This window comes from Bacillus sp. D48C, from assembly GCF_053345735.1.
In genome coordinates, this window is the sequence record NZ_JBKFAQ010000014.1 from 1 (window position 1) to 56,247 (window position 56,247).

At 34.5% G+C, this 56,247-nt stretch carries 62 protein-coding genes and 2 pseudogenes; 43 read left to right on the forward strand and 21 right to left on the reverse strand.

The features are described from left to right. Together ACLBXA_RS24905 and ACLBXA_RS24910 are read right to left on the reverse strand one after the other, a co-directional pair. Window positions 1-803 (reverse strand): annotated as a pseudogene (locus ACLBXA_RS24905) (helix-turn-helix domain-containing protein); the annotation flags it as partial. Window positions 804-1,096: 293 nt separating this feature from the next. Then, window positions 1,097-1,948, reverse strand: coding sequence for a flagellin N-terminal helical domain-containing protein (locus tag ACLBXA_RS24910; RefSeq protein ID WP_001222366.1), 852 nt, complete (start codon window positions 1,946-1,948; stop codon window positions 1,097-1,099). 257 nt (window positions 1,949-2,205) lie between these two features. On the opposite strand from ACLBXA_RS24910, the gene ACLBXA_RS24915 reads away from it, so the two are divergent. The 18 genes from ACLBXA_RS24915 to ACLBXA_RS25000 all read left to right on the forward strand — a co-directional run bounded on the left by ACLBXA_RS24915 (window position 2,206) and on the right by ACLBXA_RS25000 (window position 16,535). Further along, window positions 2,206-2,991 carry a lytic transglycosylase domain-containing protein gene (locus ACLBXA_RS24915; protein WP_000635229.1) on the forward strand — a complete coding sequence of 262 codons (786 nt, stop codon included), beginning with the start codon at window positions 2,206-2,208 and terminating at the stop codon, window positions 2,989-2,991. A gap of 62 nt (window positions 2,992-3,053) precedes the next feature. Continuing rightward, window positions 3,054-3,278 carry a flagellar motor switch protein FliN gene (locus tag ACLBXA_RS24920; RefSeq protein WP_000775712.1) on the forward strand — a complete coding sequence of 75 codons (225 nt, stop codon included), beginning with the start codon at window positions 3,054-3,056 and terminating at the stop codon, window positions 3,276-3,278. Window positions 3,279-3,292: 14 nt separating this feature from the next. Beyond that, entirely contained in the window at window positions 3,293-4,279 is a 987-nt protein-coding gene (gene fliM / locus ACLBXA_RS24925) for a flagellar motor switch protein FliM (protein ID WP_000012361.1), read from the forward strand. Between the two features lie 10 nt (window positions 4,280-4,289). Continuing rightward, entirely contained in the window at window positions 4,290-4,649 is a 360-nt protein-coding gene (fliN, locus tag ACLBXA_RS24930; protein ID WP_000680010.1) for a flagellar motor switch protein FliN, read from the forward strand. A gap of 12 nt (window positions 4,650-4,661) precedes the next feature. Continuing rightward, a complete protein-coding gene (locus ACLBXA_RS24935; RefSeq protein ID WP_000121178.1) occupies window positions 4,662-4,982 on the forward strand; it encodes a hypothetical protein in 321 nt (106 codons plus the stop codon). Then, a complete protein-coding gene (locus ACLBXA_RS24940; RefSeq protein ID WP_001220582.1) occupies window positions 4,979-5,737 on the forward strand; it encodes a flagellar type III secretion system pore protein FliP in 759 nt (252 codons plus the stop codon). Before ACLBXA_RS24935 ends, ACLBXA_RS24940 begins: the two co-directional genes overlap by 4 nt. Before the next feature lie 33 nt (window positions 5,738-5,770). Next, window positions 5,771-6,046, forward strand: coding sequence for a flagellar biosynthetic protein FliQ (locus ACLBXA_RS24945; protein ID WP_001098080.1), 276 nt, complete (start codon window positions 5,771-5,773; stop codon window positions 6,044-6,046). A gap of 15 nt (window positions 6,047-6,061) precedes the next feature. Further along, on the forward strand, window positions 6,062-6,823 hold the full coding sequence (locus ACLBXA_RS24950) for a flagellar biosynthetic protein FliR (protein ID WP_001055718.1): 762 nt from the start codon (window positions 6,062-6,064) through the stop codon (window positions 6,821-6,823). Window positions 6,824-6,833: 10 nt separating this feature from the next. Next, window positions 6,834-7,880 (forward strand): flagellar type III secretion system protein FlhB, encoded by a 1,047-nt coding sequence (gene flhB / locus ACLBXA_RS24955; protein ID WP_001040121.1) that lies wholly within the window; start codon window positions 6,834-6,836, stop codon window positions 7,878-7,880. A gap of 23 nt (window positions 7,881-7,903) precedes the next feature. Further along, window positions 7,904-9,970 (forward strand): flagellar biosynthesis protein FlhA, encoded by a 2,067-nt coding sequence (gene flhA / locus ACLBXA_RS24960; RefSeq protein ID WP_000472586.1) that lies wholly within the window; start codon window positions 7,904-7,906, stop codon window positions 9,968-9,970. A 14-nt stretch (window positions 9,971-9,984) separates the two neighbouring features. Next, the gene (gene flhF, locus ACLBXA_RS24965) at window positions 9,985-11,295 is read left to right on the forward strand and encodes a flagellar biosynthesis protein FlhF (protein WP_000446179.1); all 1,311 of its coding nucleotides are present in this window, start codon (window positions 9,985-9,987) and stop codon (window positions 11,293-11,295) included. A 42-nt stretch (window positions 11,296-11,337) separates the two neighbouring features. Then, a complete protein-coding gene (locus ACLBXA_RS24970) occupies window positions 11,338-12,111 on the forward strand; it encodes a flagellar basal-body rod protein FlgG (RefSeq protein ID WP_001013934.1) in 774 nt (257 codons plus the stop codon). Between the two features lie 169 nt (window positions 12,112-12,280). Continuing rightward, a complete protein-coding gene (locus tag ACLBXA_RS24975; protein WP_447617574.1) occupies window positions 12,281-13,579 on the forward strand; it encodes an NtaA/DmoA family FMN-dependent monooxygenase in 1,299 nt (432 codons plus the stop codon). Between the two features lie 138 nt (window positions 13,580-13,717). Continuing rightward, on the forward strand, window positions 13,718-14,428 hold the full coding sequence (locus ACLBXA_RS24980) for an alanyl-tRNA editing protein (RefSeq protein WP_000844967.1): 711 nt from the start codon (window positions 13,718-13,720) through the stop codon (window positions 14,426-14,428). Window positions 14,429-14,445: 17 nt separating this feature from the next. Then, window positions 14,446-15,282, forward strand: a complete 837-nt coding sequence (locus tag ACLBXA_RS24985; protein WP_000343356.1) for a TrmB family transcriptional regulator — start codon at window positions 14,446-14,448, stop codon at window positions 15,280-15,282. Further along, complete coding sequence (locus ACLBXA_RS24990; protein WP_000030479.1) at window positions 15,275-16,000, forward strand: AzlC family ABC transporter permease; 726 nt, start codon at window positions 15,275-15,277, stop codon at window positions 15,998-16,000. Before ACLBXA_RS24985 ends, ACLBXA_RS24990 begins: the two co-directional genes overlap by 8 nt. Further along, entirely contained in the window at window positions 15,991-16,302 is a 312-nt protein-coding gene (locus tag ACLBXA_RS24995) for an AzlD domain-containing protein (protein ID WP_000425944.1), read from the forward strand. The genes ACLBXA_RS24990 and ACLBXA_RS24995 overlap by 10 nt, the downstream gene beginning before the upstream one ends. Window positions 16,303-16,364: 62 nt before the next feature. Next, window positions 16,365-16,535: a DUF3951 domain-containing protein gene (locus ACLBXA_RS25000; RefSeq protein ID WP_000602229.1), complete on the forward strand. Its 171-nt coding sequence runs from the start codon at window positions 16,365-16,367 to the stop codon at window positions 16,533-16,535. Between the two features lie 79 nt (window positions 16,536-16,614). Here ACLBXA_RS25000 and ACLBXA_RS25005 read toward each other — a convergent pair whose 3' ends face one another. The 5 genes from ACLBXA_RS25005 to ACLBXA_RS25025 form a co-directional block, all read right to left on the reverse strand. Continuing rightward, the gene (locus ACLBXA_RS25005; RefSeq protein ID WP_000660112.1) at window positions 16,615-17,199 is read right to left on the reverse strand and encodes a dienelactone hydrolase family protein; all 585 of its coding nucleotides are present in this window, start codon (window positions 17,197-17,199) and stop codon (window positions 16,615-16,617) included. 2 nt (window positions 17,200-17,201) lie between these two features. Further along, a complete protein-coding gene (locus ACLBXA_RS25010; RefSeq protein WP_000799455.1) occupies window positions 17,202-17,537 on the reverse strand; it encodes an antibiotic biosynthesis monooxygenase family protein in 336 nt (111 codons plus the stop codon). Window positions 17,538-17,607: 70 nt separating this feature from the next. After that, window positions 17,608-19,833 carry a glycosyltransferase gene (locus ACLBXA_RS25015; RefSeq protein ID WP_447617575.1) on the reverse strand — a complete coding sequence of 742 codons (2,226 nt, stop codon included), beginning with the start codon at window positions 19,831-19,833 and terminating at the stop codon, window positions 17,608-17,610. A 216-nt stretch (window positions 19,834-20,049) separates the two neighbouring features. After that, a complete protein-coding gene (locus ACLBXA_RS25020) occupies window positions 20,050-20,229 on the reverse strand; it encodes an H-type small acid-soluble spore protein (protein ID WP_001025734.1) in 180 nt (59 codons plus the stop codon). A gap of 66 nt (window positions 20,230-20,295) precedes the next feature. Next, window positions 20,296-21,510: a helix-turn-helix domain-containing protein gene (locus tag ACLBXA_RS25025; protein ID WP_000212330.1), complete on the reverse strand. Its 1,215-nt coding sequence runs from the start codon at window positions 21,508-21,510 to the stop codon at window positions 20,296-20,298. Between the two features lie 117 nt (window positions 21,511-21,627). Between ACLBXA_RS25025 and ACLBXA_RS25030 the strand changes: the two genes are divergently transcribed. Together ACLBXA_RS25030 and ACLBXA_RS25035 are read left to right on the forward strand one after the other, a co-directional pair. Further along, window positions 21,628-22,896, forward strand: a complete 1,269-nt coding sequence (locus ACLBXA_RS25030) for an MFS transporter (RefSeq protein ID WP_447617576.1) — start codon at window positions 21,628-21,630, stop codon at window positions 22,894-22,896. A 113-nt stretch (window positions 22,897-23,009) separates the two neighbouring features. Next, window positions 23,010-23,534, forward strand: coding sequence for a DUF4398 domain-containing protein (locus tag ACLBXA_RS25035; RefSeq protein WP_000736443.1), 525 nt, complete (start codon window positions 23,010-23,012; stop codon window positions 23,532-23,534). Window positions 23,535-23,574: 40 nt separating this feature from the next. Here the strand turns inward: ACLBXA_RS25035 and ACLBXA_RS25040 are convergent, their stop codons facing one another. Next, entirely contained in the window at window positions 23,575-24,468 is an 894-nt protein-coding gene (locus tag ACLBXA_RS25040) for a LysR substrate-binding domain-containing protein (RefSeq protein WP_447617577.1), read from the reverse strand. 162 nt (window positions 24,469-24,630) lie between these two features. Here ACLBXA_RS25040 and ACLBXA_RS25045 point away from each other — a divergent pair, with 162 nt between their 5' ends. The 5 genes from ACLBXA_RS25045 to ACLBXA_RS25065 are packed head-to-tail and all read left to right on the forward strand — an operon-like array spanning window position 24,631 to window position 30,422. Continuing rightward, window positions 24,631-25,623 carry an ABC transporter ATP-binding protein gene (locus ACLBXA_RS25045; RefSeq protein ID WP_000355541.1) on the forward strand — a complete coding sequence of 331 codons (993 nt, stop codon included), beginning with the start codon at window positions 24,631-24,633 and terminating at the stop codon, window positions 25,621-25,623. Beyond that, complete coding sequence (locus tag ACLBXA_RS25050; protein WP_069604197.1) at window positions 25,601-26,626, forward strand: ABC transporter substrate-binding protein; 1,026 nt, start codon at window positions 25,601-25,603, stop codon at window positions 26,624-26,626. Before ACLBXA_RS25045 ends, ACLBXA_RS25050 begins: the two co-directional genes overlap by 23 nt. A 12-nt stretch (window positions 26,627-26,638) precedes the next feature. Further along, entirely contained in the window at window positions 26,639-28,309 is a 1,671-nt protein-coding gene (locus tag ACLBXA_RS25055; RefSeq protein ID WP_447617578.1) for an ABC transporter permease, read from the forward strand. Next, window positions 28,306-29,568 (forward strand): MBL fold metallo-hydrolase, encoded by a 1,263-nt coding sequence (locus tag ACLBXA_RS25060; protein WP_447617579.1) that lies wholly within the window; start codon window positions 28,306-28,308, stop codon window positions 29,566-29,568. Before ACLBXA_RS25055 ends, ACLBXA_RS25060 begins: the two co-directional genes overlap by 4 nt. A 20-nt stretch (window positions 29,569-29,588) precedes the next feature. After that, on the forward strand, window positions 29,589-30,422 hold the full coding sequence (locus ACLBXA_RS25065) for a hypothetical protein (protein ID WP_000755315.1): 834 nt from the start codon (window positions 29,589-29,591) through the stop codon (window positions 30,420-30,422). A gap of 49 nt (window positions 30,423-30,471) precedes the next feature. On the opposite strand, the gene ACLBXA_RS25070 is transcribed toward ACLBXA_RS25065, so the two are convergent. After that, the gene (locus tag ACLBXA_RS25070; protein WP_000214581.1) at window positions 30,472-30,894 is read right to left on the reverse strand and encodes a YfmQ family protein; all 423 of its coding nucleotides are present in this window, start codon (window positions 30,892-30,894) and stop codon (window positions 30,472-30,474) included. Between the two features lie 41 nt (window positions 30,895-30,935). Here ACLBXA_RS25070 and ACLBXA_RS25075 point away from each other — a divergent pair, with 41 nt between their 5' ends. From ACLBXA_RS25075 to ACLBXA_RS25095, 5 genes are all read left to right on the forward strand, one after another. Beyond that, entirely contained in the window at window positions 30,936-31,052 is a 117-nt protein-coding gene (locus tag ACLBXA_RS25075; protein WP_001987133.1) for a hypothetical protein, read from the forward strand. A 65-nt stretch (window positions 31,053-31,117) separates the two neighbouring features. Next, window positions 31,118-31,279 (forward strand): hypothetical protein, encoded by a 162-nt coding sequence (locus tag ACLBXA_RS25080; protein ID WP_000108701.1) that lies wholly within the window; start codon window positions 31,118-31,120, stop codon window positions 31,277-31,279. Between the two features lie 177 nt (window positions 31,280-31,456). After that, window positions 31,457-32,548 (forward strand): serine hydrolase, encoded by a 1,092-nt coding sequence (locus tag ACLBXA_RS25085; protein ID WP_447617580.1) that lies wholly within the window; start codon window positions 31,457-31,459, stop codon window positions 32,546-32,548. A 116-nt stretch (window positions 32,549-32,664) separates the two neighbouring features. Further along, complete coding sequence (locus ACLBXA_RS25090; RefSeq protein ID WP_000208260.1) at window positions 32,665-33,240, forward strand: histidine phosphatase family protein; 576 nt, start codon at window positions 32,665-32,667, stop codon at window positions 33,238-33,240. Between the two features lie 89 nt (window positions 33,241-33,329). Beyond that, window positions 33,330-33,701, forward strand: a complete 372-nt coding sequence (locus tag ACLBXA_RS25095) for a hypothetical protein (RefSeq protein ID WP_000461779.1) — start codon at window positions 33,330-33,332, stop codon at window positions 33,699-33,701. Window positions 33,702-33,722: 21 nt separating this feature from the next. Here the strand turns inward: ACLBXA_RS25095 and ACLBXA_RS25100 are convergent, their stop codons facing one another. The 3 genes from ACLBXA_RS25100 to ACLBXA_RS25110 are packed head-to-tail and all read right to left on the reverse strand — an operon-like array spanning window position 33,723 to window position 35,339. After that, window positions 33,723-34,655, reverse strand: coding sequence for an alpha/beta fold hydrolase (locus ACLBXA_RS25100; protein ID WP_002083200.1), 933 nt, complete (start codon window positions 34,653-34,655; stop codon window positions 33,723-33,725). After that, a complete protein-coding gene (locus ACLBXA_RS25105; protein WP_000545623.1) occupies window positions 34,616-34,945 on the reverse strand; it encodes a DUF3147 family protein in 330 nt (109 codons plus the stop codon). The genes ACLBXA_RS25100 and ACLBXA_RS25105 overlap by 40 nt, the downstream gene beginning before the upstream one ends. Further along, window positions 34,929-35,339 carry a MarR family winged helix-turn-helix transcriptional regulator gene (locus tag ACLBXA_RS25110; protein ID WP_001059787.1) on the reverse strand — a complete coding sequence of 137 codons (411 nt, stop codon included), beginning with the start codon at window positions 35,337-35,339 and terminating at the stop codon, window positions 34,929-34,931. Before ACLBXA_RS25110 ends, ACLBXA_RS25105 begins: the two co-directional genes overlap by 17 nt. 121 nt (window positions 35,340-35,460) lie before the next feature. On the opposite strand from ACLBXA_RS25110, the gene ACLBXA_RS25115 reads away from it, so the two are divergent. Continuing rightward, entirely contained in the window at window positions 35,461-36,288 is an 828-nt protein-coding gene (locus tag ACLBXA_RS25115; RefSeq protein ID WP_002083203.1) for a protein phosphatase 2C domain-containing protein, read from the forward strand. A 42-nt stretch (window positions 36,289-36,330) separates the two neighbouring features. On the opposite strand, the gene asnB is transcribed toward ACLBXA_RS25115, so the two are convergent. Beyond that, complete coding sequence (gene asnB, locus ACLBXA_RS25120; protein ID WP_000334020.1) at window positions 36,331-38,154, reverse strand: asparagine synthase (glutamine-hydrolyzing); 1,824 nt, start codon at window positions 38,152-38,154, stop codon at window positions 36,331-36,333. A gap of 261 nt (window positions 38,155-38,415) precedes the next feature. On the opposite strand from asnB, the gene ACLBXA_RS25125 reads away from it, so the two are divergent. Further along, window positions 38,416-38,982 carry a sigma-70 family RNA polymerase sigma factor gene (locus ACLBXA_RS25125; protein ID WP_044783488.1) on the forward strand — a complete coding sequence of 189 codons (567 nt, stop codon included), beginning with the start codon at window positions 38,416-38,418 and terminating at the stop codon, window positions 38,980-38,982. Then, window positions 38,979-40,085, forward strand: a complete 1,107-nt coding sequence (locus ACLBXA_RS25130) for a DUF4179 domain-containing protein (RefSeq protein WP_044783487.1) — start codon at window positions 38,979-38,981, stop codon at window positions 40,083-40,085. The genes ACLBXA_RS25125 and ACLBXA_RS25130 overlap by 4 nt, the downstream gene beginning before the upstream one ends. 41 nt (window positions 40,086-40,126) lie before the next feature. Here ACLBXA_RS25130 and ACLBXA_RS25135 read toward each other — a convergent pair whose 3' ends face one another. Next, entirely contained in the window at window positions 40,127-41,200 is a 1,074-nt protein-coding gene (locus ACLBXA_RS25135; RefSeq protein ID WP_000825316.1) for a WD40/YVTN/BNR-like repeat-containing protein, read from the reverse strand. 211 nt (window positions 41,201-41,411) lie between these two features. On the opposite strand from ACLBXA_RS25135, the gene ACLBXA_RS25140 reads away from it, so the two are divergent. Further along, the gene (locus tag ACLBXA_RS25140) at window positions 41,412-42,311 is read left to right on the forward strand and encodes a cation diffusion facilitator family transporter (protein ID WP_000510030.1); all 900 of its coding nucleotides are present in this window, start codon (window positions 41,412-41,414) and stop codon (window positions 42,309-42,311) included. 193 nt (window positions 42,312-42,504) lie between these two features. Then, window positions 42,505-42,675, forward strand: coding sequence for a Fur-regulated basic protein FbpA (fbpA, locus tag ACLBXA_RS25145; RefSeq protein WP_000098300.1), 171 nt, complete (start codon window positions 42,505-42,507; stop codon window positions 42,673-42,675). 73 nt (window positions 42,676-42,748) lie between these two features. Here the strand turns inward: fbpA and ACLBXA_RS25150 are convergent. Then, window positions 42,749-42,847: pseudogene (locus ACLBXA_RS25150) on the reverse strand (GntR family transcriptional regulator); the annotation flags it as partial. A gap of 8 nt (window positions 42,848-42,855) precedes the next feature. Between ACLBXA_RS25150 and ACLBXA_RS25155 the strand changes: the two are divergent. Further along, entirely contained in the window at window positions 42,856-43,086 is a 231-nt protein-coding gene (locus ACLBXA_RS25155; protein ID WP_102981840.1) for a hypothetical protein, read from the forward strand. Between the two features lie 35 nt (window positions 43,087-43,121). Here ACLBXA_RS25155 and ACLBXA_RS25160 read toward each other — a convergent pair whose 3' ends face one another. Further along, entirely contained in the window at window positions 43,122-44,309 is a 1,188-nt protein-coding gene (locus ACLBXA_RS25160; protein WP_000757662.1) for a GTP-binding protein, read from the reverse strand. A gap of 167 nt (window positions 44,310-44,476) precedes the next feature. On the opposite strand from ACLBXA_RS25160, the gene ACLBXA_RS25165 reads away from it, so the two are divergent. From ACLBXA_RS25165 to nhaC, 4 genes are all read left to right on the forward strand, one after another. Next, on the forward strand, window positions 44,477-45,469 hold the full coding sequence (locus ACLBXA_RS25165) for a permease (RefSeq protein ID WP_447617581.1): 993 nt from the start codon (window positions 44,477-44,479) through the stop codon (window positions 45,467-45,469). 13 nt (window positions 45,470-45,482) lie between these two features. Then, window positions 45,483-46,367 carry a TIGR03943 family putative permease subunit gene (locus tag ACLBXA_RS25170; RefSeq protein WP_242297428.1) on the forward strand — a complete coding sequence of 295 codons (885 nt, stop codon included), beginning with the start codon at window positions 45,483-45,485 and terminating at the stop codon, window positions 46,365-46,367. 112 nt (window positions 46,368-46,479) lie between these two features. Then, window positions 46,480-47,139: a class I SAM-dependent methyltransferase gene (locus tag ACLBXA_RS25175; protein WP_001104666.1), complete on the forward strand. Its 660-nt coding sequence runs from the start codon at window positions 46,480-46,482 to the stop codon at window positions 47,137-47,139. A gap of 463 nt (window positions 47,140-47,602) precedes the next feature. Next, the gene (gene nhaC, locus ACLBXA_RS25180) at window positions 47,603-49,006 is read left to right on the forward strand and encodes a Na+/H+ antiporter NhaC (RefSeq protein ID WP_000843986.1); all 1,404 of its coding nucleotides are present in this window, start codon (window positions 47,603-47,605) and stop codon (window positions 49,004-49,006) included. A gap of 39 nt (window positions 49,007-49,045) precedes the next feature. On the opposite strand, the gene ACLBXA_RS25185 is transcribed toward nhaC, so the two are convergent. Continuing rightward, complete coding sequence (locus ACLBXA_RS25185) at window positions 49,046-49,426, reverse strand: MerR family transcriptional regulator (protein ID WP_000291857.1); 381 nt, start codon at window positions 49,424-49,426, stop codon at window positions 49,046-49,048. 16 nt (window positions 49,427-49,442) lie between these two features. Beyond that, a complete protein-coding gene (locus ACLBXA_RS25190) occupies window positions 49,443-50,153 on the reverse strand; it encodes an SDR family NAD(P)-dependent oxidoreductase (protein ID WP_000759560.1) in 711 nt (236 codons plus the stop codon). A 191-nt stretch (window positions 50,154-50,344) separates the two neighbouring features. On the opposite strand from ACLBXA_RS25190, the gene fumC reads away from it, so the two are divergent. Then, entirely contained in the window at window positions 50,345-51,733 is a 1,389-nt protein-coding gene (gene fumC / locus ACLBXA_RS25195) for a class II fumarate hydratase (RefSeq protein ID WP_000456612.1), read from the forward strand. A 95-nt stretch (window positions 51,734-51,828) separates the two neighbouring features. On the opposite strand, the gene ACLBXA_RS25200 is transcribed toward fumC, so the two are convergent. Together ACLBXA_RS25200 and ACLBXA_RS25205 are read right to left on the reverse strand one after the other, a co-directional pair. Further along, window positions 51,829-52,251 carry a PH domain-containing protein gene (locus ACLBXA_RS25200; RefSeq protein ID WP_447617582.1) on the reverse strand — a complete coding sequence of 141 codons (423 nt, stop codon included), beginning with the start codon at window positions 52,249-52,251 and terminating at the stop codon, window positions 51,829-51,831. Window positions 52,252-52,481: 230 nt separating this feature from the next. Beyond that, entirely contained in the window at window positions 52,482-52,859 is a 378-nt protein-coding gene (locus ACLBXA_RS25205) for a hypothetical protein (RefSeq protein WP_002162860.1), read from the reverse strand. A 213-nt stretch (window positions 52,860-53,072) separates the two neighbouring features. Between ACLBXA_RS25205 and ACLBXA_RS25210 the strand changes: the two genes are divergently transcribed. Next, complete coding sequence (locus tag ACLBXA_RS25210) at window positions 53,073-53,837, forward strand: DUF2087 domain-containing protein (RefSeq protein WP_000014491.1); 765 nt, start codon at window positions 53,073-53,075, stop codon at window positions 53,835-53,837. Window positions 53,838-53,934: 97 nt separating this feature from the next. After that, the gene (locus ACLBXA_RS25215; protein ID WP_000804121.1) at window positions 53,935-55,344 is read left to right on the forward strand and encodes an MATE family efflux transporter; all 1,410 of its coding nucleotides are present in this window, start codon (window positions 53,935-53,937) and stop codon (window positions 55,342-55,344) included. Window positions 55,345-55,401: 57 nt separating this feature from the next. Here ACLBXA_RS25215 and ACLBXA_RS25220 read toward each other — a convergent pair whose 3' ends face one another. After that, window positions 55,402-56,100: a peptidase E gene (locus tag ACLBXA_RS25220; protein WP_000762127.1), complete on the reverse strand. Its 699-nt coding sequence runs from the start codon at window positions 56,098-56,100 to the stop codon at window positions 55,402-55,404. Between the last annotated feature and the right edge of the window lie 147 nt (window positions 56,101-56,247).

Consider the following 56,247-nt stretch of genomic DNA (forward strand, 5'->3'; position numbering starts at 1 on the left):
TTTATATTTCTTCATACGCACAACACACTTTAACCCAAGCTCTTTCATAATGCGCTGAACCTTCTTGTGGTTCACTTTCTGGCCACGATTCGTTAACTCATCACGAATGCGACGGTAACCATAACGACCTTTATTTTCCTCATAAATCGCTTTAATCTCAGCTTTCAAATCGGCATCTACATCTGGAAGATTCATTTTCTTTACTAAATCATAATACGTGCTTCGAGGAATAGTAGCTAGCTCCACGAGTGCCTTCACCGAATATTTATGCCTTAATTCATAGACTACTTGCGCTTTGTCTTGTTTTGTGATTTTTTCTTGTTTTGAACTAAGGCATTTAACTTTTTTAAGTACTCATTTTCCATCTCAAGCTGTTTAATGCGTGCTTCAGGTGCTTCGACTGATCCTTCAGCTAAAGGTTGTTTTAATTGTTTATTTGAATCTTTTTTCATGGATGGACGCCCCTTTTTCTTAGATTGAAGGGCATCAATTCCTTGTGTTTCGAGCTGTTTTTTCCAAACAGAAATCGTTGAAGGGGCAGGAATATTAAAGATAGCTGCCGTCTCAAATAAGGACATACCGTTTTCAATCATAAAGTTTAGTACGTCTAGTTTAAATTGTTGTGTGTAATTTGTACATCGTTTTAGAAAAGCTTCCAGACCATTCTGTTTATATTGGTTTACCCAATTCAAAATGATTGTGTCACTTATACCGAGCGATCTACCTATTTCTCGATAACTTTCATTTCCGTTCAAATAACGTAGAACAATTTGTATTTTTTCATCAGCTGTAAATTTAGCCATAGAAAAACTGCACCCAATTGTTAGACTGTGCCTAACAATTGGGTGCAGTTCAGTTAGGCTATTCTCTTTTATTTTATGATGAAATAAATAGTTGAACTTCTTTATATAGTGGAATGATAAAAGAGAGGGAAGTATGGTTTGGAATGCATTAGACGCATTGAAATAGCTATGCCAAGTTTGTAAGCATTCAAACAGTGAATAGATATTTGGCCTTAATTGTTGGGGGGATATTGATATATAAAAACACACCTCTCAATTTGTAGAGAGGTGTGTTTTTATAGTTACTAAATGGATTATTGTAATAATTTACTTACCATTTGTGGAGTTTGGTTTGCTTGAGAAAGCATGCTGATACCAGCTTCGTTTAAAATTTTGAACTTAGTCATTTCAGACATTTCTTTTGCCATATCAGCATCTTCGATTTGAGAAGCAGCATCAGCCATGCTAGTTTCTTGACTCTTCAAGTTGTTAGCATTAAATTCAAAACGGTTTAATGTTGCACCAAGTGTAGCGCGTTGTCCAGCAACTGTTGTGATGGCAGCGTCAATTGCATCAATTGCTTGCTTAGCACTCGTTGGATCTGCAGCAGCTGTACTTTCAGCATCACCTTCATCACCAATTTGTACATCAAGACCTAAATCAGCGGATTTAACACTGTTAAGTGTAATCTCGATTTGAGCAGGATTAGTAGATCCTGTATCTAGCGTTTGAATTTTAATTTTTTTATCTGCAGTACCTAATAATTGTTGATCATTGAATTGCGTATTTTTTGCAATATAATCAATTTGTTCTGTAAGTTGAGCAAATTCTTTTTGTAAAGAAGCTTGGTTACCTTTAGTGTTTGTACCATTGGCAGATTGGTTAGCAAGGTCACGCATACGTAATAAAATGTTAGAAACTGAGTTTAAAGCTGAGTCAGCTGTACGAATTAAAGACATACCATCTTGAGTGTTTCGTCCAGCTACGTTTAAACCGCCTTCACGTGCTTTCATACGAGTTGCGATTGCAAGACCTGCTGCATCGTCAGAAGCGCTGTTGATACGTTTACCGCTTGATAAACGGTCCATAGCGTTGCTCATTTTTGCTTGGTTTTGGCGCATGTACTCTTGAGTACGCATGCTGTTAATGTTTGTATTAATTCTCATGTTAAGAAACCCCCATTTTTTTATATTGACTTTTCTGCAAATTGAAAAACGGTAATATGCGAAAAAATCAATTTCGAGATTTATTGTAATCCTTGCTACAACGGGTGTCAACTAAAAATTCGAATTAATAAATATAAAAAAATAACAGTTTAACAATATATTCATTTTTTTATTACATAATTATTAAAAGGATTATTGCAAACTTTAAAAAAAAACTCTAATATTAGATTATCTTTGTTTACCGAAAAGGTGATATTATGATAGTTGGAAATATAGTAAAAGAAGTGCTTGCATATAAGAAAGGACAAATTCAGCAAAAGCTAAGTAGTCCACAAGCATTTGTTAGTAGTCGTTTTCAAGAGAAGTTGCAGAGTGAGCCTGCGAAGGAGACGAAAGAAACTACGCAGCCGGCAAAAGTAGAGGATATGAGTCAGCCGGTACAATCTACGAAAATAGAAGCGGTTGTTAATAAACCGGCAGAAACTATTAATAAAGTAGAGGAAGCGAGTAAGCCTGAAGAAAAGGCTGAAACGAAGAAAGCAGATGAAGTGCAAGTTGCGCAAAAAGAGTTTGAACGACGTTTCCCAGAAACGAAAAATGAGGCTGTTGATACGTGGGAATTAACGAAGAAGTATAATATTCAAAAAATACGTTCTTCCAATGAAGGGAAGTATGAGGATATTATTGATCGCACTAGCCGTACATACGGAATTCCGAAAACGTTAATTCAAAAAATGATTGAAGTAGAGTCTAATTTTAATCCGAAAACGGTGTCACATGCAGGTGCGATGGGACTTATGCAGCTTATGCCAGCGAATGTGAAGGAGATGGGCGTGAAGAATCCCTTTTCACCAGCTGAAAGTATTGAAGGTGGCGTGAAAGAGTTAAGCGGTTATTTAAAGAAGAATAACGGCGACTTAGTATTGGCACTTGCTTCTTATAATGCTGGCCCTGGGAATGTGAGAAAGTACGGAGGCGTACCGCCATTTAAAGAAACGCAAGGATATATTAAAAAAATATTAAATATCGACGTTTCAAAATAGGGAGTTTCATATATAGAGAGAACATGAAATTTTCGTGAACATGATATGGGAGTTGGCTAGATTTGAAATTACAAGATGATATTCCGTTAACAATTTATTTTGAAATCGGAAATACGAAAAAGAAAATTGAAGATTTGCTTCATATTACGAAAGGTACATTGTATCGTCTTGAAAATTCAACGAAAAATACGGTGCGTCTTATGCTTGAGAATGAAGAGATTGGAACCGGAAAGATTTTGACGAAGAATGGGAAGATGTACGTTGAAATCGTTGAATTGAAAAGGTAGGGAAGGGGATTGTCATGAGTGGCGAAAAATTAAGCCAAGAGCAAATTGATGCCCTGCTGAAGGCGGTAAATGAAGGCGAGGAAATGCCAGCTTTCGCACAAGAAGCAGGAAAGCAAGAGAAATTTCAAGAGTATGATTTTAATAGACCAGAGAAGTTCGGTGTTGAGCATTTACGTAGTTTGCAAGCGATTGCTTCTACGTTTGGAAAACAGACGTCACAGACGTTATCAGCGCGTATGCGTATTCCAATTGAACTAGAGCCTTCAACAGTTGAGCAAGTTCCATTTACGAGTGAGTATGTGGAGAAAATGCCGAAAGATTATTATTTATATTGCGTGATTGATCTCGGTTTACCAGAGCTTGGAGAAATTGTTATTGAGATTGATTTAGCATTCGTTATTTATATTCATGAATGTTGGCTTGGCGGAGATAGTAAGCGTAACTTTACGATGCGCAGACCGTTAACAGCATTTGAGTTTTTAACGCTTGATAATATATTCTTGCTTCTTTGTAAAAATTTAGAGCAATCATTTGAAAGTGTTGTTGCGATTGAACCGAAATTTGTAACGACGGAAACAGATCCGAATGCACTAAAGATTACGACAGCGAGCGATATCATTTCATTACTTAATGTAAATATGAAAACAGATTTTTGGAATACGACGGTGCGTATCGGGATTCCGTTCTTATCTGTTGAAGAAATTATGGATAAGTTAACGTCTGAAAATATTGTCGAACATTCTTCGGATAAACGTAGGAAGTATACGTCTGAAGTGGAAGTGAAAGTAAATCAAGTGTACAAACCTGTTCACGTTGCGATTGGTGAGCAGAAAATGACAATGAGTGAGATTGAACAAATTGAAGAAGGGGATATTATTCCGCTTCATACGAAAGTTTCGGATGAATTACTTGGTTATGTAGATGGAAAGCATAAATTTAATTGTTTTATTGGAAAAGATGGAACGCGTAAGGCGCTCCTATTTAAAAGTTTTGTAGAGTAGGAGGATCCATATGAAGCATGAAGTATCTCCTGTGTCATTAATGGGATTAGAAGATTTTGCAGGAAAGCGAAATGAAGCAGGCAAAGCACATATCGATACTGTTTCAGATATTTCGATTGAACTTGGTGTAAAGCTTGGAAAGTCATCTATTACGCTTGGTGATGTAAAGCAGTTAAAAGTTGGCGATGTTCTTGAAGTAGAGAAAAACTTAGGACATAAAGTAGATGTGTATTTAAGTAATATGAAAGTCGGCATCGGTGAAGCAATCGTAATGGACGAGAAATTCGGTATTATCATTTCTGAAATTGAAGCTGACAAGAAACAAGCGGCGCTTATGAAAGCGCAAAGTCAAATGCAAGATAAAGAGTAGAGGAGGAGTCATATGTCGTATATGACGACCTTATTTCAAGTCGTTTTACTGTTTGGTGCGCTCGGTTACGGTGCATATTATATGACAAAAAAGACGCGCAAACAGCAGTTTTTTAAGCAGGGTGAAAATGGCCATATTCAAGTAAAAGACGGCGTGTATTTAAATCATCAAACGAGTGCCTTTTTATTTGAAGTGGACGGAAAGCAAGTGTTCACTGTTATTAGTAATAACGGTGTGCAGTCTGTGCAATTAACCGGAACAGGAAATCAGTTTCAACAAGCACTAGAAGACGCGGTGAAGACTGAAACGAAAAAAGTAGAGGATCCATCATGAGAATAAAGAAACAGTTATCATTATTAGCCGTTATTTTCGTATTTTCTATCGTTTTTTCAATTATTTTTGTAAATCCAGCGTATGCGGCCCCGAACGGTTTTATTAATTTCGAAAATGGAAAAGAGTTTACGAGTAATTCAAGTGTACAACTATTTGCGCTCGTTACCCTTTTATCATTATCTTCTTCTATCGTTCTATTATTTACACATTTTACTTATTTTATGATCGTTCTTGGGATTACACGTCAAGGACTTGGGGTAATGAATTTACCACCAAACCAAGTGCTTGTTGGACTTGCATTATTTTTATCACTCTTTACGATGCAGCCTGTACTCGGGCAACTGAAGAGCGATGTGTGGGATCCGATGACGAAAGAGAAAATAACAGTAAGTCAAGCTGCGGAAACGACAGCTCCTATTATGAAAGAATATATGTCAAAGCATACGTATAAGCATGATTTGAAAATGATGCTGAAAGTACGCGGAGAAGAGTTGCCGAAAGATTTGAAAGATCTTTCCTTATTTACACTCGTACCATCCTTTACGTTAACGCAAATTCAAAAAGGTTTACTAACAGGGATGTTCATTTATTTAGCGTTTGTATTTATAGATTTGATTATTAGTACACTTTTAATGTACCTCGGGATGATGATGGTACCGCCGATGATTTTAAGTTTACCGTTTAAAATACTCGTTTTCGTATATTTAGGTGGATATACAAAAATTGTCGATATTATGTTTAAGACGGTCGCCTGAAGCGTTTGATGCTATGTGATAGGAGTCATATAAATGAATACGTCACCAATTATAGATATTTTCCAAACCTTTTTTTATAAAGGGGTTATGATTTTAATGCCGATTGCCGTTGTAAGTCTGATTGTCGTTATTATTATCGCGGTTATTATGGCAATGATGCAAATTCAAGAGCAAACGCTGACGTTTTTACCGAAAATGGCGAGTATTGTGCTCGTAATTATCATTTTAGGTCCGTGGATGTTCCAAGAGTTAACGATGCTTATTTTAGATTTATTTGATAAAATCCCATCGCTATTGCGTTCGTACTAAGATAGGTGAACTGAAATGAATATGGAATTATGGGCGGCAACGTTTTTTGCGTTTTGTCGCATTACTTCATTTTTATATTTTTTACCGTTTTTCTCAGGCCGATCCATTCCAGCAATGGCGAAGGTTACAGTTGGACTCGCTCTTTCAATTACAGTGGCGGATCAAGTGGATGTCTCTCACATCAAGACAGTTTGGGACGTTGCAGCTTATGCAGGAACGCAAATTGTAATTGGATTATCACTTTCAAAAATTGTAGAAATGCTGTGGAACATTCCGAAAATGGCAGGGCATATTTTAGACTTTGATATTGGTTTATCACAAGCAAGTTTGTTTGATGTAAATGCAGGGTCACAGTCCACTTTGCTATCAACAATTTTTGATATATTTTTTCTTATTATTTTTATTTCACTGGGCGGCATTAACTATTTCGTTGCCACTATTTTAAAGTCGTTTCAATATACAGAGGCGATTTCAAAATTGTTGACGACTAGTTTTTTAGATAGTCTACTCGCAACGTTATTATTTGCGATCACATCAGCGGTTGAAATTGCTCTGCCGCTTATGGGAAGTTTATTCATCATTAACTTTGTTCTTATTTTAATTGCAAAAAATGCTCCGCAATTAAACGTTTTTATGAATGCATACGTAATTAAAATTACATGTGGTATTTTGTTTATTGCGATGAGTGTACCGATGCTCGGTTATGTGTTTAAAAATATGACGGATGTATTACTTGAAGAATATACGAAACTATTTAACTTTTTCTTAACGAAGTAGGGGGACGCGCATGGCAAAGGATAATAAAACAGAAAAGGCCACCCCGCAGAAGCGTAAAAAATCGCGTGAAGAAGGGAATATTGCCCGGAGTAAAGATTTAAATAATTTATTTTCCATTCTCGTATTAGCAGTTGTCGTTTATTTCTTCGGAGATTGGCTAGGTTATGAGATTGCAAATTCCGTAGCGGTGCTGTTTGATCAAATTGGAAAAAATACAGATTCAACCGAGTATTTTTATTTAATGGGGATTTTATTACTGAAAGTATCGGCTCCGATATTAATACTCGTATATGCTTTTCATTTATTCAATTATATGATTCAAGTCGGCTTCCTATTTTCTTCTAAAGTCATTAAACCGAAAGCGTCACGTATTAATCCGAAAAACTATTTTACGAGATTGTTTAGTCGTAAAAGTTTAGTAGATATTTTGAAATCACTGTTTTACATGGGATTAATCGGTTACGTTTCGTACGTTCTCTTTAAAAAGAATTTAGAGAAGATTGTTAGTATGATTGGATTTAACTGGACAGCGTCACTTACTGAAATTATTAGCCAAATTAAATTTATCTTTTTAGCCATTTTAATTATTTTAATCGTTCTTTCTATTATCGATTTCATTTATCAAAGATGGGAGTACGAGCAAGATATTAAGATGAAAAAAGAAGAAGTAAAAAGGGAGCATAAAGATAATGAAGGGGACCCGCAAGTAAAGGGGAAACGAAAAAACTTTATGCATGCCATCTTGCAAGGGACAATCGCGAAGAAGATGGATGGTGCAACGTTTATTGTGAACAACCCGACGCATATTTCGGTTGTACTTCGTTACAATAAACACGTTGATGCAGCACCAATTGTCGTTGCAAAAGGGGAAGATGAGCTCGCATTATATATACGAACGCTTGCCCGTGAACAAGAAATACCAATGGTGGAAAACCGTCCGCTTGCTCGTTCTTTATATTATCAGGTCGAGGAAGATGAGACGATTCCAGAAGATTTATACGTAGCTGTAATTGAAGTTATGCGCTATTTAATTCAGACGAACGAACTTGAAGTGTAATAGCGCGTTTGGAGGAGATCTCTTTGTTTAAGATAGAGTCTGCAAGAACCTATTTTTCTATCTTTTTAGCAGCGTCATTCGTAGTGGCGCTCTTAATTCCACTTCCACCATTTATACTTGATATCATTATCGTTTTTCTACTAAGTATGTCAGTGCTTATTTATATGCGAGCGACAAGTATTAACGAGTGGGATGAATTAAAGTCATTTCCAACGATGTTGTTATTAATCGGGATTTTCCGCGTATCGATTAACGTTTCGACGACGCGAGCGATTTTGACAGATGGAAATGCAGGTCATGTTATTGAAGAGTTCGGCCAGTTCGTAATTGGCGGAAACTTATTAATTGGTATCGTTATTTTTACAGTATTAATCATATTCCAGTTTATCGTTGCAAACGGTGCATCTCGTACAGCTGAAGTAGCAGCTCGTTTTACACTTGATTCTTTACCGGGGAAACAAATGTCTATCGATGCCGATTTAAACCAGCGTATTATTTCAGAAAAAGATGCACAGGCAAAACGAAAAAAATTAAATATGGAAACAGAGTTTTACGGGGCGATGGATGGTGCCGGAAAGTTCATTAAAGGGGACGTTATTTTCGGGATTGTCATTTTATTCGTAAACATTATTTTCGGTTTAATTGTCGGCATGATGCAGCAAGGAATGAGCTTTGCAGATGCAGCTCTTCATTATACACAGTTAACTGTCGGTGACGGAATCGTAAACCAAATCGGTTCATTAATGCTTGCAATTTCAACAGGTATTATCGTAACGCGTGTATTTGACGGCTCACCGGATACAGTAACAGAAGGTATCTTTAAAGAGTTATTAGCGCATGAAGTCGTTGTATATGCACTAGGTGGTTTATTTATCGCAATGGGTATTTTTACTCCGCTACCGTTTCTACCATTCGCACTCGTTGGTGGAACGATTATCTTCTTAGGCATTCGTAATAAAAATCGAATAAAGAAAGAAAAAGAAGACGAGCTTCAAAAAGAATTAGAAATGATTCAAGGCGAAGATGAGCAACTGCAACAAGTGGAAGATTCATTCGGAGTATTTACGGATAAATATCCGATTATTGTAGAACTCGGTTTAGATTTAGCAGCACTTGTAAAGCAGAAAATTAACGGGGAAACAGCTCGTGATAAAGTTGTTCTTATGCGGAAGTCGATTATTACTGACCTTGGTATTAACGTTCCTGGAATTAACTTTAAAGATAATACGAGCTTTAGACCACGCGGACGTTACATTATTCGAATTAAAGGTGCTAAGGCAGCTGAAGGTGTTTTAAAATCAGGTTATTTATTAGCACTGAAAACACCGAACGTAATGGCTGATTTAGATGCAGAGCCAGCTAAAGATCCAATTTTCGGTGAAGATGGATATTGGATTTTAGAGCATATGGTGCAAGATGCACAAATGAAAGGCTATCAAGTGTTAGAGCCACTTAGCATATTAATTACACATTTAGATGTTGTTGTTAGACGTAATCTTCATGAATTAATTCAGCGTCAACATGTAAAAGACTTAATTAACTCGCTTGAAAATGATAATGGCGTTCTATTAGAAGAGATTAAGAAGAAAGAAATTGATTTATCACTCGTTCAAAATGTTATTAAACAACTTCTAAAAGAAGGTATTTCTATTCGTGATTTACCAACAATTATTGAAGGTATTATTGACGGCAAAGAAATTTATCAAAACCACGTTGACGGTGTGACATCATTTGTTCGTGAATGTATTTCAAAAGTTATTTGTGAAAATGCGAAAAATCCGGACGGAAAAATATATGCAGCGCTCTTCTCTGATTCAATTGAGTTAGATGCGGATGTTGTGAATAATTCATATCAAGGTTACTTATTAAACTGGGATTTAGATTTAGAAACACGTGTCGTTGAGCAAGTGCAGCGCGTCTTTAAGCAAGCACGTTTAATGGGAAGAGAACCAGTGTTATTAACACGTAGAAAAGATTTTAGATTTGCGATCGTAAGACTGCTAGAACGTTATCAAGTGGAAGCACAAGTACTTTGTATTAGCGAATTAGCACCAGAAATTGTTGTGGATCAAATTGCCTATATTGAATAGTAGGGGGTGAAGTAATGGAAAGTACAGAAAAGAAAGAAGCGTTAATGCGAATAAAAGCAGCTTCGAAAAATGAATTGTATCGAAAGTTATTTGACCAATATGGTACAGATTATTATTACGTTGTCGATGAAAGTGTAAAACGAAATATACCGTTTTTCTGGAAAAAGGATTATGAAATGTTAGTTGCTTTTCCAGAAGAAAAACAGGAAGAAGTGAATGAAGGTACAGCTCAATTTCATGAACAGTTAATGGATGTTGTGAATGATCCTTCAGAACAAATTGTGAAGGCGAATGGAATTCAATCAGTACTGCACAATTTAGAAAACGTAACGACTTCTATGTCATACGCGGCGATGCAAACAGGAAATAGTGAAGAATGGGCAAGAAAAAAAGAGAAACTATTAAAGCTGTTCGAAAAAGGAATTGTCGTTGTGAAACCGACGAAAGAAGCGGAAGTAACGAAAAAGAAAAAAGTTGTGAAACAAGTCGTTCAGGTAAAGAAAGAAGAAGTAGCTCCAAAGAAAGAAAATCAAGAATCTGTACCGTTTATTATTCAAAAAGTAATTCGGATGCTAGAACAAAACGATGTAGAACAATATTTCATTTATGCATATGCTGAAAAGTTAAAAATAAAGTTTGAAAATGCAACGATGATTACAGAAGAAGAAGTTATCAGGTACATATTGGAAGATATGAAATCTCATTTTAATACGGAAAACGTCTTTGAAAAAGAAGTACAAACAATCGCATTAATCGGTCCAACTGGCGTTGGTAAAACGACGACACTCGCCAAAATGGCATGGCAATTTCACGGTAAGAACAAAACAGTTGGTTTTATAACGACAGATCATTCTCGCATAGGGACAGTGCAGCAATTGCAAGATAACGTAAAGACAATTGGATCGGAAGTAATTGCTGTGCGTGATGAAGCTGCAATGACAAGAGCGCTTACGTATTTTAAAGAAGAAGCACGCGTCGATTATATTTTAATTGATACAGCCGGAAAAAATTATCGTACGTCAGAAACAGTGGAAGAAATGATTGAAACGATGGGACAAGTAGAACCAGATTATATTTGTTTAACGTTATCAGCTTCGATGAAAAGTAAAGATATGATTGAAATCATTACAAACTTTAAAGATATTCATATAGATGGTATTGTGTTTACAAAATTTGATGAAACAGCAAGTAGTGGCGAATTGTTGAAAATTCCAGCAGTATCATCAGCTCCTATTGTATTAATGACAGATGGCCAAGACATAAGGAAAAATATACATATCGCTACAGCTGAACATTTAGCGAAACAAATGTTACAAACATCGTAGAAAAGAGGTGAAGAATAAGGCGCTTGCCTTATTCAAACGAATATGAACGGTCTTTATATAGGTTCTATGGGTATGATGAATTACATGCAGCGTATTAATGTTCATTCGAATAACGTTGCAAATGCTCAAACGACAGGATTTAAAGCAGAAAATATGACGTCTAAAGTATTTGATGTACAAGACACATATCGCCGAGGAGATGGGGCGGTAACAAATATCGGTTCGGTCGATTACGCTGTAGTACCAGCTGCAACACATGTGAATTTAGTACAAGGAAATATACAAATGACAAATAGCGCTACAGATTTCTTTTTAGATGACGGCGCGGCCGGCACAACATCATTTTTCGTTACTTCTAAAAATGATGAAACGTTTTTAACGAGAGATGGTAGTTTCACATTAAATAGTGATCGTTATTTACAAACATCTTCAGGTGCTTTCGTAATGGGAGAGAATAATGAGCGTATTCGTATTCCAGAAGGAGCAAAGGTTGCTGTACAAGCAGACGGTACATTATATGATGAAGTAACACAAAATAATATTGCTCGTTTACAAACAAAAACAGTAGATGCCGAAACGAATGCTCGTCTCGTGCAACGTGAGAACAAAAGCTTTACACTAGCAGAAGGAAACATTGCTAATTTACCGAACGGAACAGGAATAGTAAAAAATCATATGCTAGAAAATTCAAATGTTGATATGACGAAAGAGATGGCAGATCTTATGACGGATCAAAAAATGATTCAAGCATCACAGCGTGTTATGACGTCATTTGATAAAATTTATGAAAAAGAAGCGAATGAAATATTGAGATAAAAGACTTCCAAAAGTGGGAGTCTTTTTTGTTATTGCTTTTATTACAGTTACATCATAAAATGATAATGATTATCAATATCATTTTATCTATTTTCATAAGAATAGAATTTCATAATGACAGCAACATTTGTTTAACTAAGTGAATTAAAAATAAGGGGATGGTGTGAAGATGTCTAAAAAGAATCAACTTTGCATTGGATTATGTTTAATTTCTAGAAAGAAAGAACAAGAGAATGAGTTTAATTCCGGAATTGATGAGCAAGTAGAGTTGGCACTACAGGCAGAAAAGGCTAAGTTAGATTTTGTTTTTAAAGCCGATTATTTAGTGGCCCACCCAGATTTAATTGCTCGTAATAAAGGGAATGTCATTTTAGACCCGACGTTACTGTTTACTGCTATTGCTTATGCGACAGAAAAAATTGGAGTCGTTACAACTGCTTCAACTTCGTTTTATCCACCATATATATTAGCAAGGCAATTACAATCGTTACACTGGATTAGTAACGGCCGAGTAGGGTGGAATATTGTTACATCCATTGACGGTGCTGAAAACTTTGGTGAGGAAGAGATGCCATCACCTGAGGAACGATACGCGAAAGCGGCAGAATGTACAGAGTTAGTAAGAAAACTTTGGAGGAGCCATCCTTATGAAGTGTTGAAAATAGATAACACTGAAGTTATTAGAGAGATGGCTAAGCCAATTGAACATAGCGGTGAATATTTTGAGGTAAAAGGTCCGCTGAATATCCCACAGCATATATCAGGAGAAATGCCATTATTTCAAGCCGGTGCTTCAGAGTCTGGTCGGAATTTTGCTGCTTCTGTTGCTGATGCAATTTTTGCTGCAACGCCAGATGTAGAGTCAGGTATTGAACTTCGTCAAGATTTAAGAAGAAGAGCAGAACAGCATGGCCGGAAGCAAGATGCTATACGCGTATTACCTGGATTATATTTCTTTATAGGTGATACATATGAAGAGGCGCTAGAAATGCATAGACAAGCTCATCAACATCTCACAAAAGAGAAGAGATATGCGTTACTTGAAATGGTTCTCGGATTAGATGCGAGAGGGATTCCGCTAGAAAGTAAAATTACCGAAGAGATGCTGCCAAGTCGGGATCAAACTGTACGTAGTAAAACACATGCAGAATTATTACGGCATTTCATTATTAAAAATGAACCAACAGTTGAACAAATACTAGAGCGACCAGAAGTTGTTGGATCGGCTCATTGGGTTGCGGTTGGTACACCAAAAGACGTTGCGAAGCAAATTATGGATAGGTTTGAGGCCGGAGCGTTAGATGGATTTATTGCTATTCCAGGAGGACCTCCCAAGTCACTAAATCTATTCTTTAGTGAAGTCATTCCTTTATTTGTGAAGGCGGGAGTATTTAGGGAAGAGTATACAGGTTCTACTTTACGGGAGCATTTGGCGGGAAACATGTTAAATACTTTACAGTTAAAATAAATAATAGCATGTAGAAAAAAGCCTTATTATAAAAGGCTTTTTTTATTTAAAATTAAAAATTCTGAAATATAAGTTGACTGTATGAATATTATTTTTTATATTAGTAGGTATAACTATAACTACTAAAGAGGTGAGAGTATGAAAACGGCATTATATTTAGAAGATGCATACAAAACGAGTTGCGAGACAGAAGTGATAAGAGTGGAAGGGAATAAAGTATTTGTAAAAGAAACAGTTTTTTATCCAACTGGTGGAGGACAGGAATGTGATACGGGTGTCATTGTACAAGATGGGTCTGTATTTGAAGTTGAAAAAGTAAAGAAGGAGCAGGGAGAAATAGTTCACTATATAAAAGATGAAGCTCAAGTAAAATTAGGTCCAGTTAAATTAGAGATTAATTGGGAAAGACGTCATAATTTAATGCGTCATCACTCTTTACTGCATCTTATCGGAGCTGTAGTTTATGAAAAGTATGGAGCTCTATGCACCGGAAATCAAATTTATCCTGATAAAGCACGTATCGATTTTAATGAGTTACAAGAGTTATCGAGCGTGGAAGTAGAAGAAATTGTTGAGGAAGTGAATAAACTTATTAAGCAAAATAAAGAAATTTCCACTCGTTATATGAGCCGCGAAGAAGCAGAAAATGCTGTAGGAATGATTAAAACAGCAATAAATCTCCTGCCAACTACTATCCAAGAAATCCGCATTGTTACAATTGAAAACTTAGACGAACAAGCTTGTGGAGGCACACATGTGAAAAATACGAGTGAAATAGGAACACTTGTTATTGATAAAGTAAAAAGTAAAGGGAAGCAAAATCGCCGTTTTGAAGTAAGAGCGATTTAGATTGTGAGGGGTTACCGATGGATGAAATTATAAAGGAATTACAAAAGTTAGGATTTTCCCAATATGAATGTAAAGCGTATATTGGATTGTTAAAACATTCCCCAGTAACTGGCTATGAAGTGAGTAAACAAACAGGAGTACCTCGTTCTATGATTTACGAGGTACTCGGTAAGTTAATGGATAAAGGAGCAGTGCATATTGTACCTTCTGAACCAGTTAAATATGTACCAGTACCAGCTACCGAATTAATGAATCGAATGCGAAAAGACTTTGAAAAGTCCTTTGAATTTTTAGATGAGAAATTAAATTGTTTAGAACAAGAGCGACAAATAGATGTAATTTCGCATATTCGCTCAAATGATCGTGTTTTAAAAGAAATATGCAATATAATTAATAGGGCAAAGGAAGAATTATGGATTTCTGTATGGGAAGATCAAGTGCATGAAATTGAGCCATACATTTATCAAAAGGAAGAGGAAGGCGTACATATATTTTCAATCTTATTTGGAGCTCCAGAAACAAAAATAGGAGCGACGTTTCACCATAATTATATGACGCCTCACGTTGTTGAAAAGAGAATGGGTGGTCATTTAACTGTTATTGCGCGTGATGGAGAGGAAGTATTAATTGCGAACTTCTCAAATGATAGCACTTCATGGGCCGTTACAACGTATGACCCAGCGCTAGTTCTCGTTGCTACAGAGTATGTGCGGCACGATATTATGGTTGAAGAAATCACGAAGGAATTTGGAGCTGATAAGTTAGATACGTTATGGCGTGAAAATATAGATTTAGTTCATGTCGTAACAGGAAAACGAACTTTAGAAGGAATGGAGGATGATAGAGATGAGTAAAGCTCAGGCACATGTAGCTTTGCAGAGCGATGATACATTTCAGCAAGGAGTAAAAGATTGTTTACCAACTGTATTTGGTTACTTGAGCATCGGTATAGCAGCTGGTGTAATTGCAAAAACAGCAGGTTTTTCTATCATTGAAATTGCATTTATGTCCACTTTAATTTATGCAGGTTCTGCCCAATTTATATTAGCTGGTATGTATGCAGCCGGTGCTCCTGCTTCCGCAATTATTTTTACTGTATTTTTTGTTAACTTGCGCCACCTTCTTATGAGTGCTGCACTCGCGCCGTACTTTACGAAAATTCCTCTATTTAAAAACTTAATCATCGGTTCGCAAATTACAGATGAAACTTTCGGCGTTGCAGTGCAACACGCGGCGCAAAAAGGATATTTAGGTGAAAGATGGATGATCGGGCTTAACGTAACAGCGTATTTAAATTGGATTCTTGCTACTATTATTGGTGGACTGTTTGGTGAGTGGATACCAGATCCACATACATACGGGATGGATTATGCATTACCAGCGATGTTTATTGGATTATTTGTTCTTCAGCTCATAAGTAGTAAACCAAAACTAGCAATTCATTTAAGTGTTGCAATTGTAGCGATTATCATCGCATACGTTTCACACCTATTTATGCCAGATAGTATAGCGGTTATTATCGCAACATTACTAGCTGCGACGATTGGAGTGGTGATTGAAAAATGGAAATGAGATTAGATGTATTATTACTTTTACTAGCAGCAGGAGCTGTTACACTCGTGCCACGTATTTTACCTCTACTCGTATTTAGCAAACTACAAATTCCTGACTGGGGTTTAAAATGGTTAAATTACATACCAATTGCGATATTAGCAGCGCTTTTAGCACAAGTTTTATTTATGCATGAGACGATGCAGTGGGATTACCTTATCGCAGCAATTCCCACATTTCTTGTAGCGATATATACTCGTAGTTTATTAGGTACAGTATTAACGGGAGTGGTTGTGATTATTTTGTTACGTTTCTTTTTCTAAAAAGGATTACGCTCATATAATAGCGAAAGGTGTAATAACATGAAAAATATAGGGGTGGTGTTATGATACTTTTAACGATAGGAGCAATTTTGTTAACGTTGTTTATTTTCTTTATTATCGGCTTTATTACGTTTATGATGTTTGTTGATAAGGCGACACCTCAAATATATTATACACCTTGTGAATCAGTGACAGTGAAAGCTAAAGGTAAAGATAGAAGGAAGAAAAGTTGAATGTTGGCTTTTCTTCCTTCTTCTATTACATCCCCGAAATAACTAACAACAATAACCCAAATAAAGAACTAATAAAGTTTCACTTTACAAGAAATGAATCTATTACATTGTATGCTTGTTTTGTAGAGTGCCCGTTATATTTTTCAGTGTACGGATTTAGAAATCCATGTTCACCGTGTAGTTGTTGTATTTCTAGTAAAGGATTTTTTTGTTGCTGCAATGTTTGAATTAAAGAGGATACTGAAAAACTAGCTTCTTTTTCAGGAAATATAAGTAGTGTAGCGCATGTAGGCTTTATGTGAACATAGTCGCGTATACGAGAACCGTAACATCCGATGATAAAATCTATTTTCGGATTGTTACTACATAGCCATGAGATGGTAGCTCCAACACTAAAGCCGATAAGTCCAATATGTGTATAATTGCTTGAAAGGGTATTGATGAATGCTTCAATTTGGTCTTTTCCATCATTAAATCCAATATGATTTACAAAATGTTCATATGCTTTTTCTTCATCACGATAATGAAATGCGTGTTGTAAGTGCAGAAGATTAGGACAGAATACGTCAATATGAGATGAAGTAAATTGCTCGGTAACGTGATGCATATGGTCGTTCACACCATATATTTCATGAACAATAACGAGAGCTAATTTTTCCTTCATAGTTATATTGTGCCTCTTTGAAACTTAAATTCTTTCTCAACAAGGCAAATACGCAGATGGAAGTTTTCATACCATTGCTCACGACCTCTTTTTTTCGCTTCTTTATGTAAGGCGTTCTTCTTCCAATTTTCAATTGCATCAAGTGATTCCCAATAAGAAATTGTTATTCCGAGTCCAGAATTACCTCGTGCACTTTCTACACCTAAAAATCCAGGTTGTTGCTTTGCAAGTTCCTCCATTGTTTCGGCAACGGTATTATAGTCTGTTGTATCATTTGATAAATTAGAAGTGAATATCACGGCATAATAATGACTCATTTTTTGTGAAGTATTTTTCATATACATTCCCCCCTTTAATAAGTATTTTAGCATGTAAAAAAGAAAAGAAGCACGACGCTTCTTTTCTTTTTTACGCTGTGAATTTTAATCCAGCATATATTTTACGACCCTTTTTTTGAATCCAACACACTTGTGCATTTTTCTTTTGAATATTACGTTCTTCCATTGTTACTTGTATAATTTGGTCAATCACAAGAGGGATGTTCGTTTGTACTTGGCACCCACCTGTACTATAGTCGATAATGGTCGCTTCAATCGGCATCCCATTCATATGCAATGTTCCAGGAGACATCAGTTGCTCACGTATATGTTGCCTGCGAAAATGTCTTGGTGCTTTTTTTGTGTTTTTTATGAAAGATGCAATTGCTAGTGTAAGAAATGCTTTATCGTACACCTTTTCCACCCGGTCATTAACCGGTTTACTAAATAGATGAAGAATGAGTTTACAATATTGCTCATGGGATACATCATCAAATGATACACCAACTTGTACAGAACTTTCTTGTCTCCGAATCCATTTTTTTGTACTATAAATCTTTTCTACCTCGCCAAAAGATAGCATATAGGAAGATAGACTTGATAAAGTTTCAAATGGAATGGAGGAATCTAATTCAAAACGTGCCCCCGTTTCACTAATATCAAGGATATTGCAAGAAATGATCATATCTTCGGCATATAAAGTACCTGGTAAATTTACTACGAAACGTTCTGAATTTCGAAAACGCGGTCTTTCAAATGCTACAAATAGTGAAGTGACAATAGCTATCCCGTTGTATAGTAACCAGAAAATGTTAATATATAAGCTCTCTCTTTCAATATAATATTGCTCAGGGTATAAGAGCATAAGTGTTGCTCGAATAAGTGCAATAATTGTTAAAATGAGTAATATGAGATGAGGGATGCTTGCAATCCATAAAAAATGCCTTGTATTATTTTGAACTCCCTTTCTTGTCACATGAAATTGAAACTTTTTACGTAAGAAAATTTCTGATAAAATAGCAAATCCCATATAAGGAGCCATAGCAACTTCGTACACATGACTCCACGTAGTTGTTCGTTTTTTATTAGAAACAGCTTTGAAAATAAGCTGTGATGTTAAAAAGGCAGGTGCCCAGAACATAAATAAGTGCATGAAATTAATTTCTAAACTATAAATATCAAATACTAAAAATAATAGCGGTGCTAATAAAAATATCATTTTATAAACACCGAAAAACCAATAATGAATTCCATCTGCATATAAAAGACGCTGCATAAAAGATAATCCTTTTATAGTGAAAGGATTCCATTTTTTTACGACTTGAATGTTCCCTCTACACCAGCGGTCCCGTTGTTTTAATAAATCACTAAATGTTTCTGGGGATAATCCAACAGCTAGTGTTTCATTGACAAATATAGTCTCCCATTTGTTAGCTTGTAGTAGCATACCAGTTGCCATATCTTCAGTAATAACTCCAGTCGCAAATCCTCCAATTTCTTCAAGCGCGGTGCGGCGAAATAGGGCGTTACTACCAACATACATCGTAGCATTAAAGCGATCTTTCCCTTCTTCTAACTGGCGCATAAAGAAATCTTGTTCATTGGCGATGTTATCTTCAAAAAACAAATTATATTGGAAAGGATCAGCATTATAAAAAACTTGTGGTGCTTGAACGAATACAACATTATTTTTAGAAAAATATCCAATCGTTCGCTCTAAAAAGTTAGCTCGTGGTATCATATCGGCATCCATTGTTACGATAATATCACCTTTTGAATGAAGCATCGCATGATTTAAATTTCCAGCTTTTGCATGCTTGTTTTCGGTGCGAGTTATGTGATGAACAGAAAAATCTGCCGCAAGTTGCTTTACACTTTCACGGCGCCCGTCGTCACAAATATAAATGTTTAGTAACTCTTTCGGATAAGTAATCAACGTACAACCAGCTACAGTACGTTTTAACAAATCGATCGGTTCATTGTAAGTGGCAATAAATATGTCGACAGTAGGTAGTTTTTCAAAAGTGGATAATGGTACTTCTTTCCGTTTATATGGTTTCCATGAAACAATGCTAAAAACGATAGATTGTAAGTAACCAGCCCATTCTGTAATTAACAATATAATACCAGCGATAATACTTATGAGATTAATAGTTGGTAACGAATAAAAAGTTCGCCAAATAAGATAAATAGCATTACAAATGAGAAATAGAATAATAAGTAATTTTTTTGACCATAAATATTTGTGTGCAAGGGCGTAAGTAATAATGATTACGAAAAAAATAATACCTAAACCTTCGTATATAGAGAGGCTCATACAATTCCTCCTTTATGTATAGAGTGGGAAATAGAAAAAATTTATATTATTCATCTATAAAGATTTGATTATTTCCAGAGTATAAAATATCACAAAATATAGGGTTAGAGTATAAAATTTACATTTTCTTATTATAAGCTTAAAAAATTAGAAGAAATAATAGTTGTATTTTTGATTCATAAGAAAAATGCCACTTCAAAAGAGAAGTGGCATTTCTTATATTTCCTCTAAGCTATTAACTGGAACAGTTAATTCGCGTCCTGGGTTTTTTACTTCATATATGCGGGCGGTTTCATTGCTTTCATCGACGTGTTGAATCATAACAGGCATGCCTTGAAAACTGACATTGGCTTGTTCCGCTGACACAGAAAGCTCTATTGCACGTTGTATATTCATTTATATTCCTCCCATCATTATTATCTTTGCTAAAAAAGAGGAATAATATACCATTTTGAGACATTCTTAAAGTTTTTGTATTATTTGTAATGTTTCTTTAATAAATGAAGTGAAGATGGAATCAGGATAGGACTGTACGATTTCATATGCTTCTGTTACTTCTTCAAGAGCTCTTTTTTTATCATTAAGTTTGACATAACAAAGAGCACGATATGCCCCAGCTGTTGTAAGCCGTGCGTGATCAAGTGGATGGTTTATATAATCTGGTATGATAGCACGTTGTAATGTTTTTAAAGCTTCTTCGTATTGTTTTAAACCATACAAAGCTTTTCCTTTTTCAAGATAATACGATCCATCATCTTGAAAAATTCGCTCATCTTTTAGTTGTTCTCGAAATTGTTCTACATGTTCTAATGCAATAGTATATTCATGAGTAATTGTGTTGTAGTAGTAAGCTTTTAAAAGATTAATAACCGCTGCAGATAAAGTATCTTCTGTAAAAATGGCAAATTGCTCTGATTTTTTTATGTAATGTAAATATTGTTCTTTATCAGCCGTTAGGACTTTTTGGTAAGATAAAATACGGTAAAATTCATCTGTTTTATAATACACTTGATGTTTTTTTGAAAATGCAAGCGCATCTAAAATGACACTTTCACATTGTTCGTAATTACCATATGCAAGAAAAATAATCGCCTCATATAAATATAACTCGATATGTATAATGAGATCCATTTCTAAATGTTTCTCTTCATAGTCATTTCGGATGCTAGCAATGAGTTGTAAACATTCAGCATACTTTTTACGTGTGAATATCGTAAAGGATAATTTTAATTTTGTTTCCGTACTTTCCCGGTATAACGTATATTTTTCAAAAATAGAAGTAGCCTTTTCCACGTAATGTTCAATATTGTAATCTTTCATTTTAGCCGCAGCTGTTACAAATTGTTTATATAAACGAGCGGTATTCAAAGTAGGAGGTAGCTCTTTTTGAACGATAGGTAGTAAAATCTCATATACTTCATCGTACTTATTTGCTTTTATTAGTTGTTCCATTTGTTGAATGAGTTCTATCTTTTCCACATCATCATCTTCTAGTAAAAAACTCGTTTCGCATCCAAGTTTTTCAGCAATATATTGTAATGTTTTCATGGAAGGTGTAGCTTTTCCGTTTTCAATTTGGCTTAGCATACTTTTTGTCAGCTCTGAACCTGCTAAATCAGTTTGAGTAAGCTTTTTTTCTTTTCGTAACGTTTTAATTTTTGCACCGAGAGTAGCCATTATATGCTCCTTTATAATTTAAAAGTTAAATACAATTAAACTTTTTATTGTAAAAATTGGAAAGTTGATTATATAATAAGTTTAACACAATTTAACTTTTAAGGGGAGAGTGTCATAATGGGGGATATAAATATAGGTCAAAATGATTGGAAAATGAAGATTGCAACGAGAAATATCATTTTAATGATGATTGGAAAAATGACGTCTTTATTAGGCGCAGGTATTTATACGTTCGCAATGGGGTTATATGTATTAAAGACTACTGGTTCAGGGATGGGGTTTGCAACTACGCTCGTTTGCGGATCACTTCCAAGGATGATCTGTGGCCCAATTGCTGGTGCTGTAGCAGACCGTGTGAATCGAAAATGGCTTGTCATTGGTACTGATTTATTAAGTAGCTTAACGATGCTTAGTATGTTTATTCTTGCTACTATATTTGGACCATCACTTCTTTTTATTTATATTTCAGCAGCATTATTATCAATTTGTGCAAGTTTTTATTCTGTTGCATTAACTTCGTCTATTCCGAGTTTAGTAGATGAAGGACGTATTCAAAAAGCGAGTGCTTTAAATCAAACGGCGGCTTCTTTATCAAATATTTTAGGACCGATTATTGGCGGAGTTGTATATGGTTTCTTTTCAATTAAATCGTTTTTCCTATTAAATAGTATTACGTTCTTTTTAGCGGTTATTTTGCAATTATTTATCGTATTTGATTTATATAAAAAAGAAGTGGCTGAGAGTACAGAGCATTTCTTGACGAGTATAAAAGAAGGTTTTTTATATGTAAAAAGACAACATGAAATATATGGTTTAATGAAAATAGCATTGTGGGTAAACTTTTTTGCGTGTGGTCTAACAGTTGCACTTCCTTACATTATCGTCCATACATTGCATTTATCTTCAAAGCAACTCGGTACTGTAGAAGGAATGTTAGCAGTCGGGATGCTAATGGGAGCGATTGCTTTATCAGTGCGTAAAGAAGTGAATACTCCGTTTCGTTCTATTTATACTGGACTGTTTTTGTTTGCAGGTTTAAGTTTATGTACAGTCTTTCCGTTGTTAGTTATCATTCCAAAAGTAGCAAGTTTTATTTACTATATTGCTTTTATGATGTTAACTGGTATAGCAATTATGATTGTAAACATTCCAATGCAAGTACATATGCAAAAAACGACAGATCCGAGCTACCTAGGGCGTATGTTTGGCCTACTTGAAACAATTGCGACTGCAATCGCACCACTTGGTATGATTGTATATGGACTACTATTAGATATGTTGCCAACTAGCATTGTTATGATGACATTAGGCGGAGGTTTATTGTTAGTTGTATTAGTAGGAATAAAGAAGCATGTAATGAAAAAGCAAGTGGATGTGTCTGTTTAAAAGGCAATTTGACTTAATAAAATAAAAATGACCGAATTAGTATTTTAGTTTTTGAAACTCTTTTTCATGTATGTTACAGTATAGTGAGCAGGCAAAGAAAAGGAGACAACAGCATGAAAAAATTAAGTTTTGTTATGCTTTTTCTATTAGTCGTAATGGCTGGATGTAGCAATTATGACACATATATTGAAACAGGTATGCAATCATTGAAAGATGAAAAGTATAGTGATGCAACAATGTGGTTCGAAAAAGCAGAAAAAGAGAAATCAGGAAATGAAGCGAAATCATATAAAGAAGTTGCTGAGAGAATGGATCACGGAGCAACAGCATTAAAAGACGGTAAGTATTTAGAAGCGAAAGACATTGCAAATGAAGTGTTACAAAAGAAAAAAGATGATGAACTTGAAAAAGCTGTAACATCAAATGCAGAGAATATGCTTCAAAAAGCAAAAGATGTGGAAGAGAAAGTAAATGAAAGAGTGGCAAAGCGTAGAAAGGTAGAAGAAGAAGGAATCGATAAACTTATTAAAGCTGTCGATAGTATAGATGAAGTGAAAGAAAAAGAGAAGAAAGTATCAGAAGCATTAGATAAGGCTGAAGAGGCGCAAGCAAAAATTGAGGCAAAGAAAAATAAATAGATTTATAGTTTAAAAGGCTGTCGTGCATAACGACAGCCTTTTAATTTTTTGTTGTAAATGAAGTGATGCTTTGTAGTAAAAAAGAAATGATTTTAGAATTCCATCTGTCCTCACGATGAATCGTATAAATATTACGCTGAAATTCAAATTCTGGGATTGGTATATAGCATAGCTCATTTCGTTGTATTTCTTGCTCAATAGCAAGTTTAGAAATAAAGGCAATTCCATTACCATATTTTAAAATTTGTTTCATCGTTTCCAATGAGTCTAATTCAATTTCAGATTGGAATGTAATGTTGTGCGCCAACGTCCATTGTGTAAGTAAATCTCTCGTTGTAGATGGATTACGATGCAATAGTATGCGTTCCTTTTCGATATTTTGTAACGATACATTGTCTTTCTTTGAAAAATGATGTTCTTTGGAAAAGGCAAGAACAAGTGTATCGGGCATTATATTCGTTTGTTTTAAAAGTGGTTCATCAAATGGAGCAGCGGAAATTATCCCAAGATCGATTTCGTGATTTTGTAGCATCATTCGAATTTCAGGGGCTGTTTTCACTAGTAGCGTTATTTTTATATTGGGAAATTCGCATTGAAATTGATGAACGACTTCTGGCAAAAGATAAGTCGCTGGTACATAACTAGCGCCGATTGTTATAGCACCTTTATGAAAATCTTTAAACTCTTGCGTGACACGTCTAGCTTCTTTCATAAGCGCATCTATTTTACAAGCATAATGGTGCAAAGCCTCACCAGCCTCTGTTAAGAAATACCTTCCAGAACGTAATTCAAATAAAGACACACCGAGTTCTTCTTCTAAGCTTTTTATATGAAATGTAATAGTTGGTTGTTTAACGCCAAGTTTTTCTGCAACGATTGTAAGCTTTTTGTATTTCTTAATAAGTACTACAATTTCTAATTTTAAGAGATTCATTATGAATTGCCGCCTTTTTTATTTTAACTATAGAAAAAATCTATAGAAATAAATAGTTTATTAGAAGTTTTTTAATTTAATCTTTACAGTACATTAACATTGAGTATAAATCTTCCATATAGAATGAAAGCAGGTTAAGAATGAGGGGAGAGAGGTGAAGCAATGGATATTACAATTAGTGGATTAGAAAAGACATTTGGAAAAATACAGGCGTTAAAGCCGTTGCAGATTGTAATGAAACAAGGGGAATTCACTACACTTTTAGGACCTTCGGGGTGTGGGAAAACGACTTTGCTTAGAATGATAGCAGGACTTGAAGAACCGGATAAAGGAGAAATATATTTTGGAGACCAGTGCATGTATTCTGCTACAAAAAAGATAAAGACATCTCCTCATGAACGGAATATCGGTATGGTATTTCAAGATTTTGCTTTATGGCCGCACATGACTGTTTTTGAAAATGTTGCATTTGGTTTAAGGGCTACAAAGCAAACGAATCATTTACGAGAAAAAGTAGAAGATGCGATAAAGCGAGTTCGCCTGCAAGGTATGGAGAAACGGTATCCACACGAACTTTCTGGTGGACAGCAACAACGTGTCGCATTCGCTAGAGCAATTGTAACAAAACCTCATTTTATTTTGTTTGATGAACCGCTAAGTGCACTCGATGCAATTTTGCGAGAAGAAATGAGAATAGAGCTTATGGATATCGTTCATTCCATTGGTTTAACTGCACTGTATGTCACTCACGATCAAACAGAAGCAATGTCAATGTCAGACCAAATTATTGTCATGAAACAAGGAGAAGTATTACAAAAAGGAACACCGGAAGATATTTATGTGAAACCGTCTCATGAATTTGTTGCCAAATTTGTTGGTAAGGCGAATTGGCTTGTAGAGGGTGAAAAAATGATTCGTCCAGAGCATGTGAGTTGGACAAAAAATGATGTGTGCGAAATGTATACAGGTGAAATTCAGCACGTTACATATGTAGGAGAACGTTATGAAGTGAAAGTAAATATGGGGACTTTAGGCATCTGGACAGCCTATCACAATAGTAAGCTAAGCATCGGGAAACCAGTATCGTTATATGTACCAAAAAAATGTATTCATCATATAGGGGGAGAATCGTATGAAGAAATTCAGTTCGCTTAAGTCTTTATTTGTATGTACTTTACTATTTTCTACTGTAGTAACGGGTTGTAGTTCAAAGACAGGTAATGCAGATGCAAAAAGTAAAAATACGAATGAAAAGAAAATTGTTGTATATAGTGCAGGGCCAAAAGGATTAGCAGAAAAAATTCAAAAAGACTTTGAAAAGAAAACTGGTATAAAGGTGGAAATGTTTCAAGGGACAACTGGTAAAATTTTAGCGAGAATGGAAGCTGAAAAGAAAAATCCAGTCGTTGACGTTGTCGTACTCGCTTCCTTACCAGCGATGGAAGGATTAAAGAAAGAGGGTCAAACGTTAGCTTATAAAGAGGCGAAACAAGCTGATAAGCTGCGTTCTGAATGGTCAGATGATAAAGGACATTATTTCGGGTATAGTGCTTCAGCATTAGGGATTGTGTACAATACAAAAAATGTGAAGACAGCGCCTGAAGATTGGAGCGATATAACGAAAGGAGAATGGAAAGGGAAAGTGAATCTTCCAGATCCAGCACTTTCAGGTTCAGCTTTAGATTTTGTAACAGGATATGTGAAAAAGAATGGAAAGGATGGATGGAATTTATTTGAGCAGCTTAAGAAAAATGAAGTTACAGTAGCAGGAGCAAATCAGGAAGCGTTAGACCCAGTTGTAACAGGTGCGAAAGATATGGTAATTGCGGGTGTTGATTATATGACGTACAGCGCAAAAGCAAAGGGTGAACCTGTTGATATCGTATATCCAAAAAGCGGAACAGTTATTAGTCCACGCGCAGCGGGGATTATGAAGGATAGTAAAAATGTAGAAGGCGCAAAAGAGTTTATTGATTATTTATTATCCGATGATGTACAAAAACAAGTTTCTAAAGCGTATTTATTGCCTGGTAGAACAGATATAAAAGCTGAAAATAGACCAAATGTAGAAGAGATTCCAGTATTAAATATTGATTGGAAAACAGTTGAGAAAGAGCAAGATGAAATAGGAAAACAATTTAAGAAAGTATTTCAATAAGATGGTGATTCCATGGTAAATCGATTCGTATCAGTAAGACAAGTTGGAATGACGGTAGCGTTATTGCTTGTGGCGATGTTAATCGTCATTCCCCTTTTTCTTATTTTGTTTTCTAGTATATATGAAAATAGTAGTTGGAACTTTTTAAAGCCTTTTGAAGTGATGCAGAGTGGTGGATTAGCTGGGATTTTTCTGAATTCGATGCTTCTAGGTGTACTCGTTGTAATAGGTGCTACAATATTTGCATTTCCATTGGCATTTATTATGAGCAAAACAGATGTAGGAAAGTATAGTAAGTTAGATATTGTTTTTATGATTCCAATTATGACACCGCCGTATATTGGATCGATGGGCTGGATTTTGTTCATGCAACCTAACGGCTATTTTGAACAATTTTTCCCGATGCTAAAGACAGTTTCATCATCGTTTTTTAGTTTAGGAGGTATGGTATTAATTATGAGTCTGCATTTATTCCCATTCCTTTATTTCATGCTGAAAAACACGTTACTTCAGATTGGGAGTAGTAAAGAAGAAGCTGCAGCAGTTCATGGCGGAAGTTTTTTCTATCGTTTAAGAAAAATAATATTGCCGTTATTAGTATCAAGTTATGTAATGGGTGCTTTACTCATTTTCGTAAAGACGATTGCTGAATTTGGAACACCGGCTACATTCGGACGTAGAATAGGATTCCACGTGTTAACATCAGAAATCCATAAATTTATTTCGAGTTGGCCAATTGATTTTAGTAGTGCAACAGCATTATCTTCTTTATTACTTAGTGCTTGTATGCTCATTTGGTATATGCAAAATGTATTGAATCGAAAGTATTCATATGCAATAGTTAGTGGAAAAGGTGTGAAATCTAAAAGATATACTTTGTCTATATTTACGCGCGTTGTAGCATGGATGTATGTAATTGGTTTATTAATCGTATCAATTGGAATTCCATACTTTTCTATACTTATTGCTTCTTTTTCAAAATTAAGAGGCAGCGGTTTACATGTAAATAACTTTACAACAAGTCATTATGAGGCATTGTTTACAATGGGGTCTCCGGGATTAGAGGCTTTATGGAATAGTTTTCTTTTTTCACTCGTAACAGCGATTATTGCGGTAATGATTGGAGTCTTTTTGGCACTTATGATTCGAAAGGGGAAAAAAACCTCTGAAAAATGGCTTGATATGTGCGGTATGTTACCGAATATGGTACCAGGAATCGTTATGGTTGTAGGTCTTATTCTATTTTGGAATTCACCATATATGCCTATGTCAATTTACAATACACCAGTCATGGTTATCGTAACGTATGTTGTGCTGTTTTTACCTTACACGGTGCAATATGTAAAATCATCACTCGGACAAATTGATGATTCTCTCATGCAGGCAGGAAGTGTTTTTTCTGGAAATTATATTTATATTTTTAGAAAAATAATATTGCCTCTTATTATCCCAGGTATTCTTGCTGGATGGGCGATGACATTTACAATTTCGATAAGAGAGTTAGTAGCATCGCTTCTCGTATTACCTCCATCAGTAGAAACGTCAGCAACGTTTATTTTTGCCCAATTTGAACAGGGTGAAGTATCTATAGGCATGGCGATGGCTGTTGTTTCTGTTGGACTTACAACAATATGCTTATTACTGCTACAACATATGGAGCAAAAACGAAAAGGGGTAGTATGATGAGAGTGGAAGTATGGGGAGGAGCAGGAGAGTACGGTCGCTCCTGCTATTTTGTAAAAAATAAAGAGACGAAAATATTATTTGATTGTGGTATTAATCGATCTTATGAGGATGGTTATCCAAAAATAGAGAGAGAAGCTGCTCCATTTTTAGATGCGGTATTTTTATCACATATTCATGAAGATCATACGATGGGTTTACCTTTATTAGCGAAGTATGGATATAAGAAAAAAATTTGGACGACTCGTTATACGAAGGAGCAACTGCCGTTATATTATGAAAAATGGAGAAACTATAATGTGATGCAAGGGTGGAATTTACCTTATAGCGACCAACACATAAAAGATTTAAATTATGTATGTATTGATGAGATTAGTAATCCAAATGAATGGATACAAATTACTCCTACATTGCGGTTTCAGTGGGGATATAGTGGGCATGTATTAGGAGCTGTTTGGTTTTTAGTTGATTTGTGTAATACATACGTGTTCTATTCCGGCGATTATTCAGCAGAGTCTAATATACTACGAGCTAATTTACCTGAGAAATTGGGCCACAATATAAAAGTTGCAATTGTAGATGCCGCTTACCACACAGATGATGTTTCGCAAAATGAAAGATTAGATGATCTATGTGCAGAAATTGAGCGAGTTATGCAGAATAAAGGAATAGCATTGCTACCGCTGCCACAACTTGGTAGGGCGCAAGATATAGTATTGTATTTATATGAACGATATAAAGAATTTCCGCTTATAGTAGATAAAGAAATTTTGGCTGGATTTGAAGAGATGTTCATATATAAAGATTGGATAAAAAATAATGAAGAACTTAAATGGATTATGGAGAGTTTAAAAAGAAACATAATAGTGATGGATAATGACATTAGTATGCAAAATAGTTATGGAATAGTTGTAATGAGTGATGCGAATATGCAAACGAAACGAGCACAGTTATGCTATGAACAGCTTCGGAATGAAAAACGTAATTCCGTTATTTTTACTGGGCATATTGCGAAAGGGAGTTTTGCAGAAAGAGTTATGAAAGAACATGTAAGGAGTACATGTAGGGTGAAGCGAGTTCCGTATAAAGTTCACCAAAGTATAAAAGACGTTAAAGAGATGTTAAATACATTATTACCAGAACATACGGTGCTAGTGCATGCTTTGAAAGAGGATACGGATCGATTACAACAAAAGCTAAGTACAGCAGGATATGAAAATGTATATTCACTTGCAATGGAACGTATAGAAGTCATTTAAAATGCAAAGGGGATAGGTATATGAAAAAAGTATTTGTATTCGTAAGCATTTTCTTTTGTTGTTTCCTTTATAACGTTAAGGAAGGGTTTGCAGCTAGTCCAATGAAACCTAGTTTTGAAGTGAAGTTATTATTGAAGCCAGAACAAGTATTAGGTGATAACAAAGAGATGAAGCAAGAGGTACTAGAACATTTCCAGGCTGGTACAAAATATGAAAGAATACAAGTGCAATTTTTAGATACTGCGAATAAAAGTTTAAGCGAGGAAGGTTGGTTTGCTAGAATTCGAAAGAAAGAATTTAGTAAAGATTTTGAACTAACATATAAAAAAAGATATCCTATTCCAAATGGTGTAATTCAAGATGCACTAGAAGTAGCTAAAAAAGAAGGATTCGATAGTAATACGGATAGTTATGAGGCGGAAATAGATTGGGGATTTGAGAAGAAAACATTAAGCATTTCAAATAAGAAAAGTTACAGTGCTAAAGGATATGGAATACTTGATTTACCAAATAAACAAGCTGCTCAAAACATGTTAATAGAAAAATTACCAGGGAAAATGAACAAATGGTTGTATACAAATTGGGGAGAAGAGATGTTAAAGAATTCCCGTATTTACGGTCCTGTATTAATGAAACGATATACAGGAGAGTTTGAAAACATAAAAGCAAATATTGAAATTTGGCCATTAAGTAATACAGGAAAATTAGAAGATGACTTCGTAATAGAAGTGTCATTTAAAACAAATGAAGAAAGTATTGCGACAAAACAAAGGGAATTATTAATGGCGAGTTTAGAGAAAAAAGGCTGGTTGTTACCGAAAGATAGTTTGAAGACAGAGCTTATTTTTCAGTAAATAGTAAAAAGGAATCCATATGCCATGGATTCCTTTTTATATATGAGTATTAAGCTAAATCAGCTGACACGAACATATCACTATTTTGAAGGTTTTTAGAGCGTAAACTATACGCAACTACCTTCTTTTTATATTGTTTTACAACATCAACATGCTCTTCATGACTATAAATATAAAATGTAAAATCTTTTTTACCACGTTTTGCATTGATAATTAAAGGAGTGCCTTCATTATGGGGTGGTGCATAATAGCGATCTAAAAATAAACCTTCGTTAAAATCATGAATAATTTTTGATTTCTGTTCGCCTACTAAGTTATTTCCGTTCATTGTAACAGTCACATTCTCTTCTTCGAGTTGTGGATGTGTTTCAAAGCGACTAATAATGGATTCAATAACAGAGTTAGGAAGGCTAGAAACGATAATTTTAAATGCTCCAAATACAACTAACATTACAATAAACCAAGTCGTCATAGTATATCATCCCCTTTATTCTATTTAATAATATAACTCATATGGTAATAGTACATATGGTGAAGTTTTGTATAATTTGTGAAAAATATGCCATTTTCACGAACGAAATGTTAGAAAAATCAATTTTGTTACAAAAAGTTGAAATCGAAGTATTTTAAAAGAAAAAGGTTTATAATAAAAATATAACTAATAACCACATTACTAATTATAAGGAAGTGTAACTATGAGTACTGTAGCAATCGTATATGGTATTATTCTTTCCACAATTATTGTTTTGTTTTTTGTTGGGGTTTCACGTTATATTCATAAATGGAAAGAAGGCGTTGCGAAATTAAATCACATTGAAGAAGAACTTAGTGATTTAATGTTACATCATGGTAAGTAAACATTTATTTTTTAACTAAAAAATGTGAAGGATATCACAAAACATGCTTTCCTAATGAAGGCATGTTTTTTTGTTGTTTAAGAAAAGAAGTGTTTTTGTATAAATAATCTAATTATTACTTAAAAAGGGAAATTTATTTAGTATAATATATAATATGTTTATTTTAGGGGGAGTATCATGAGGGGATTAAAAGTTGTTGGAATTATAGCTGGAATTACTATAGTAGGCTGTATAGCTTTCTTTTCAGTGAAGGAATATGTCAATTCCAAAGAAGACTCTAATTATGTGCTAAATTACATAAAAGAACATAAGGATGATAAAACAACTTCTTTAATTGTTAAAAGAAATGGTGAAACATTGACATCAATAAATGAAAAAGAAAAATTACCGCTAGCAAGTATGTCGAAAATCGTTATAGCAATTGAATATGCTAAGCAAGTAGCTGAAGGGAAAATAAGAAAAGACGAGAAAATTTCATTGAAAGAATTAGAAAAATACTATGTGAAAAATACTGATGGTGGTGCACACCCTGCATGGCTAGATGATGTAAAAGATAAAGAGTTAGTGAAGGGTGGTCAAACTTCTTTAGAAGAAGTAGTGAAAGGAATGATCCATTATAGTTCGAATGCGAATGCATCATATTTATTGGACAAGCTTGGAGCAGCGCGGATAAATGAAAGTTTGAAAGAGTTAGGCTTAAATAGTCACGATGAATTTTATCCAACGTATACAGGGGCATTATATATGAGGGGCTATGTTGAAAAAGAACTGCATATTCCTCAAAATAAAGCATTGGACAAGCTACGTAATATGTCTAATGATGAATATGTTAAGCATGTATGGCAAATACATGAATGGATGAAAGACGAGAAAGAATGGACAAAACGCGAGATATCGTTAAAAGCCGATATGGATTTTCAGCGTATTTGGTCAGATCGGTTTATAGGTGCAAATGCGAAGGATTACATGAGTTTATTGGAAAAGATAAATAGCAGAAATTATTTTACACCACAAATGCAAGGTGAGGTTGAGAATATATTTAAAGGAACCGTAGGAGAGGGTATATTCGAATTTGCTGGACAGAAAGGTGGTTCTACGGCATTTGTATTAACAAATAGTTTCTATGGTACTGATAAAAAAGGGAATAAGATTGAGATTGTCTTTATGATGAACAATTTGAGTGAAAAAGCATTTGAAAAACTTCTAAGTAATATAGATTACTTTATTCGAGATATTGTCATAAGTGAGGAATTCAGAAATAAATTATAATGAAATAATTTTATTATGTAAACAAAGGGGCACTTATGAAAAGTGCTCTTTTGTAATACAGGATTTTCCAATCTTATTATTGAATATAGATGGAAAATAAGATTGGAGGTTAAAAAATGACAACAATATATTTCGTTCGCCATGCCCACTCTACATATACAAAAGAAGAAAGGGAACGACCTTTATCTGAAAAAGGGCACTGTGATGCAGAGAATGTAACGCATTTATTAAAAGATAAACATATTGATGTTGTTATTTCTAGTCCGTACAAAAGAGCGATCCAAACTGTACAAGGAATTGCGAATACATATAAATTATTAATACAAACAGAAGAAGATTTGCGTGAAAGATTATTGAGTACAGAGCCAGTAGCAGATTTTAATGTTGCTATGCAGAATGTGTGGAAAGATTGGAGTTTTGCATACGAAGGCGGAGAATCGAGTGATGTCGCACAAAGGCGCGCTGTAATATGTATGCAAAATATATTAAAACAATATGAAGGTAAGAACATTGTAATAGGTACGCATGGGAATATTATGGTATTACTAATGAATTATTTTAATTCGAAATATGATTTTGAGTTTTGGAAAACACTTCATATGCCTGATGTGTATAAATTAAATTTTGATAAAAATCGCTTCATTTCTGCTGAAAGAATAGAGAAAACAGGTCATCGGTTAAATATTTTGTAAAAGTTTATCAAAAAAAGAGGAAACAGAGAAGTTATTGTAGAAGTATGACTTTGTAACATAAAAAATATATGTTAAAGGAGGCTGTTTACATGTTTGAGAAAGAGAAAGAAGGGCTTATTGAAGTTCAAAACGTATATGAAATTGCACCAGAAGATGGAACAATTATTGGTATGGCAACGGAAGAAGAAATGGAAATTGCTGCTGAACTAGAGTTACAGTACTATGCTCATTCTCGTTTGTTAGAAGCAAATATTCAGTTAGACGGTTCCTCCTACAAAGAGTTACTTCAGGAGTTCCAGGAGTACGAAAGAAAATCAATGAGCTTTTGGCGAGCGATACATAAACGTTTAGCTGTGCCATGGGCGTGGGTACTACGTATTGATGTTGCGAATGGCCCTATATATGTAAGTAATGGTAGTTCATATTACGAAGAAATCGATGATGAAGAAGATTATGAATAGAAGATAAGTAAGGAAGCAGCTTTAGTTGCTTCCTTTTTTGATTTGTAAGAAATGAATTGCTTCAATAATAATATCTGGTCGATCATTTTCTATACCGTGACTAGCATGTTGGGCAAGAATATAGTGGCTGTTAGTTGAGAGGTGTAATTGTTCATGAATTAGTTCTTGCCACATTGCTTCAAGTTGTGTTGCTTCCTCTTTTGGCATGCCACCATTAGTCAATTGAGTAATAGAATATTGAGGATCTCTACCGATAACGATTAATGGTATTTCTAATGTTTTACATAGCTCTTTTAGTGAGAGAGCACAGTTTTTCCACTCAGATAGTTCAGAAGCTGTCGCTTTATATAATGAGGCGGAGGTAGAGAATTCAATTTGCTGTTTTGATTGATTGGCGAGCATAGATTTTAGTTCATTATAAAGTGTGTCTACATCCATTTTGGAATACATATTATATTTTTGAAACCAAACATCATCAGAATCAGTTTGATCAGAAATTGGTAAATGAAGTTCATCTAAACGGTGTAAGTTCATCGAAGTAGAATCAACTAAAATAAGTGCTTGCAGCTTATCTTCATGTAACATCGCAAAATGTTGTGCACATAATCCTCCGTAGGAATGACCGATTAGAATAAATGGCTCTTGAATAGCTAGTTTGTTTAGTAACATATGTAGCTCTTTTGTAACTTGCCTTATTGTACGCGGCTGATGGCCTACATCACTTTTTCCGTAACCTGGGCGATGGTATGAAACGACTGTAAAGTACTCTGAAAGCTTTTCTATAATAGGAAACCAATCATAAAATGAGCAACTCATTCCGGTTTGAATGACTACAGTTTGTTTACCACTTCCTTTTATATGTACTTCTATATTTTGCCCCATTATTTCTACAAATTTATGAATGTTAATTCCTCCTAAGCTTGAAATAATTTTTGACAAGCAAAAACGATACACCAAACACCTATACCGAGTAGGACAGATGTACTAAGTGTAAATGAATTTTTTAAACCAATATAGACGATAAATAATAGTAGTGCTGATGCGGGGAATCCATATAATACCCCTAAAGCAAATTGACTTAATTCTTGTTTATTCCCGCCTTCGAATGAAATCCAAAATAGACTAAGTAAACTAACGAGTGGAAGGGCAGCAATAAAGCCACCTATCGTACTGAAATGTTTAGCAACTTCAGTGATAACGCCGATAATAAGTGCCGAAACGATTACTTTAACGAGGAAATGCATATTTTGCCTCCTTCGCTAATAACGAAAATGCTTTTTCAATTAATTGTTGTTCTTCTTTTGATAACTGTGATTCTAATATTTTTATCTTTTCTTTATCCAGTAAAGTATGTTTTTCTAATACTTCAATCCCTTCAATTGTTAATGTAAGGTTTACCACTCTTTCATCTTGTTTATTTCTCTCTTTAACGATGAAGCCCTTTTGAATAAGGCGCTTTATGTGTTCAGACGCTGTGTTATGAGAAAGACTAAGCTCAGTAGCGACTTTTCCAATTGTTATATCTTTCTCACGAGAAACGATTTGTAAAATACGAATTGCTTGGTGGGAAAGGTTGTCCTCGTATTCGTATCGTAAGTGATAATAAATGCTCTCCCAATGTTGATTAATGTTGTTCATAATAATAAATCCCCTTTTTATATCGTATAGTAAGATATATTCGTTATTTTAGAAATAAAATCCTTTTATTTGGATAAAAAATGTTGAAAAAGTTTATTTTTATTGAAATATAAGGTAATCTATGTGTAAAGGTATACATTTAGCAAGAGAGAGGATGATAGCTGTGAATACATTCAAATGGATTAGTCATGAACAGATGTATGTAGATGAAATACATGTTGAAAAATGTGGTCCTCTTTCAGTCGGCGTATATGGGGGGAATCAAGAGAGTGATGCATATGAACGAGGAGATGCGGTGCTTGCTTGGTGGGATCCTGAATTACAATTTGAATTTGTTATGATTTTTGATACACATCACAAAACAAAAAATATAGATTATATAATAGAAGCGATTTCGGCAAGAAAAGAAAAACTAAAAGAGTTATTCTCATATCCAATACATTTAGCTTTTCATCATACACATATGTACTTATTAGCGTTATTTACAGATGAGTTATTTATTAAAAAATGTGATCAAGATGATGAGGAACTCGCTTGCTTAATTTGTTTACGAAAAGGCGAATTTTTATATTGGTTATCAGTTGGTGATTGTTTCGCGTATTTATTCCATTCTGAGAAAACGAAAAATGGAAAAGGACGATTAAATAAACGGAAAAATTACGAATATATTGGTAGGAAAAATATTTTTGCAGCAAATACACCTTGCTTTACGTCAGGTGTAAGAGGATTAGAAAAAGGAATGAATCACATTGTAATGGCAACAGATGGTATTTTAGAGTGTGACAAACGAAGGTTTGATGATGATCAATCTTTAGTAGAAATATTACACGACGGAAGTTGCTTGCAGATTGAGCCCGTATTAACAAATGTATTGCAGTGGAAAGGTAGAGATTGTGCCACGATTATTGGATGGTCTATTGATACTGATAATAAACAATGTGCTAATTAATATAAAAGGAGTTCAAGGTTTTTATCCTTGAACTCTTTTTTGTTAAGCAATATGAATATGATATGTTTTCAACCATTCATTTACTTGTAGCATATACTCCATGGCACTTCTTGCCTCAAAATTGTTAATCTCTTTATTACTTTGATTAGCAATTGAAAGTAAGATGGAATGGTTAATAAGTGAGAAAATAGGATTGTTTTTATTGCTACACATATCAAGTGTTAAATTACGGATTGTTTGTAAGTAGTGTGGATCTTGTGAAGTTGGATAAGCACTTTTTCTTCTATTGCGTACATCGTCAGGTAAAGCTGGTTGTAGTGCTCTACGTAAAATGCCTTTTTCAATATTATCAATACTTTTTATGTTGAAAGGAACATTCCATAAATATTCAACTAATCTATAATCGCAAAACGGTACACGAACTTCAAAACCAACAGCCATACTCATACGATCTTTACGGTCAAGTAAGAAAGGAAGGAATCTCGTTAAAAATAAATAAAACATTTGGCGTTGTTTCGCGGATTTTTTACTTTCCCCTTCAAGAGTAGGTACTTCATGAACAGCTTCATGGAATCTTTTATTGATATAGTGTTCAGGATTACATTGCTTTGTTACTTCGTTTAATAATAGAGAAGATGTGTTTTTCCAGTTTGTTAACCATGGAAACTTATCTACATACAGTAGTTCTTCTTGATGAAACCAAGGATATCCCCCGAATACTTCATCAGCCGATTCACCAGATAAAGCTACGGTTGCATCTTTTTTCATTTCGCAAAATAGTAAATATAGTGAAGTTTCCATTTCGCCTGCACTTGGCAAATCTTTCGCATGGAGGGGAACGAATAAGTGATTTGCTAATTCTTCAGCATTCACAATAATGTCATGATGCGATGTCCCTACATGTTCGGAAACACGTTTTACCCAAGGAGCGTCTAAGCCAGTGCGAGCAAATGTCAGCTCGAAATCTTTGGCGCTATTTAAAAAGTCGATTGAATACGTGTGAAGTGTTTCGTGCTCCTCTGCAAATTCTTTACCTGCAAGTGCAGTAATACCGCTAGAGTCTAATCCGCCTGATAACATACAAACGAGAGGAACATCGGCAATTAATTGTCTTTTTACTGTGTCTTGTAAAATAGATAAAATATGCGAAGATGTATCTTCTATAGAGTCTGTATGGATCTTACTTTCTAAATTCCAATACTTCGTAACTACTTTTTTATGACGTGTAAATGTTATAGAATGTCCAGCACGTACTTCTTGAATATGCTTAAACACACCACATCCTGGAGTGCGAAATAAGCCTAATCCAAATATTTCATTTATTCCATCCGCATCAATTTCAGCAGGGACAGATGGATGCGCTAATAATGCTTTAATTTCAGAGCCGAAAATAATACTGCCATTTCTTTCTGTAAAAAAGAGCGGTTTTACACCTAAATGATCTCGTGCTAAAAACAATTGTTGCTTCTGTTCATCCCATAATGCAAAAGCGAAAATTCCGTTTAAATGTCGTACGCAGTCTTCTTTCCATTCTAAATAAGCATGTAGTAATACTTCTGTATCTGAATGGGTTTCAAATGTATGACCACATTTTTGAAGTTGCTCTCTCAGTTCACGGAAATTATAAATTTCTCCATTATAAGTAAGAGCATACGTATAATCACCAGCACGAAATGTCTTCGGCTGCGTCCCGCCTTCTGGATCAATAACAATTAAACGTCGGTGTGCAAAGGCCGCGCGAGGTGAAAACCAAAATCCTTCAGCATCAGGACCACGATGCTGGATACTATTTGCCATCTTTTCTAAAATAACATGTTCATTGGAGAGATCCTTATTCCAATTTACCCAACCTGTAATTCCACACATACACATCTCATCTCCTAATTTTAAAAATATATTAATGAAATAAAATGTACACCAAATTAAAGAATGACTATATAAATAGTGTACTACATGAATTAAATTGTGGACTTGAGAAAATTTTCTTTGAACGCATAGTCATGTGAGACAATGGCTAAGGGGAAGTATTCCATTACATACAAAAAATAAAAAAGATGAGAGAAAAAATTTCTTCAGACGTTATATAGGGTGTAAAAGCTTTTACAAAACAATAAGGGGAATCGCTACATGAAATCAAATGAGAAAAATTTTATAAAAAGATTACAGCGGCAAAAAGAAGACGCGTTAGAATTTGTTGTCGATACATACTTACCACTCATAAAGGGGATTACGCATAAAGTTCTACTTCCAATTCAAAATGATGGACTCATAGAGGAATGTATAAATGATATATTTCTTTCCATTTGGAATAACGCAAATAAATTCCATGGAGAGCCGAGTGATTTTAAAAAGTGGATTGCAGCGATTGCAAAGTTTAAAGCAATTGATTATTACCGAAAAGCGACTAAAAAAGTAGAAATTATTTCAGATGAGTTTCATATCAGTACAGAAAAATCAGCAGAAGACGAATTAATCGTTATGGAAGATAGGGAAGAATTATTGAAGCTCATTAATCAATTAGAACCGTTAGATCAAAAGGTATTCATTATGAAATATCTCCTCGGTATGAAGACAGAGGAAATTGGAGAAAAATTAAGATTAACTCGAGCAGCTATAGATAATCGAGTGTACCGGGGGAAAAAGAAACTACAACAAAATGCTACGAAAATTAGTTTTGGAGGTAGTGCAATATGAAAGACATTTATGAACTATTGAATAATATTGATATAGATGAAAAAGAACTAGAGGAAATTGAGGCTTCTGAAATTGAAAAAGAAAAAGTGAAGCGTAATGTAAAACAATCGATACGTACGAAGAAAAAGATGAAAAGTTGGAAAAAAGGTGTCGCTGCTGCATCTATTTTAGTAGGACTATCAGTTGTAACACTTGGTATTGGTTTTCCAACCTATGCTGGAGGTCTTCCTATAGTAGGAGATATATTCCGATTTTTAGATAATGGTAGAACAGGGCTACATGAAAATTATAAAGAGTTTTCGACTGAATTGAATATGACGAGAGAGAGTAATGGGGTTAAGGTTACAATTAATGATGCTGTGTTTGATGGGAGAACTGTAACGATAACGTATTCTATCGAAAGTGAAAAAGATTTAGGAGAGCATCCGAGCATATTTGGTTCCCCGCAAGTAAGCATGTCTAATGGTGCGGCTGGAAGTTCTAAAACTACGAAAGTAGGAGATAAAAAATATGTAGGTATGACTACAACAAGTGATCTTGGTAGTAAAAGAATGGACGTTGCAAATGTTAGATGGAATATGGAATCAATTAATATGTACGAAGAAAAAAAATCAATAAAAGGGAATTGGAATTTTGCTCTTACTTTAAAGGCGATGGATAGTAAGGATATAAAAGTTAATGGGATTTCCGAAAAAGAAGGTATAAAAGTAAATATAGACAAAATGGAAGTAACACCTATGTCATTTATCGTTTTTTATAATCAGGAAGAATCTAAGGCATTAAGGCGCATATGGGATAGTGCAGATGTTGAGCTAGAAATAAAAGATGATTTAGGAAATCAATACGCTGGTGAAGGAAATGGCGGAACGGGTACAGTAGCAGAACCACATAAAAGTAGTTGGAGTACTACATTCCAAAAATTGAATAAAAATGCTACAAAGCTTATCGTTACGCCTCATGTGAATTTGCGAGTGCATACACCTGAAAATCATGGTGGAGTGGAGTATGTGAATGGAAAAGAGAAGAAAATTGAAGTGCCGAAAAAAGAAGCGAAGAGTAAAGATATTGTTCTAGATGATATCATAATTGATTTAAAGAAATAGAAGAGAGACTGCCTAAAAACATTAGGCAGTCTCTCTTTTCGCTAAAAACTAGTTACGAGTAACGCATGTGGATGCTGCGTTTTATACTCATCTTTCCACGGAATGTTTAGTTGTTCCCACGATTCGCCGCTATCATTGGATTGAAACACGCCGTTGTTATTTAACGTGTAAAACGTATGTGGTTCTGCCTTGTTTGTCGCAAACATCGAAATGACTGTACCGATTGCGGATGGTAGTCCTTGTTGTACTTGCTGGAAAGGAGTATCTTTCGTTTTTCGATAAATATAAGATTCATAAGGAATATGGTGATGAGCGAGATCAGCACTCGGTGCAGCTGAAACGAGAATCGTATTGCAATCAGCGGGATCGATAGCCATGCTGTATAAATAATGATGTTCAAGTCCTTCACTGCATGAGATCCAGCTGTTTCCATTGTTATAACTTTCAAGATATGCACGATCAGGTCCGCCCATAAATCCGTCACCACATGATGCATAAAGGCGATTTGGTGCTTCAGGGTGCATAAGTAATTGATGAGCATCGATAGGGGCACCGAATTTTTTATCGATCCATGTATGCCCTTTATCATTACTTTGAATAACAGCACCAGCTTCGATTGAAACGTGTATTGTATTAGGGTTGTTTGGATCAACTGTAATCCAGCGTACGTGATGGGTAAAAGGTCTAGGCGGAAATGCCCACGTATAAGAAGATAATAATGATTTCATATTTTTAAGTTCAGTCCACGTTTCACCACCATTTTCAGAGCGGAATAAAGCGCTCGGTTCTGTGCCAACATAAACGACACCATATCCGTTAACTTGTTCATTTGAGCTTATTGTTATGGAAGTGATAGAGGAGTGCAAAATACCATCTTCTTTAGGAAAATCAAAGTAACGATAAGAATCTCCAATTGGTCTCCATGAATCCCCGCTATCGTCACTTAACCATAGACCTCGTCCAAATGTTCCGCAATATACACGATTTTTTTGAAATGGATCAACAGCGATACAGGTAGGTTGCATATTTTGTAAGTGGTAAGTCGTTTCATAGTCATCATATTGTTCTTTCACTACAACAAGTTCACGTTCCATACAGAGAAATAAACGTTTCATTTTAGTAACCTCCTTAAAAATTCTTTCATTAGTAAACAATATGAAAATAAAAAAGAAGTAGTCTTGTTTTATTTGAGAAAAAGGGATTGTTTAAAAAGAAGCGAAGTGTGTATACAGAGGAAGCGGGCGTTTACAATCAGTCAATTCGGGATAAAGATGGGGAGTTTGTTTCATACTAACATACAGATATTGTACTTAAAGGAGTATTCGTATGGGACATTCGCATGATCATGGTCATTCAAAAAATAAAAAGGCGTTACTAATTGCCTTCCTACTAACAACAAGTTTTATGATTGCAGAAGTTGTTGGTGGATTTGTAACAAATAGCTTAGCACTATTATCTGACGCGGGGCATATGTTAAGTGATGCGGTATCTTTAGCCTTAAGTTTACTTGCGTTTAAGCTCGGAGAAAAAACAGCAACAACTGCGAAAACATATGGATATAAGCGAGTCGAAATGTTAGCAGCATTATGTAACGGTGTCGTTCTTATTGTCATTTCGGTATACATTTTTATTGAAGCAATCCGCCGTTTTAAAGAACCAGTTGAGATTGCTAGTAATGGGATGCTCATTATTGCTGTACTTGGTCTGCTTATTAATATTTTATCAGCTTGGATATTAATGAGAGGCGGAGATGTGAAGGGGAACTTGAATTTAAGAAGTGCTTTCCTCCACGTATTAGGCGATCTATTAGGATCAGTCGGAGCGATTATTGCAGCGCTATGTATTAAATTTTTCGGATGGACGGTTGCTGATGCGATTGCTAGTATTCTTGTGTCTATTTTAGTCATTATTAGTGGATGGCGTGTAACACGTGATACCGTCCATATATTAATGGAAGGTGCACCCCAGCACATAAATGTTGAAGAGGTAAAAAGTACATTATTAAATATTACGGTTGTAAAAGAAGTTCATGATTTGCACATATGGTCTGTCACATCTGATTTTCAAGTATTAACTTGCCATTTGATTATTAAAGGTGATGAAACGCAAAATGTATTAAAAGAGGCTACGGATGTATTAAAGGAGAAGTTTCATGTAGAACATGTCACCATTCAAGTAGAAATAGATGGTGAATTTAATCATAGTGAGACAACCTGCAAAGTATGAAAGAAAAAGGATAAGAAAATGTGTCATAACATTTTTCGCACGGCATACATATATATAATGTGGCCACAAATACTTTGTCAGGTAAATATTTCATGAAATTACTTTACTTATAAAGAGTCATCTTTTATAATCAAAAGTGGTAATTGATAAAGATTATCATTTTCAATGATCGTGGAAAGGAGTTTTTTTAAAGATGAGTAGTCAACTCCGTTTTGCTGTTGAAAATCGTAAGAGGCATTTAATTGATGAGTTAATTGGAGCAGGTGTGTTTAAAATTCGTGACCGACAATTATACGAGCTGTCTTTAGAGGAATTAGAAAAAGAGTATGAAGATATTGAGGATTACGCAAATATTCAGGCATAGCACATAGATTAGTAAATAAGGAGCTGGTTACACTTTTGTGTAGCCAGCTTTATTATTTCATAGAAATCATTTTTTATATTTCTTTCATGGGACGGAGCCAGTTTTGAGACATCATTTGTTCCATTTGTTTTTCATCTTGTTTTTGTAGCGCTTGAATAATAGGGTGCTGTTCTTTAGAGGTTGTTTTTGTTAGCAGGATATCAAGAAGAAACGTTTGTTGGAGATAAAAATAAATTAGTGAAGCTTTCAGGAGCATTTTCTTATATAGTCGGAGTTGCTACTATAATATTACCGCTTGGCTTAGAAAAAATAGGTGATGTAGTTGGTAACATATATACTATATTAATTGTTTTAGGTACAGTTGTATTTATAATTAAAGCAAACCTATTAAATAAGAGTGCTATAAAATAAAAAGGCTTCATTCTACTGAAGCCTTTTATTAATTATTATGAAGTATAAGTAAAAGCCGGAATAGGATCAATAAATGTATTCCACTTTTGTTCCATTTCCTTTTCTGTTAATAGACAATCATCTAATGATTGTTCAATCACAGAACGATTCATATCAATACCGATAAATACGAGCTCAGTTATTCGATCTCCATATCGCTCGTCCCAGTTTTTTAATACTTCTGGTTCTTCTGCAATCATTTGATTTCTTTCAGTTTCAGGTAATGCGGCTATCCATTCACCGGCTCCTTGAATTGTAATAGAGGAACCTGCTTGAGATAGAAGCCCTATCATATTATTACGAGATGCGAGCCAGAAGAATCCTTTCGCTCTTACAACATCTAAAGGCCATTTTTCTAGCCAATTCATAAGGCGCTCGGGATGGAAAGGATATTTGCGACGGTAAACAAAGGAATTGATACCGTATTCTTCCGTTTCCGGTGTATGATGTTCACTATTTAATTCTTGTATCCAGCCGGCCGATTGACTGGCTTCTTCATAATTAAATAGATTTGTGTTTAAAATTTCTTGTAATGGTACTTTGCTAAACGAAGATTTAAGAACTTTTGCATTAGGATTTAATTTTTTTAGTAAATGATGAAGCTCTATCACATCTTCTTTTTCTAGCAAATCTATTTTATTAAGAATAATTACGTTTGCAAACTCAATTTGATCTATTAATAAATCAATAACTTCCCGGGTATCATTCTCATCGATTGCTTGTTTTCGGTCTAATAAACTTTCTCCATCTGCAAAATCATCCCAAAACCTATTTGCATCTACAACTGTAACCATCGTATCGAGGCGACAATTTCTCGTTAAATCAATGTTAAGAACTTCGTCTGTATAAGTAAACGTTTGAGCAACTGGAATAGGCTCACTTATACCAGAAGATTCAATAATAATATAGTCAATATCACCATTTTCAACAAGACGATCCACTTCTATCATTAAATCTTCTCGTAGTGTACAGCAGATGCAACCATTTTGAATTTCTACTAATTTCTCTTCCGTACGTGAAAAACCACCCTTTTTTATAAGAGATGCATCAATGTTTACTTCGCTCATATCATTAACGATAACAGCTACTTTTAAGTTGTTCTTATTAGTCAAAATGTGATGTAGTAAGGTAGTTTTTCCAGATCCTAAAAACCCACTTAATACAGTGATAGGTACTTTTTTCATGAAATGATCTCCCCTTAAATCGTAATGATTACGTTTTATATTAAACGATGGAAAAAGAAAAATCAATAATAAATCATAATGATTACGATTTGAGAATAGAAATAGACTATAAAATTTGTGCTGTAGTATGAAGCATTTGGACAAGCACATGTTTACATATAAATAAAATGGAGGCGAGAAGCGTGGTCTTTAATAGAGTTTCAAAAGAATTAGTAGGCATAGCTCTTATCGCTATGTTTCTCTTTTTATTATTTTTTGTAGATTTTACAAGTCTAGCAAATTTGCACAAAAATATACCACAGGAATGGTTGAATGTGAATACAGTATTTTTAAGTATCATTTTTGAAGCAATACCCTTTATTTTATTAGGGGTAATTGTTTCTTCATTTATTCAAGTGTTTGTGACGGAAGATATGATTCAAAAAGTAATGCCGAAATCTCCGATTGTTGCAATGATTCCAGCAGTATTTGTGGGAGTTCTTTTTCCAATGTGTGAATGTGTCATTATACCAATTGTAAGAAGGCTCATTCAAAAGGGGTTACCACTTCATGTAGGCATTGTTATTTTACTGAGTGCACCCATTATGAATCCAGTCGTTTTTTTATCTACTGTATATGCGTTTCAAAAAAATGATTATGTTGTATATGCACGCTTTGGGATAACAATTTTAGTTGCTCTATTCATAGGTCTAATTGTGTATTATTGCTATCGCGAAAGAAATGTTTTAAAAGACGTAGAGGTTTCAGTTCAAACAAGCAAAAAAAAGAGTTGGAAAGATGTTATGAATCACACTGTAGATGAGTTTTTTGATACTGGTAAGTATTTATTGATTGGTGCTTTTTTAGCAAGTGTATTTCAAACGTTTTTTGATCGGAATGTACTGGATGCAGTAGCACATAACGAAGTAATTGCCCCCTTTATTATGATGGGATTTGGTTATGTTTTATCAATTTGCTCTGCAGCCGATGCTTTTATAGCGGCATCTTTTGGACATGTTTTCTCAGTAAAGGCACTTCTCGCATTTCTTGTGTTTGGGCCGATGCTTGATATGAAAAATACGTTAATGCTATTTGCATATTTTCAAAAGAAATTTGTATTCTTTTTAATGGGAATTGTCATTGTATCTGTGTATACCATCCTGCAAATTATAATGTTATAGGAGGTGAGAAAGAATGGAGAAAGAGGAGCAGAAGGCATATCATCGCTATATTCGTGGTATTATTTTAATTGGTTTAGCAATGCTCTTATTTAAACTACTTGTAACAGGGAATATTTATAATTTTATCGCTCCAAAAATGATTAAATTTACGTATATAGCTTTTGTAGTGATTTTACTTCTTGGTTCTTTACAAGTTTGGAGAGATGGGAGAGAAAAAGAGGATGATTGTAATTGTTGTAAGCATCATACAGCATTAAAATCAGGGATGAAAAGTTTCTTTGTATATGTTTTATTTGTTGTTCCGATTATTAGTGCTTTTCTATTTGGAAATGTAACAATTGATGGAAGTTTAGCAGGAAAAAGGGGTATGAATCAAAGTGTACAGGCGAGAAGTATGGAAGGGAATGAAAAAGAGGGGAAACAGGATGATTTTGATGGGCGAGAGGTATTCGATGATCCAGATGAAACATCAAATGTATCAACGACTTATGAAACGGAAGAGCAAGTAGTAAAAAGTATGTTAGGACAGCATAAACTACAAGTAGAGGATAAGGATTATGTTCAAACAATGAGTATAATTGGTCAAGATGTAAAAGGGTTTAAAGGGAAAGAAATTATATTCTCAGGGTTTATATATAATGATAAGGATGTGACGGGTAATAAAGCAGTAGTGGCTCGATATGGCATAACTTGTTGTATTGCGGATGCATCAGTCTGGGGGATGATTGTTACCGGGAAAAACGTTGGGAAAATTCCAAAAGAAACATGGGTGAAAATAACAGGATTATTAGATGAAACGACATATAAAGGAACAGTCTTTCCACTTGTAAAAGTAAACAAAATCGAGAAAATTGATAAGCCAACTGAACCATATGTATATGACGCTTTACCTCAATAGAAAAGAATAAATTCTTCATATTTTCATGAAATAGAATCATAATCATGGCGATAAAAAAATAAAGATAAGAGTAATTTGGTTTGTTAAAAATATGTGCAGAAGGAGTTATGCGATGAACTGGGTTACTCATAAACCATCATTTGAATTTGAGACATTTAGTCCTATTATTCGGTCACAATCTGCGTGGAGTGGACATTTAGATTTTGCATATGACTTAGTAAGATTTGAAAAACCAGAAACTTTAGTTGAGTTAGGTACACATCTAGGTGCTTCTTTCTTCAGTTTTTGTCAGGGAGTAAAAGATGGAGGGTTATCGACTAAATGCTTTGCAGTAGATACTTGGGCTGGAGATGGGCATACAGGTCCATATGGAGAAGGGGTTTTTCAAATAGTAGAAAAAGTAGTGAGCGATAACTACCTTAATATAGGAAATTTAATTCGATCTACTTTTGATGATGCTGTAGACCAGTTTCAAGATGAAACGATAAATCTTTTGCATATTGATGGCTATCATACGTATGAAGCTGTTTCTCACGATTATAACACATGGCTACCGAAAGTCGCGAAAAACGGTATTGTATTATTTCATGATATTGAAGTTAGAAGTGGTGATTTCGGCGTATATCAGTTTTGGGATGAGGTAAAAGCGAAGTACCCTCATTTTCAATTTGCGCATTCATATGGACTGGGAGTGTTATTTCCGAAGGGTTGTAGTGATAAGTTTGAGGAAATACTTAAAAATAAAGAAGAAATACAAAATATGTATAAATAAAGATAGGGCATGCATCATTTTAATGATGTGTGCCCTATTTTTTGTGTAGAAAATAATGGTGTTAATTAAAAAGTGAAGATAGTTGTAAAAAGTTTTGTTGCAGCAAATATTAAAAAAGTTAGTATGGGATTGTTCTTTGTAAATAAAGTGAAGCTTTAATACGTTCATATCAATTCGGAATTTTACAGTAGTTAATTTCTTATCTAAGTGCTTTGCGCTTACTGAATTTTAAGGCGGAGGTCTTATTGGCCGAAAATATCGGGATAAATAAAAATACAACATTTTTTATATTTTTCATTGCGAAAAACGTAATCTACTTTTACAATAGAAAGGGTTGTGAATATATTATACTGGAAAAATAAATCGAAATAATATGAAAATTTTGTTTTGTCTTCGCTAATTGTATATTACATACATGTAAGACGACATACGTCATGTTATCGACTTGTAAGGAGAGAAAAAAATGAAAAGTGTAAGATTACCATCGATGCTAGAAATCATAGTTCTTTTATTACTATTTCTTGCTGTTGTCTTTTCCTTCCAAACGATTTTTGATCTCCCAATTCAATTAGCGCTATTTATTTCATGGTTTTTAGTAATTGCGCTTGGATTAAGATTAGGATTTCGTTATCAAGAATTGCAAGATGCAATTACGAAAGGGATTTCTAACGGATTAGAAGCAATACTGATTTTAGTTGCAGTAGGTGCTTTAATTGGAACGTGGATTGCTGGTGGGGTAGTACCAACATTAATCTATTATGGATTAGAATTTATTCACCCTAGCATATTCCTATTAGCAACATTAATTATTTGTTCTATAACTTCTATCGCAACAGGAACGTCTTGGGGAACAGTGGGAACAGCAGGTATTGCTATGATGGCGATTGGTGAAGGACTTGGTTTACCACTTCCGCTTGTTGCTGGTGCAGTTCTTTCAGGAGCTTATTTCGGCGACAAATTATCACCACTTTCTGATAGCACAGTTCTTGCAGCTTCTATGGCGAAAGTAGATGTTATTGCTCACGTTCGAGCTATGCTCGTATTAGATGTTCCAGCTTATATTATTACTAGTATTATGTTTACTGTAGCTGGTTGGATGTATGGCGGCGATAATGTAGATTTGAATCGAGTAGAATTTTTAAAAGAAGCTTTATTAAAGCAATTTGATATTAAAATATGGATGCTTATTCCAGCGGTCATTGTTATCGTTCTATTAGCGATGAAGAAACCGTCTATGCCAACAATTGCAATGGGAGCTTTAATTGGTGCAATTTGGGCAACTCTTTTCCAAGGGATGAACTTTGGAGAGGCGATTGGAACAGCTTATAACGGATTCTCAATTCAATCTGGTGTTGAGTTTGTTGACAAGTTATTAAACCGTGGTGGAATTAACGGCATGCTTGGCTCAGTAGCTGTTATTATTTTCGGTTTAGGATTTGGTGGATTACTTGAAAAACTAGGTGTTTTAAAAGTAATCGTATCAAAATTTGAGAAGAAATTAAATTCTGCAGGTAATGTAACATTGTCTACATTAATCGTGGCATTCTTAGCTAATATATTTGGTTGTGCGATGTATGTATCACTAATTTTAACACCAAAAATTATGGAAGATAGCTATGATAAATTAAAAATAGACCGTCGTGTATTAGCGCGTAACTCAGAAGTAGGTGGAACGTTAACTTCAGGTATGGTTCCATGGTCTGATAATGGTATTTTTATGGCGGGTATTTTAGGTGTAGCAACGTTCTCATACGTTCCGTTTATGTGGTTAAGCTTCGTATCGTTAATTTTAGCAGTTATTTACGGATATACAGGCAAATTCATCTGGTATGTAGATGATGCAGATAAAGGAAAGCAAGCATCATAAAATAAAAATCACCTTCTACAATATGTAGAAGGTGATTTTTTATTTTGTAATAGCATCTGCTGAAGTTACTTCATTCTCATATTTAGCAATTTTTTGTTGTATCTTTTTTAAGTTTTTTTCAGTGTCTTGGATGAGCTGTAAGACATTGGTCTCTTGTTGTTTCATTAATTCCAACCGTTGAAAGATGGTAGATTCTCCTTCCATAGACCAGTCGATAAATTGTTTTATTTTTTGAATAGGCATACCAGTGTTTTTTAAACACAAAATCATTTCTAAGTATTTGAGTGCTTCTTCATCAAAAGCTCGATCTCCTTTTTCATTTCTTTGCAGAAAAGGGAACAGTCCTTGTTTATCATAATAACGTATTTGAGAAATAGTTAAGTGTTGCATTTTGGCGACTTGCCCAATTGTATAATACATATCATTCATCCTTTTGTTACCAAGGTATAATGCCATTTTTATTTAGTATTTTACCATTATAGTTTGTTTCACTTAATGCATATTTAATAATAATTTTAGCACTTTCAATAGTTGTATGGCCACCAGGGGAATTTCCATTAAGATCAGTAGTTGTAAAACCAGGAGTTATCCCAAATACTTCTGGACCGTTAGTAGCAAATTCTTTACTAAAAGCTAATGTTAAAGCATTAATAGCAGTTTTGGAAGAATTATATCCTAGTGTATTGATTGGATGTGTTTCACCATTAGCAAACATTGTTAGTGAGGCCATGTCAGTTGTTACATTTAGTATTTTACTGTTGCTTGAATTCTTTAATAATGGTAAAAAGGCTTGTATCATTTGGAAAGTTCCAAAAAAGTTAACTTCAAATCCTTGGCGTAAAGTTTCAATATTTAATTCACTAGGTAGCGTATTGAAGTCTAATGCAATGCCTGCGTTATTAATTAATAAATGTAAATGGTCAGTCGTTTCGTGAATTTTCTTTGTTGCTTCTTGAATGGATTGTGAATTTGAAATATCTACTTGAATATAGGAAACGTTTGAAACATTTAAAGAGTCTACGGCTTGTTGTCCAAGTTGTTCATTACGAGCACCTAAAAATACGTGATAATTTTTTTCTGCTAATTGACGAACAAGTTCATATCCAATTCCTTTATTCGCACCTGTTATAAAAGCATATTTTTTCATATTGAATTCCTCCAGTAGTGTTATAGTAGGTTACAATGGAAAGGATACAGCCTAAACTTAAGTTTAGGTCAAGAGGAATTTTTTAAAATAAATATAAAATATCTATATATAAGAGTGAGAATTCTTATCATTTAAGAAAAAGTCTGTTATTATAAGAGATGTAGGTATTATATTTTCAAGGGGATGAAAACATGGAGTACAGAATTGAAAGAGATACATTAGGAGAAATAAAAGTTCCAGCTGATAAATTATGGGCAGCACAAACACAACGTAGTAAAGAAAACTTTCCAATTGGAACAGAGCAAATGCCGCTTGAAATTGTAAAAGCATTTGCAATTTTAAAGAAGAGTGCAGCGCTTAGCAATCAAAAATTAGGAAAGTTATCAGAAGAAAAAGCAGAAGCAATTGTAGAAGCTGCTGATGAAGTGATTGCAGGGAAATGGAATGAACATTTTCCGCTTGTCGTATGGCAAACAGGTAGTGGTACACAGTCAAACATGAATGTGAATGAAGTAATTGCAAATCGTGGGAATCAAATTTTGAAAGAGAATGGATCTGACGTACATATTCATCCAAATGATGATGTGAACATGTCACAAAGTTCAAATGATACATTTCCAACGGCGCTCCATGTAGCTTGTGTAATCGCAGTAGAAAATCACGTATTACCAGCAATCAGGAAATTAAAAGGAACTTTAGCAGAAAAAGTAACTGCATTTGAACATATTATAAAAATTGGTCGTACACATTTACAAGATGCAACACCGTTAACTTTAGGGCAAGAAATTAGCGGATGGCACCGTATGCTTGAAAAAACAGAGCGTATGATTGCAGAGAGCAATACATATATGAAAGAGTTAGCAATTGGTGGAACTGCGGTTGGAACAGGTATTAATGCTCATCCTAAATTTGGTGAGATGGTATCAGAGGAAATTAGTCAATTTACAGGTAAACAATTTGTTTCTGCACCAAATAAGTTCCATGCATTAACGAGCCATGATGAAGTTGTATATACTCACGGTGCATTAAAAGCATTAGCTGCAGATCTAATGAAGATCGCTAACGATGTACGTTGGCTTGCAAGTGGTCCACGTAGTGGTCTTGGAGAAATTATTATTCCAGCCAATGAACCAGGAAGCTCTATTATGCCAGGTAAAGTAAATCCAACGCAAAGTGAAGCATTAACGATGGTTGTAGCGCAAGTGATGGGGAATGATGCAACAATCGGATTTGCTGCGAGCCAAGGTAACTTTGAGTTAAACGTATTTAAACCTGTTATTGCTTATAACTTCTTACAATCAGCTCACTTATTAGCGGATGCAATTGTTTCGTTTAATGACAATTGTGCAGTTGGTATTGAAGCAGATGAAGAAGTAATTAATGAAAATGTGAATCGTTCACTAATGCTTGTAACAGCGCTAAACCCACATATCGGATATGAAAATGCAGCGAAAATTGCGAAGTATGCTCATAAAGAGGGATTAACTTTAAAAGAAGCAGCATTGCAATCTGGGCTACTAACAGAAGGGCAATTTGATGAAATTGTAGATCCAAAGAAAATGATTGCTCCAAAAGAGTAATAGAAAAAGCCAAGGTTCTTAGTATAGAATCTTGGCTTTTTTGATGTTCATTTTTATGTTTCATCTACTTGCAATACTGCAAGCTTCAAAATATATTATTTGTTAGCAGGCGTATTCATTACTTTCATCTGTGGGCAGTTCTCTTTTAAGAGTGAAATGAATTTTTCTTCTTCTTGTGGTACGAAAGTGGTCACTGAGTCAAATAAATTATAATTAATTTCTAATTGTTGCCTAGTCCATTTTTTTGAACGAAGTTTTTTGCCAGAGTACTTAATATGGCGAATGTCTTTAAATGGGATTTCAGTACGAAGTATGAAACCGTGTTTTACAACAAGAGATGATTCCGTTACGTTGTAGTGAGAGAAATAGAATGAAGAAAGATTCACGATATTTAATAGCATCATGAGAGTGAAAAAAATAGAATTTTCATTTTGGAAGAATAACGAAACGAAAAAAATAATTAGAAATAAAGTAATGAAAATGAAGTGGAATGGATTTTTTTTCGCTTTAAATTTCAAGTTAGTCACCTCGGTATACTTGTTCTTTAACTAAATTAAATCATAACATTGTGATAAAACGTGTGAATATGCAGAATTGCATATTCACACGTTTTATTATTCATGTAAAATTTCTTGATAGGATAAATTCAAAAGAAGTTTTGTAATAGTGGAGTGACATGAAGTGACTTACAAGAATAGAAAGATAGTGTTAGTCATAATTAGTTGTATGATGATTATGAGTAGTTGTGCTAATAAATTTGTTGAAGATAGAAATCGAAAGCATACATTTGTACAAGCAAGTAAGGTTTTAGTAGAGACTGTAAATAGAATATATAAATTGAAACTTTAATCAACTGATTATTAGCCCTCACCAATCGGGCTTTTAAGGGCAGCCCGCCCTCATTTAACTTCTTTGCTTCCGCTGAATTTTGATGTGGGAGTCTTACTGCCCTTAAATGTGGGATAAAAAGTAAAAGGTGTTTTCTTATACGGAAACATCTTTTTTGTAGTTGAAATTGAATACTGAAGTTTTGTAATGGATGAATACCGGTTCCATATTCACTAATCGCATATGTATTCTGTGCAATTTGCTTAACGGTAAACCAAGAGTCTTGAAGAATATCCATGTTCTAATCCACATCATATAAAATGAATTTCTATAAACACATTCGCTTTTCGTTGTATTAAACCCTTTCGGTAGATGTTTTTATAAAAGTTTATAAAATGGGTAAACGAAATGTTGAAATGTTTGTTTGTGTTATGATAAGATGGTGAAGTGGTAATAAACGTTATAGTGATTTGTTTGGTTTTTGAATAAACATTTTGAAGGAGTGTTTAGTATGAGTGGTATTTCAGAGAAGTTTTGGGATGCGTCAATAGAGGAATTAAAGAAAGGGTATGTGTTTGATGGAGAAAAAGAGGAGTACATTTGCTTAGCTTGTGGTGAAACATTTATTAAAGGTGTTATTTATCAAGATAATCAAGTTTTGTATGAAGCAGAGAAGTTCGTCCGATTGCATATTCAAAATGAGCATACGTCTATGTTTGATTATTTGTTAAATATGGATAAGAAATTTACTGGTTTAACGGATTTACAAAAGAAAATGGTTCAGTTTTTCCATATGGGACTGAATGATAAAGAAATTGTAAAAGAGTTGGATGGCGGAAGTACATCAACAATTCGTAATCATCGATTTACACTGCGAGAGAAAATGAAGCAAGCAAAAGTATTTTTAGCTCTAATGGAATTATCAGAAGAAAAATCAAAAGTACAAACGAAATTTGTACCAATTCATAGAACAGCAACGATGGTGGATGATCGATACAATATTACGGAAGAAGAAAATGATGAAGTATTAAAAGCTCATTTTACAGAAGGATTAGATGGACCTCTTTCTAAATTTCCGAAAAAACAAAAGCGTAAATTAATTATATTACGTCATTTAGTAAAGAAGTTTGATAGTAATAAAAAGTATACTGAAAAAGAAGTAAATACAGTGATAGAAAATGTATACCCTGATTTCGTAACTTTAAGAAGATATTTAATCGAGTATGGATTTTTAGATCGAACAGCCGATGGAAGTCAATATTGGGTGAAGTTATAATCATACGAAAAGAAAGTGAATAGAAGCACAGTATTATAACAACTATACAAAGAGATAGATATTGAAAATTGATTTTTAATAAAAGGAGAAATGAAATTTGAAACCACCTGCAGATAACAATAAAGAAGGTGCGGAGTCACATAAGTTGGAAAGTGAGAGTAAACCGATTTGGAAATCGATGTCGATGTTTTTAGTACCATTATTATTAAGTAATGTACTACAATCAGTTGGACAATTATTTGGTATGGTAGTAGTAGGAAGATGGCTTGGAGTTAATGATTTAGCGGCTATATCAGCATTCTTCCCATTATTTTTCTTGCTCGTTTCATTTGTAATTGGTATCGGTTCAGGAAGCTCTATTTTAATTGGTCAGGCGTTTGGTGCTAAAAACGAAGATCGTTTAAAAGCTATCGTTGGTACGACGCTGACATTTACCTTTATTATTGGAGTTGTGTTGGCGATAATAGGCAGTATTTTTGCGATGGATATTATGCGTCTAATGGGAACGCCAGAAAATATTATTGAAATAAGTGTACATTATGCACGAATTTTATTTATATCGATGCCAGTATTATTTTTATATTTCGCATACACAACATTTATGAGAGGTACAGGAGATTCTAAAACGCCATTTTACTTTTTAATTGTAAGTACAGCGCTAAATATGATCTTATTACCAATTCTTATTTTTGGATGGTTAGGAGCTCCGAAATTAGATGTGTATGGAGCAGCCTATGCCTCTGTTATATCTACAGTTATTACGTTTATTGTCATGCTTTTGTATTTAAAGAAGAAAAATCACCCATTACAACTAGACAGCACGGTTAGAAAATACCTTCGAATGGATGGGGAGTTATTAAAGCTATTGCTAAGGCTCGGTATTCCAGCGAGTATTAATATGATATTAGTTTCATTATCTGAAATTGCTGTAATCGCGTTTGTAAATCGTTACGGTTCGGATGCAACAGCTGCTTACGGAGTTGTGAATCAAGTTGCAAGTTATGTACAAATGCCAGCAGTTAGCCTTGGTATTACAGTTTCTATTTTTGCAGCACAATCAATTGGGGCGAATCAATTTGATCGATTGCAGAAAGTTGTGAAGGTCGGAATTATTATGAACTACGTCATCGGTGGTGTGTTAATAGCTCTTATTTACTTATTCTCAAGAGACATTTTATCACTATTTTTAACGAGTCAAACTACAATTGAAATTGCTCATAGCTTAGTTATGATTACGTTATGGAGTTATTTAATTTTCGGTCATGCACAAATTATTAGTGCGACAATGCGAGCGAGTGGTACAGTACTTTGGCCAACTGTTATTGGAGTTGTTTCAATTTGGCTTGTGGAAGTACCCGTAGCATATTATCTTTCTTACCATACAAGTCTTGGAATAGAAGGGATCTGGATCGGGTATCCAGCAGCATTTATTGTCAGCTTAATACTACAGTATGCATATTATAAGCTTTCATGGCAAAAGAAACGAATTACACGATTAGTTAGTTAAATAGAAAAAATGTCTCTAAGTTATTTGACTTAGGGACATTTTTTTGTAGGTGCAGGTTTACAAATAGCTTTTTAAAGTTATATCAAAATGTTGTCTAATGAGTGTTTTATCACTCATATAAAACTCCCACGCTTTTTCTGGTTCACCGATAATCTCAAAGGATTCCTCTGTAATATATAAAGCGCAATTATCCTCCAGTGCAATTCCTTCTATATTCCCTTGATGATTTTGTAAAAAGGAATGGAAGGCGTTCATTCTATTTAATTGATTATAATGTGGACAAAATCTTTTATTAACAATCCCCCATCCGTTACTCTCTATATAACCAGAACCTTCATAATCTGATCGGATACTAGACGTGAACCAACACATAGCACCAGCGCTATAACCAGCAATAAGTGTTCCTTGTTGCAGAGCCAATAATAATTTTTCATCGAGTCTATGTTCTTTCCATTGCGTAAACATATAAATATAATTCCCGCCACCTAGATAAATTAAATCGGCTGAATGAATCATCTCGTCTATTTCATACTTAGAAGGTGAATCTGTTGTAGTACGTAAAATTTGTACTTCACAATGTAATTGTTTTTCAAACGTGTCTAAAAATAATTTTATATAGCTTTCATCATCATGACTTGCCGTTGGAATAAACAATACTTTTGGATACTGTTTATTTGTTAATTCTATAAGGCGTTCATTAATAGGCAAGTGATTTGAATCTTGTAAATCACCGCCACCAATGACAGCTAATTTCATAGTAAAGCACCACCTAATCATTTTTGTTATATAAAAATTCGATAGAAGAGAGTTACATTCCTTCTGTAATGTAATCAATAATTAGAAAATGTAGCTTAAGTATATCGGAATAGTAAAGAAAACACTGATTATATATATCAGTGAATT

Excerpts from the sequence above, each read along its gene's own strand:
- ACLBXA_RS24910 (WP_001222366.1), bottom strand. The coding sequence starts at position 1,948 with ATGAGAATTAATACAAACATTAACAGCATGCGTACTCAAGAGTACATG.
- ACLBXA_RS24915 (WP_000635229.1), top strand. The coding sequence starts at position 2,206 with ATGATAGTTGGAAATATAGTAAAAGAAGTGCTTGCATATAAGAAAGGA.
- fliM (WP_000012361.1), top strand. The coding sequence starts at position 3,293 with ATGAGTGGCGAAAAATTAAGCCAAGAGCAAATTGATGCCCTGCTGAAG.
- fliN (WP_000680010.1), top strand. The coding sequence starts at position 4,290 with ATGAAGCATGAAGTATCTCCTGTGTCATTAATGGGATTAGAAGATTTT.
- ACLBXA_RS24935 (WP_000121178.1), top strand. The coding sequence starts at position 4,662 with ATGTCGTATATGACGACCTTATTTCAAGTCGTTTTACTGTTTGGTGCG.
- ACLBXA_RS24940 (WP_001220582.1), top strand. The coding sequence starts at position 4,979 with ATGAGAATAAAGAAACAGTTATCATTATTAGCCGTTATTTTCGTATTT.
- ACLBXA_RS24945 (WP_001098080.1), top strand. The coding sequence starts at position 5,771 with ATGAATACGTCACCAATTATAGATATTTTCCAAACCTTTTTTTATAAA.
- ACLBXA_RS24950 (WP_001055718.1), top strand. The coding sequence starts at position 6,062 with ATGAATATGGAATTATGGGCGGCAACGTTTTTTGCGTTTTGTCGCATT.
- flhB (WP_001040121.1), top strand. The coding sequence starts at position 6,834 with ATGGCAAAGGATAATAAAACAGAAAAGGCCACCCCGCAGAAGCGTAAA.
- flhF (WP_000446179.1), top strand. The coding sequence starts at position 9,985 with ATGGAAAGTACAGAAAAGAAAGAAGCGTTAATGCGAATAAAAGCAGCT.
- ACLBXA_RS24970 (WP_001013934.1), top strand. The coding sequence starts at position 11,338 with ATGAACGGTCTTTATATAGGTTCTATGGGTATGATGAATTACATGCAG.
- ACLBXA_RS24975 (WP_447617574.1), top strand. The coding sequence starts at position 12,281 with ATGTCTAAAAAGAATCAACTTTGCATTGGATTATGTTTAATTTCTAGA.
- ACLBXA_RS24980 (WP_000844967.1), top strand. The coding sequence starts at position 13,718 with ATGAAAACGGCATTATATTTAGAAGATGCATACAAAACGAGTTGCGAG.
- ACLBXA_RS24985 (WP_000343356.1), top strand. The coding sequence starts at position 14,446 with ATGGATGAAATTATAAAGGAATTACAAAAGTTAGGATTTTCCCAATAT.
- ACLBXA_RS24990 (WP_000030479.1), top strand. The coding sequence starts at position 15,275 with ATGAGTAAAGCTCAGGCACATGTAGCTTTGCAGAGCGATGATACATTT.
- ACLBXA_RS24995 (WP_000425944.1), top strand. The coding sequence starts at position 15,991 with ATGGAAATGAGATTAGATGTATTATTACTTTTACTAGCAGCAGGAGCT.
- ACLBXA_RS25000 (WP_000602229.1), top strand. The coding sequence starts at position 16,365 with ATGATACTTTTAACGATAGGAGCAATTTTGTTAACGTTGTTTATTTTC.
- ACLBXA_RS25005 (WP_000660112.1), bottom strand. The coding sequence starts at position 17,199 with ATGAAGGAAAAATTAGCTCTCGTTATTGTTCATGAAATATATGGTGTG.
- ACLBXA_RS25010 (WP_000799455.1), bottom strand. The coding sequence starts at position 17,537 with ATGAAAAATACTTCACAAAAAATGAGTCATTATTATGCCGTGATATTC.
- ACLBXA_RS25015 (WP_447617575.1), bottom strand. The coding sequence starts at position 19,833 with ATGAGCCTCTCTATATACGAAGGTTTAGGTATTATTTTTTTCGTAATC.
- ACLBXA_RS25020 (WP_001025734.1), bottom strand. The coding sequence starts at position 20,229 with ATGAATATACAACGTGCAATAGAGCTTTCTGTGTCAGCGGAACAAGCC.
- ACLBXA_RS25025 (WP_000212330.1), bottom strand. The coding sequence starts at position 21,510 with ATGGCTACTCTCGGTGCAAAAATTAAAACGTTACGAAAAGAAAAAAAG.
- ACLBXA_RS25030 (WP_447617576.1), top strand. The coding sequence starts at position 21,628 with ATGGGGGATATAAATATAGGTCAAAATGATTGGAAAATGAAGATTGCA.
- ACLBXA_RS25035 (WP_000736443.1), top strand. The coding sequence starts at position 23,010 with ATGAAAAAATTAAGTTTTGTTATGCTTTTTCTATTAGTCGTAATGGCT.
- ACLBXA_RS25040 (WP_447617577.1), bottom strand. The coding sequence starts at position 24,468 with ATGAATCTCTTAAAATTAGAAATTGTAGTACTTATTAAGAAATACAAA.
- ACLBXA_RS25045 (WP_000355541.1), top strand. The coding sequence starts at position 24,631 with ATGGATATTACAATTAGTGGATTAGAAAAGACATTTGGAAAAATACAG.
- ACLBXA_RS25050 (WP_069604197.1), top strand. The coding sequence starts at position 25,601 with ATGAAGAAATTCAGTTCGCTTAAGTCTTTATTTGTATGTACTTTACTA.
- ACLBXA_RS25055 (WP_447617578.1), top strand. The coding sequence starts at position 26,639 with ATGGTAAATCGATTCGTATCAGTAAGACAAGTTGGAATGACGGTAGCG.
- ACLBXA_RS25060 (WP_447617579.1), top strand. The coding sequence starts at position 28,306 with ATGATGAGAGTGGAAGTATGGGGAGGAGCAGGAGAGTACGGTCGCTCC.
- ACLBXA_RS25065 (WP_000755315.1), top strand. The coding sequence starts at position 29,589 with ATGAAAAAAGTATTTGTATTCGTAAGCATTTTCTTTTGTTGTTTCCTT.
- ACLBXA_RS25070 (WP_000214581.1), bottom strand. The coding sequence starts at position 30,894 with ATGACGACTTGGTTTATTGTAATGTTAGTTGTATTTGGAGCATTTAAA.
- ACLBXA_RS25075 (WP_001987133.1), top strand. The coding sequence starts at position 30,936 with ATGGTAATAGTACATATGGTGAAGTTTTGTATAATTTGTGAAAAATAT.
- ACLBXA_RS25080 (WP_000108701.1), top strand. The coding sequence starts at position 31,118 with ATGAGTACTGTAGCAATCGTATATGGTATTATTCTTTCCACAATTATT.
- ACLBXA_RS25085 (WP_447617580.1), top strand. The coding sequence starts at position 31,457 with ATGAGGGGATTAAAAGTTGTTGGAATTATAGCTGGAATTACTATAGTA.
- ACLBXA_RS25090 (WP_000208260.1), top strand. The coding sequence starts at position 32,665 with ATGACAACAATATATTTCGTTCGCCATGCCCACTCTACATATACAAAA.
- ACLBXA_RS25095 (WP_000461779.1), top strand. The coding sequence starts at position 33,330 with ATGTTTGAGAAAGAGAAAGAAGGGCTTATTGAAGTTCAAAACGTATAT.
- ACLBXA_RS25105 (WP_000545623.1), bottom strand. The coding sequence starts at position 34,945 with ATGCATTTCCTCGTTAAAGTAATCGTTTCGGCACTTATTATCGGCGTT.
- ACLBXA_RS25110 (WP_001059787.1), bottom strand. The coding sequence starts at position 35,339 with ATGAACAACATTAATCAACATTGGGAGAGCATTTATTATCACTTACGA.
- ACLBXA_RS25115 (WP_002083203.1), top strand. The coding sequence starts at position 35,461 with ATGTGTAAAGGTATACATTTAGCAAGAGAGAGGATGATAGCTGTGAAT.
- asnB (WP_000334020.1), bottom strand. The coding sequence starts at position 38,154 with ATGTGTGGAATTACAGGTTGGGTAAATTGGAATAAGGATCTCTCCAAT.
- ACLBXA_RS25125 (WP_044783488.1), top strand. The coding sequence starts at position 38,416 with ATGAAATCAAATGAGAAAAATTTTATAAAAAGATTACAGCGGCAAAAA.
- ACLBXA_RS25130 (WP_044783487.1), top strand. The coding sequence starts at position 38,979 with ATGAAAGACATTTATGAACTATTGAATAATATTGATATAGATGAAAAA.
- ACLBXA_RS25135 (WP_000825316.1), bottom strand. The coding sequence starts at position 41,200 with ATGAAACGTTTATTTCTCTGTATGGAACGTGAACTTGTTGTAGTGAAA.
- ACLBXA_RS25140 (WP_000510030.1), top strand. The coding sequence starts at position 41,412 with ATGGGACATTCGCATGATCATGGTCATTCAAAAAATAAAAAGGCGTTA.
- fbpA (WP_000098300.1), top strand. The coding sequence starts at position 42,505 with ATGAGTAGTCAACTCCGTTTTGCTGTTGAAAATCGTAAGAGGCATTTA.
- ACLBXA_RS25160 (WP_000757662.1), bottom strand. The coding sequence starts at position 44,309 with ATGAAAAAAGTACCTATCACTGTATTAAGTGGGTTTTTAGGATCTGGA.
- ACLBXA_RS25165 (WP_447617581.1), top strand. The coding sequence starts at position 44,477 with ATGGAGGCGAGAAGCGTGGTCTTTAATAGAGTTTCAAAAGAATTAGTA.
- ACLBXA_RS25170 (WP_242297428.1), top strand. The coding sequence starts at position 45,483 with ATGGAGAAAGAGGAGCAGAAGGCATATCATCGCTATATTCGTGGTATT.
- ACLBXA_RS25175 (WP_001104666.1), top strand. The coding sequence starts at position 46,480 with ATGAACTGGGTTACTCATAAACCATCATTTGAATTTGAGACATTTAGT.
- nhaC (WP_000843986.1), top strand. The coding sequence starts at position 47,603 with ATGAAAAGTGTAAGATTACCATCGATGCTAGAAATCATAGTTCTTTTA.
- ACLBXA_RS25185 (WP_000291857.1), bottom strand. The coding sequence starts at position 49,426 with ATGTATTATACAATTGGGCAAGTCGCCAAAATGCAACACTTAACTATT.
- ACLBXA_RS25190 (WP_000759560.1), bottom strand. The coding sequence starts at position 50,153 with ATGAAAAAATATGCTTTTATAACAGGTGCGAATAAAGGAATTGGATAT.
- fumC (WP_000456612.1), top strand. The coding sequence starts at position 50,345 with ATGGAGTACAGAATTGAAAGAGATACATTAGGAGAAATAAAAGTTCCA.
- ACLBXA_RS25205 (WP_002162860.1), bottom strand. The coding sequence starts at position 52,859 with ATGGATATTCTTCAAGACTCTTGGTTTACCGTTAAGCAAATTGCACAG.
- ACLBXA_RS25210 (WP_000014491.1), top strand. The coding sequence starts at position 53,073 with ATGAGTGGTATTTCAGAGAAGTTTTGGGATGCGTCAATAGAGGAATTA.
- ACLBXA_RS25220 (WP_000762127.1), bottom strand. The coding sequence starts at position 56,100 with ATGAAATTAGCTGTCATTGGTGGCGGTGATTTACAAGATTCAAATCAC.